The 56,301-nt window shown below is 73.2% G+C and carries 53 protein-coding genes (1 of these 53 only partly in view); 28 read left to right on the plus strand and 25 right to left on the minus strand.

What is annotated here, in order from left to right; all coding sequences use genetic code 11:
• Positions 1-44: 44 nt before the first annotated feature.
• Entirely contained in the window at positions 45-1,112 is a 1,068-nt protein-coding gene (locus tag K7472_RS01310; RefSeq protein WP_222973100.1) for an NAD(P)/FAD-dependent oxidoreductase, read from the minus strand.
• An 82-nt stretch (positions 1,113-1,194) separates the two neighbouring features.
• On the minus strand, positions 1,195-2,085 hold the full coding sequence (gene sigJ, locus K7472_RS01315; RefSeq protein WP_308013712.1) for an RNA polymerase sigma factor SigJ: 891 nt from the start codon (positions 2,083-2,085) through the stop codon (positions 1,195-1,197).
• A 223-nt stretch (positions 2,086-2,308) separates the two neighbouring features.
• On the opposite strand from sigJ, the gene K7472_RS01320 reads away from it, so the two are divergent.
• The 4 genes from K7472_RS01320 (at position 2,309) to K7472_RS01335 (ending at position 7,014) form a co-directional block, all read left to right on the plus strand.
• Positions 2,309-3,160, plus strand: a complete 852-nt coding sequence (locus K7472_RS01320) for a PP2C family protein-serine/threonine phosphatase (protein ID WP_222973103.1) — start codon at positions 2,309-2,311, stop codon at positions 3,158-3,160.
• A gap of 124 nt (positions 3,161-3,284) precedes the next feature.
• Positions 3,285-4,283 carry an MASE1 domain-containing protein gene (locus K7472_RS01325; RefSeq protein WP_222973104.1) on the plus strand — a complete coding sequence of 333 codons (999 nt, stop codon included), beginning with the start codon at positions 3,285-3,287 and terminating at the stop codon, positions 4,281-4,283.
• A gap of 108 nt (positions 4,284-4,391) precedes the next feature.
• Positions 4,392-5,774: a phosphodiester glycosidase family protein gene (locus K7472_RS32375; protein WP_308013713.1), complete on the plus strand. Its 1,383-nt coding sequence runs from the start codon at positions 4,392-4,394 to the stop codon at positions 5,772-5,774.
• Positions 5,775-5,958: 184 nt separating this feature from the next.
• Positions 5,959-7,014, plus strand: a complete 1,056-nt coding sequence (locus K7472_RS01335) for an AI-2E family transporter (RefSeq protein ID WP_308013714.1) — start codon at positions 5,959-5,961, stop codon at positions 7,012-7,014.
• Here the strand turns inward: K7472_RS01335 and K7472_RS01340 are convergent.
• The 7 genes from K7472_RS01340 to K7472_RS01370 form a co-directional block, all read right to left on the minus strand.
• On the minus strand, positions 6,992-7,522 hold the full coding sequence (locus K7472_RS01340) for a hypothetical protein (RefSeq protein WP_222973107.1): 531 nt from the start codon (positions 7,520-7,522) through the stop codon (positions 6,992-6,994). The genes K7472_RS01335 and K7472_RS01340 overlap by 23 nt on opposite strands.
• Before the next feature lie 111 nt (positions 7,523-7,633).
• Entirely contained in the window at positions 7,634-10,138 is a 2,505-nt protein-coding gene (locus tag K7472_RS01345; protein WP_222973109.1) for an acyl-CoA reductase, read from the minus strand.
• Positions 10,135-11,301: a LuxE/PaaK family acyltransferase gene (locus K7472_RS01350; RefSeq protein WP_222973111.1), complete on the minus strand. Its 1,167-nt coding sequence runs from the start codon at positions 11,299-11,301 to the stop codon at positions 10,135-10,137. The genes K7472_RS01345 and K7472_RS01350 overlap by 4 nt, the downstream gene beginning before the upstream one ends.
• Positions 11,298-12,437: a GNAT family N-acetyltransferase gene (locus tag K7472_RS01355; protein WP_222973113.1), complete on the minus strand. Its 1,140-nt coding sequence runs from the start codon at positions 12,435-12,437 to the stop codon at positions 11,298-11,300. Before K7472_RS01355 ends, K7472_RS01350 begins: the two co-directional genes overlap by 4 nt.
• Complete coding sequence (locus tag K7472_RS01360) at positions 12,434-13,708, minus strand: MFS transporter (protein WP_308013715.1); 1,275 nt, start codon at positions 13,706-13,708, stop codon at positions 12,434-12,436. Before K7472_RS01360 ends, K7472_RS01355 begins: the two co-directional genes overlap by 4 nt.
• Before the next feature lie 35 nt (positions 13,709-13,743).
• A complete protein-coding gene (locus K7472_RS01365) occupies positions 13,744-15,006 on the minus strand; it encodes a phenylacetate--CoA ligase family protein (protein ID WP_222973116.1) in 1,263 nt (420 codons plus the stop codon).
• A gap of 523 nt (positions 15,007-15,529) precedes the next feature.
• Positions 15,530-15,703, minus strand: a complete 174-nt coding sequence (locus tag K7472_RS01370) for a CsbD family protein (RefSeq protein WP_222973117.1) — start codon at positions 15,701-15,703, stop codon at positions 15,530-15,532.
• Positions 15,704-15,847: 144 nt separating this feature from the next.
• On the opposite strand from K7472_RS01370, the gene K7472_RS01375 reads away from it, so the two are divergent.
• Positions 15,848-17,458 (plus strand): APC family permease, encoded by a 1,611-nt coding sequence (locus tag K7472_RS01375; RefSeq protein ID WP_222973118.1) that lies wholly within the window; start codon positions 15,848-15,850, stop codon positions 17,456-17,458.
• 45 nt (positions 17,459-17,503) lie between these two features.
• Here the strand turns inward: K7472_RS01375 and K7472_RS01380 are convergent, their stop codons facing one another.
• On the minus strand, positions 17,504-18,601 hold the full coding sequence (locus K7472_RS01380; protein ID WP_222973119.1) for a PP2C family protein-serine/threonine phosphatase: 1,098 nt from the start codon (positions 18,599-18,601) through the stop codon (positions 17,504-17,506).
• Positions 18,602-18,787: 186 nt separating this feature from the next.
• On the opposite strand from K7472_RS01380, the gene K7472_RS01385 reads away from it, so the two are divergent.
• From K7472_RS01385 to K7472_RS01395, 3 genes are all read left to right on the plus strand, one after another.
• Positions 18,788-18,970, plus strand: coding sequence for an antitoxin (locus K7472_RS01385; protein ID WP_222973121.1), 183 nt, complete (start codon positions 18,788-18,790; stop codon positions 18,968-18,970).
• A 183-nt stretch (positions 18,971-19,153) separates the two neighbouring features.
• Positions 19,154-19,603, plus strand: coding sequence for a MarR family winged helix-turn-helix transcriptional regulator (locus K7472_RS01390; RefSeq protein WP_222973123.1), 450 nt, complete (start codon positions 19,154-19,156; stop codon positions 19,601-19,603).
• Entirely contained in the window at positions 19,600-21,351 is a 1,752-nt protein-coding gene (locus K7472_RS01395; RefSeq protein WP_308013716.1) for an MFS transporter, read from the plus strand. Before K7472_RS01390 ends, K7472_RS01395 begins: the two co-directional genes overlap by 4 nt.
• Before the next feature lie 25 nt (positions 21,352-21,376).
• Here the strand turns inward: K7472_RS01395 and K7472_RS01400 are convergent, their stop codons facing one another.
• The 4 genes from K7472_RS01400 to K7472_RS01415 all read right to left on the minus strand — a co-directional run bounded on the left by K7472_RS01400 (position 21,377) and on the right by K7472_RS01415 (position 23,798).
• A complete protein-coding gene (locus K7472_RS01400) occupies positions 21,377-22,246 on the minus strand; it encodes a fructosamine kinase family protein (RefSeq protein ID WP_222973125.1) in 870 nt (289 codons plus the stop codon).
• Positions 22,243-22,713, minus strand: coding sequence for a low molecular weight protein-tyrosine-phosphatase (locus tag K7472_RS01405; protein WP_308013717.1), 471 nt, complete (start codon positions 22,711-22,713; stop codon positions 22,243-22,245). The genes K7472_RS01400 and K7472_RS01405 overlap by 4 nt, the downstream gene beginning before the upstream one ends.
• Before the next feature lie 26 nt (positions 22,714-22,739).
• Complete coding sequence (locus tag K7472_RS01410) at positions 22,740-23,132, minus strand: MmcQ/YjbR family DNA-binding protein (RefSeq protein ID WP_222973127.1); 393 nt, start codon at positions 23,130-23,132, stop codon at positions 22,740-22,742.
• Positions 23,133-23,264: 132 nt separating this feature from the next.
• The gene (locus K7472_RS01415) at positions 23,265-23,798 is read right to left on the minus strand and encodes a universal stress protein (protein WP_222973129.1); all 534 of its coding nucleotides are present in this window, start codon (positions 23,796-23,798) and stop codon (positions 23,265-23,267) included.
• Between the two features lie 225 nt (positions 23,799-24,023).
• On the opposite strand from K7472_RS01415, the gene K7472_RS01420 reads away from it, so the two are divergent.
• Together K7472_RS01420 and K7472_RS01425 are read left to right on the plus strand one after the other, a co-directional pair.
• On the plus strand, positions 24,024-25,739 hold the full coding sequence (locus K7472_RS01420; RefSeq protein ID WP_222973130.1) for a hypothetical protein: 1,716 nt from the start codon (positions 24,024-24,026) through the stop codon (positions 25,737-25,739).
• Between the two features lie 153 nt (positions 25,740-25,892).
• Entirely contained in the window at positions 25,893-26,585 is a 693-nt protein-coding gene (locus tag K7472_RS01425; RefSeq protein ID WP_222973131.1) for an HAD family hydrolase, read from the plus strand.
• Positions 26,586-26,690: 105 nt separating this feature from the next.
• Here K7472_RS01425 and K7472_RS01430 read toward each other — a convergent pair whose 3' ends face one another.
• From K7472_RS01430 to K7472_RS01440, 3 genes are all read right to left on the minus strand, one after another.
• Complete coding sequence (locus K7472_RS01430; protein WP_222973132.1) at positions 26,691-27,311, minus strand: hypothetical protein; 621 nt, start codon at positions 27,309-27,311, stop codon at positions 26,691-26,693.
• 262 nt (positions 27,312-27,573) lie between these two features.
• On the minus strand, positions 27,574-27,792 hold the full coding sequence (locus K7472_RS01435) for a ferredoxin (RefSeq protein WP_222973133.1): 219 nt from the start codon (positions 27,790-27,792) through the stop codon (positions 27,574-27,576).
• 5 nt (positions 27,793-27,797) lie between these two features.
• Positions 27,798-28,985, minus strand: coding sequence for a cytochrome P450 (locus K7472_RS01440; RefSeq protein ID WP_308013718.1), 1,188 nt, complete (start codon positions 28,983-28,985; stop codon positions 27,798-27,800).
• A gap of 127 nt (positions 28,986-29,112) precedes the next feature.
• Between K7472_RS01440 and K7472_RS01445 the strand changes: the two genes are divergently transcribed.
• The 9 genes from K7472_RS01445 to K7472_RS01485 all read left to right on the plus strand — a co-directional run bounded on the left by K7472_RS01445 (position 29,113) and on the right by K7472_RS01485 (position 37,489).
• Positions 29,113-29,682 carry a TetR/AcrR family transcriptional regulator gene (locus tag K7472_RS01445; RefSeq protein ID WP_222973136.1) on the plus strand — a complete coding sequence of 190 codons (570 nt, stop codon included), beginning with the start codon at positions 29,113-29,115 and terminating at the stop codon, positions 29,680-29,682.
• A gap of 100 nt (positions 29,683-29,782) precedes the next feature.
• On the plus strand, positions 29,783-30,301 hold the full coding sequence (locus K7472_RS01450) for a (2Fe-2S)-binding protein (protein WP_222973140.1): 519 nt from the start codon (positions 29,783-29,785) through the stop codon (positions 30,299-30,301).
• Positions 30,298-31,299 (plus strand): FAD binding domain-containing protein, encoded by a 1,002-nt coding sequence (locus K7472_RS01455; RefSeq protein ID WP_222973142.1) that lies wholly within the window; start codon positions 30,298-30,300, stop codon positions 31,297-31,299. Before K7472_RS01450 ends, K7472_RS01455 begins: the two co-directional genes overlap by 4 nt.
• Positions 31,296-33,389 carry a xanthine dehydrogenase family protein molybdopterin-binding subunit gene (locus K7472_RS01460; protein WP_222973144.1) on the plus strand — a complete coding sequence of 698 codons (2,094 nt, stop codon included), beginning with the start codon at positions 31,296-31,298 and terminating at the stop codon, positions 33,387-33,389. The genes K7472_RS01455 and K7472_RS01460 overlap by 4 nt, the downstream gene beginning before the upstream one ends.
• A gap of 236 nt (positions 33,390-33,625) precedes the next feature.
• On the plus strand, positions 33,626-33,817 hold the full coding sequence (locus tag K7472_RS01465) for a hypothetical protein (RefSeq protein WP_222973145.1): 192 nt from the start codon (positions 33,626-33,628) through the stop codon (positions 33,815-33,817).
• Positions 33,818-33,829: 12 nt separating this feature from the next.
• Positions 33,830-34,537: a hypothetical protein gene (locus K7472_RS01470; protein WP_222973146.1), complete on the plus strand. Its 708-nt coding sequence runs from the start codon at positions 33,830-33,832 to the stop codon at positions 34,535-34,537.
• Positions 34,534-35,502 carry a DUF6895 family protein gene (locus K7472_RS01475; protein ID WP_222973147.1) on the plus strand — a complete coding sequence of 323 codons (969 nt, stop codon included), beginning with the start codon at positions 34,534-34,536 and terminating at the stop codon, positions 35,500-35,502. The genes K7472_RS01470 and K7472_RS01475 overlap by 4 nt, the downstream gene beginning before the upstream one ends.
• Complete coding sequence (locus K7472_RS01480; RefSeq protein WP_222973148.1) at positions 35,499-36,419, plus strand: DUF6895 family protein; 921 nt, start codon at positions 35,499-35,501, stop codon at positions 36,417-36,419. The genes K7472_RS01475 and K7472_RS01480 overlap by 4 nt, the downstream gene beginning before the upstream one ends.
• A complete protein-coding gene (locus K7472_RS01485) occupies positions 36,416-37,489 on the plus strand; it encodes a serine hydrolase domain-containing protein (protein ID WP_222973149.1) in 1,074 nt (357 codons plus the stop codon). Before K7472_RS01480 ends, K7472_RS01485 begins: the two co-directional genes overlap by 4 nt.
• Before the next feature lie 4 nt (positions 37,490-37,493).
• On the opposite strand, the gene K7472_RS01490 is transcribed toward K7472_RS01485, so the two are convergent.
• Complete coding sequence (locus K7472_RS01490) at positions 37,494-38,906, minus strand: APC family permease (protein ID WP_222973150.1); 1,413 nt, start codon at positions 38,904-38,906, stop codon at positions 37,494-37,496.
• Positions 38,907-39,027: 121 nt separating this feature from the next.
• Here K7472_RS01490 and K7472_RS01495 point away from each other — a divergent pair, with 121 nt between their 5' ends.
• Positions 39,028-39,777: a Mut7-C RNAse domain-containing protein gene (locus K7472_RS01495; RefSeq protein WP_308013719.1), complete on the plus strand. Its 750-nt coding sequence runs from the start codon at positions 39,028-39,030 to the stop codon at positions 39,775-39,777.
• 110 nt (positions 39,778-39,887) lie between these two features.
• On the opposite strand, the gene K7472_RS01500 is transcribed toward K7472_RS01495, so the two are convergent.
• Entirely contained in the window at positions 39,888-40,118 is a 231-nt protein-coding gene (locus tag K7472_RS01500) for a hypothetical protein (RefSeq protein ID WP_222973153.1), read from the minus strand.
• Between the two features lie 272 nt (positions 40,119-40,390).
• Here K7472_RS01500 and K7472_RS01505 point away from each other — a divergent pair, with 272 nt between their 5' ends.
• The 6 genes from K7472_RS01505 (at position 40,391) to K7472_RS01530 (ending at position 46,774) form a co-directional block, all read left to right on the plus strand.
• Positions 40,391-41,341, plus strand: a complete 951-nt coding sequence (locus K7472_RS01505; protein WP_222973155.1) for an SGNH/GDSL hydrolase family protein — start codon at positions 40,391-40,393, stop codon at positions 41,339-41,341.
• 257 nt (positions 41,342-41,598) lie between these two features.
• Positions 41,599-42,627 carry an L-threonine 3-dehydrogenase gene (gene tdh, locus K7472_RS01510; protein ID WP_222973157.1) on the plus strand — a complete coding sequence of 343 codons (1,029 nt, stop codon included), beginning with the start codon at positions 41,599-41,601 and terminating at the stop codon, positions 42,625-42,627.
• A gap of 53 nt (positions 42,628-42,680) precedes the next feature.
• Complete coding sequence (locus K7472_RS01515; RefSeq protein ID WP_222973159.1) at positions 42,681-43,874, plus strand: glycine C-acetyltransferase; 1,194 nt, start codon at positions 42,681-42,683, stop codon at positions 43,872-43,874.
• Positions 43,871-44,785, plus strand: a complete 915-nt coding sequence (locus tag K7472_RS01520; RefSeq protein ID WP_222973161.1) for a LysR family transcriptional regulator — start codon at positions 43,871-43,873, stop codon at positions 44,783-44,785. Before K7472_RS01515 ends, K7472_RS01520 begins: the two co-directional genes overlap by 4 nt.
• Before the next feature lie 147 nt (positions 44,786-44,932).
• A complete protein-coding gene (locus tag K7472_RS01525) occupies positions 44,933-45,256 on the plus strand; it encodes a DUF1330 domain-containing protein (protein ID WP_222973163.1) in 324 nt (107 codons plus the stop codon).
• 174 nt (positions 45,257-45,430) lie between these two features.
• Positions 45,431-46,774, plus strand: a complete 1,344-nt coding sequence (locus tag K7472_RS01530; protein WP_308013720.1) for an MFS transporter — start codon at positions 45,431-45,433, stop codon at positions 46,772-46,774.
• Here the strand turns inward: K7472_RS01530 and K7472_RS01535 are convergent.
• From K7472_RS01535 to K7472_RS01550, 4 genes are read right to left on the minus strand one after another with little or no spacing between them, the layout of a single operon-like run.
• Positions 46,761-48,545, minus strand: coding sequence for an SDR family oxidoreductase (locus K7472_RS01535; protein ID WP_222973165.1), 1,785 nt, complete (start codon positions 48,543-48,545; stop codon positions 46,761-46,763). The two genes, K7472_RS01530 and K7472_RS01535, sit on opposite strands and share 14 nt — an antisense overlap.
• Entirely contained in the window at positions 48,542-49,405 is an 864-nt protein-coding gene (locus K7472_RS01540; RefSeq protein WP_222973166.1) for a M24 family metallopeptidase, read from the minus strand. The genes K7472_RS01535 and K7472_RS01540 overlap by 4 nt, the downstream gene beginning before the upstream one ends.
• A 53-nt stretch (positions 49,406-49,458) precedes the next feature.
• Positions 49,459-50,562 (minus strand): PDR/VanB family oxidoreductase, encoded by a 1,104-nt coding sequence (locus K7472_RS01545; RefSeq protein ID WP_222973167.1) that lies wholly within the window; start codon positions 50,560-50,562, stop codon positions 49,459-49,461.
• A 26-nt stretch (positions 50,563-50,588) separates the two neighbouring features.
• Positions 50,589-51,467 (minus strand): metal-dependent hydrolase, encoded by an 879-nt coding sequence (locus K7472_RS01550; RefSeq protein ID WP_222973169.1) that lies wholly within the window; start codon positions 51,465-51,467, stop codon positions 50,589-50,591.
• A 136-nt stretch (positions 51,468-51,603) separates the two neighbouring features.
• On the opposite strand from K7472_RS01550, the gene K7472_RS01555 reads away from it, so the two are divergent.
• Positions 51,604-52,257, plus strand: a complete 654-nt coding sequence (locus K7472_RS01555) for a TetR/AcrR family transcriptional regulator (protein ID WP_222973171.1) — start codon at positions 51,604-51,606, stop codon at positions 52,255-52,257.
• A 91-nt stretch (positions 52,258-52,348) separates the two neighbouring features.
• Here K7472_RS01555 and K7472_RS01560 read toward each other — a convergent pair whose 3' ends face one another.
• Positions 52,349-53,236, minus strand: coding sequence for a chitosanase (locus tag K7472_RS01560; protein WP_222973172.1), 888 nt, complete (start codon positions 53,234-53,236; stop codon positions 52,349-52,351).
• 301 nt (positions 53,237-53,537) lie between these two features.
• Positions 53,538-55,688, minus strand: a complete 2,151-nt coding sequence (gene helR / locus K7472_RS01565) for an RNA polymerase recycling motor ATPase HelR (protein WP_222973173.1) — start codon at positions 55,686-55,688, stop codon at positions 53,538-53,540.
• A gap of 288 nt (positions 55,689-55,976) precedes the next feature.
• Between helR and K7472_RS01570 the strand changes: the two genes are divergently transcribed.
• Positions 55,977-56,301, plus strand: partial view of a VOC family protein gene (locus K7472_RS01570; RefSeq protein ID WP_222973174.1) — the 5' portion only. Its footprint extends 86 nt past the window's final position; only the first 325 of its 411 coding nucleotides appear in the window; its start codon is at positions 55,977-55,979; the stop codon falls past the right edge of the window.

Raw genomic sequence — 56,301 nt, forward strand, 5'->3', positions numbered from 1 at the left:
AGCCCCCTCCGGCTTGCCCGTCGGCCACCGCTCCCGGCGCGGGATCAGCGCAGGCTCGCCCGCACGCCCATGACGATCCCCGCCTTGGCCAGCCGCCCGGCCGTGCCCGTGAACACCCGCGGCCGCATGGAGTCGTCCGGGCCCACGATCTGCAACAGACCGTCATGCCGCCCCAGGCTCAGGCACTGCGCCACGTACCGGTAGGAGAACGGCCCCGAGTCGCCGTGCAGCAGCCGCTTGCCCATGTACTGGCCCATCGGCAGCGCGGTCGCGCAGCCCATCCGCAACGTGCCCACCCCCGGCACGGTCACCGACGCGGCGTCACCGATCGCGTGGACCTCGGGATGCGAGACCGAACGCAGGTACTCGTCGACCACCACCTGGCCCTGTCCGGTCACCGTCAGACCCGACTCGGCCGCCAGCGGATGGGGCGTCATGGAGGCGGCCCACACCACGACATCGGCGGCCAGCGGCCCGGCCTCGGTCTCAAGTCCCGCCGGACCGACCGCGGTGACCCGGGTGTGCTCGTGACGCCGCACCCCCAGGCGGTCCAGCGCCCGCAGCACGTGCCGCCGCCCCGGGTCCGAGAGCCAGCCGCCGACCTCACCGCTCGCCAGCAGCTCCACCCGCAGGTCCGGATGCGCCTCGGCCAGCTCGGCCGCCAGCTCGCTACCGGTCGGGCCGCCGCCCACGACCGCCACCGTGCCGTGCGCCGGGGCCGCGGCGATCCTGCGGCGCACCTCCTCGGCCCGCGCCACGTCCAGCGCGTGTTCCCGCGCGCCCGGCACGTCCTGCCACGCGGTGCGGCTGCCCAGCGCGTACACCAGGGTGTCGTACGCGACCGCGTCCCCGGTGTCGGTGAAGACCTTGCCCGCCGTCAGGTCCAGCCTGGTCACGGCGGCCTGAAGGTGCGTCACGCTCCGTCCCCGCAGCAGTTCCGCCAGGGCGGGGCGGTGCTCGCGGAGGCCCGCCGCCGTCTCGTGCCCGCGCACCCGGTGCAGGAATCGCGACTCCGGCGCGATCAGCGTGACGTCCCTGCCCCTGCCCGCACGGGTGGCCGCGGCGATCCCCGCGTAGCCCGCGCCCAGCACCACGATCCGTGTTCCGGTCATGTCGCCCTCCTGATGTCCCGGCTCGCGCCGCACTGTCGGAAGGGGGACGGGACGGCCCGCCGGGATGTGACAGTGAGCCGCGTCACACCAGGTGGCGGAGCTTCTCCGGGTTGACGACCGCGTACGCCTCGGTGATCCGGCCGCCGACGACCGTGAACCCCACCACGCCGCCGACCACGCCGGGGGAGGGGTACCAGATCAGGCCCGGCTCGCCGTTGACCAGGCCGAAGCCCATGGTGCCGGGGGCCGTGCCGCGCAGTTCCCTGGCCAGCAGTCCGGCCACCAGACGGGCGACCCGGTCGGCGCCCAGGACCGGGCGGACGCCCGCGCTGACCACGCCACCACCGTCGGAGTGCCAGACCACGTCCGGGTCGAGCACCGCGAGCAGCCCGCCCAGATCGCCCCGCGAGGCGGCGGCCGCGAAGGCGCTCACCACCTGCCGGTGCTCGGCCGGGTCGAGCGGTTCACCGCGGTGGCCGCCGTCACGTACCCGGCGCCGGGCCCGCGAGGCGAGCTGCCGGGCCGCCTGCGGGGACCGCTCCAGGGCCACGCCGACCTCGTCGAAGCCCACCGCGAACAGGTCGTGCAGCACGAACGCCACCCGCTCGGCGGGGGTGAGCTGCTCCATGACCGCCAGCATCGCCAGCGACACCGACTCACCGGTCTCCGCGCGGGCGGCGGGCGAGTCCGCGTCGTCCACCAGCGGCTCCGGCAGCCACTCGCCGTAGTACGCCTCGCGACGGCTGCGCGCCGAGCCCAGCGCGTCGTAGCACAGTCGGGTCACCACGGTGGTCAGGAAGGCGCGGGCGTCCGACACCGCCGACCGGTCGGCGCCCTGCCAGCGCAGCCACGCCTCCTGGAGGACGTCCTCGGCGTCGCTGACCGAGCCCATCAGCCGGTACGCCACCGACCCCAGATAGCGCCGGTGCGACTCGAAGACGTCCACAGCGGCGGTCCGCTCGGCATCGCTCACCCGGTCACCGTAGCGTGGCGCCCCGCACGCACGGTGGCCGGGAGCCCGGGCGCCCGTGGGGCGGCGGGCCCGGCCGGGGCGAAATAGCATGGTCGCCGAGGCATCCCCGAAGGCCCGGGTCCGTCACGGCCCGCGTGCCGGGGCCGGACGGGAGACCACGAAGGGCGGACGCCGTACGGGTGCCTCCGTGCGGCGGAGACCCTGATCCAGTGCGGAGCGGTCCATGACATGGCGTCGTCCCACGCGGTCGGCGAGCGCAGACGACCTGCTGGCCAAGCTCGGGCGGCTCACCGCCCAGGCGCGCGACCGCGCGGAGATGCACCGTGCCCGGGTCGAACTGGCCGAGGCGCTGCAACGCGAGATGCTGCCGAGCGCCCTGCCTGCCCTGCCGGGACTGCGCACCGCCGCCGGATACCAGCCCGCCCGCGACGGCCTGGACATCGGCGGCGACTGGTACGACGGCTTCCGGCTGCCGGACGGGACGCTGGGCTTCTCCATCGGCGACGCCCAGGGGCACGACGTGGAGGCCGCCGCGTTCATGGGCCAGGTGCGCATCGCGCTGCGGGCGCTCGCCGGAGCCGTCGCCGACCCGGGAGAAGTGCTCAGCCGCCTCAACGACCTGCTGTTCTCCATGGACACCGACCTCTTCGCCACCTGCACCTTCCTGCGCTACGACCCCGGCACCCGGGTACTGGCCAGCACCCGGGCCGGTCACATCCCCACCGTCTTCGCCACCGCGGGCGGCGGCTGCCTGGTCGACGACGGCGACTGCGGCATCCCGCTCGGCATCCTGCCGGGACAGCACTACCCGGTGGCCCGGCAACGGTTGTCGGGCACGGGAGCGGTCGTCCTCGTCACGGACGGCGTGGTCGAGGGCCCCTCGTTCGCCCTGGACGACGGACTGCGCGAAGTGGCCCGAGTGGCGGTCTCCGGAGCCGCCGATCCGCCGGAGCGGCTGGCCGCCCGGGTCCTCGGGGTCTCCACGCACACCGGGCACGCCGACGACGCGGCCGTCCTCGTCCTGCGGCACGGCGGACCGGCGGACGGAACCCGGCGGCTGCGGACGGGCGGCTGACGGGACGGCCGGCTGCCGGCGGGCGCCCGCACGCCAGAGCCACCCCGGCGCATCCCCCACGCGAGGGCCGCCCCGGCGCCTCACCGGCGATGCCGGTCCCGTCCCGGTGCCCGATGCTGAGGGGGTGGGCAGACCTGAGATCCGGCGCGGCGCGGTCGCGCTCGCGCGGGTGCTCGCCGTCGCGGCCGTCTACTACGGGGCCGGACGGCTCGGTCTGCTGCGCCAGGTGGTCCTGGACGGGACCCGGGTCACCCCGCTGTGGCCGCCCACCGGGATCGCGGTCGTCAGCCTGCTCTTCCTGGGCCCGGCCGTCTGGCCCGGCGTGGCGCTGGGCACGCTGGCGGTCACCGCCTCGCTCTCCCCGCTGGACCTGGCCGACGTCGGCGTCATCGTCGGCAACACCCTGGCCCCGGTCTGCGCCTACCTGCTGCTGCGCTGGGTGGGGTTCCGCACCGAACTGGACCGGCTGTGGGACGGCGTCGCGCTCGTCTTCCTCGGCGCGCTCGCGCCCATGACCGTCAGCGCCACCCTGGGCACCGTGTCGCTGCTGCTCAACGGCGCCCTGCCGAGCAGCGGCTACGGGGCCGCGTGGTCGGCCTGGTGGGCCGGGGACGCCATGGGGGTGCTGGTGGTCGCACCGGTGCTGCTGGTCCTCGCCAGGGCACGGATGCCCCGTGAGGTGCCGGTGAGCCGCTGGGCCGAGGCCGCCGCGCTCGCCGTGTGCGCCGTCGTGGTGATCCTGGTCGCCACCCACAGCTCGCTGGCGCTGCTCTTCCTGCCCTTCCCGGTGCTGATCTGGGCGGCCCTGCGCTTCCAGCTGCCCGGCGCGGCCCCCTGCACGCTGCTGCTGTCGGTGGCCGCGATCGTCGCCGCCACCGACCACACCGGCCCCTTCGACCACCACGGCCTGGCCGCGACCATGGTCAACCTCCAGGCCCTCAACGGCTCCGCGGCGCTCACCGGCCTGCTGCTGTCGGCCATCGTCACCGAGCAGAACGCGGTGCGCCGCCGCATCGAAGAGGCGTGCCAGGAACTCGCCGAGGTGGTCGACCGCCTGGCTCCCGGCACCGCCACCCCGCGCATTCCCCCGGTCGGCGCAGACCGGCGCCGCCGCGGCTCGTGACGGCGGCCGAATCGCCTGATTGGCGGGTGTCGGGCCGGTCGACATGTGGATAAACACCTTCAGGCCCGAAAACGGCGGCCGTCCCTCCCGGTAGCGCCTGGGGTGAACGTGGCACGACGTGCGTACCGATACCGTTGCCGCGCCCGGACGGCGCTGGTGCTCGCCACCGGCCTGCTGCTGGCCGCCGGCGGCACCGCCCGGGCCATCGACGACGATTCACTGCGGTACACCGACGGCTTCCAGGTGGCGCCCGGCGTGCGCTACCGCGAGTTCACCGTGCACGCCGTGCAGGGCGACGTCCACGGCCACCTGCTCGTCGCCGACCTGACCGACCGCGCGGTCTCCGCCGACCTGCTGCGCTCCCGCCGCCCCGGCGAACCGCTCACCGTCTCCTCCATGGCCGACGGACGCGGCGCGGTCGCCGGGATCAACGGCGACTTCTTCGACGTGGACGAGAGCCAGCACCCGGGCGTGGCCGCCACCGACTCCGCGGTCGGCCCCGCGATCTCCGCGGGCGTCGGGCTGAAGGCGGCCGTACCGCGCAGGCAGCGCTTCGGCCCCGCGCTGCCGCCCGGCACCTCCGTGGACGACGTGCTCGGCGTCGACCGCTACGGCGTCGCCCGCATCGACCGCCTCACCGTGACCGGTCGCGTCGGCACCCCGCACGGCAGCGTGCCGGTGGCGGGCCTCAACCAGTACGCCCTGCCGGAGAACGGCGTCGGCGTCTACACCCCGCAGTGGGGCAGCGCCTCACGGCTGCGCGCGGTGTGCGGCTCCGACCACCGCCGCGCCGCGTCGTGCAGCACGGCCACCCGCGAGGTGACCGTGCGCGGCGGACGGGTCACCGCCGTACGGACGACGCCGGGCGGCGGACCCGTCGCGCCGGGGACGCTCGTGCTGGTCGGCCGGGAAGCCGGGGCGCGCGCCCTGGCCGGGCTGCGGCCCGGCGACCGGGTCCGGGTCACGGACGCGCTGAGCGAGGCCGACGAACAACCGCCCGCCCCCGACGACCTCGTTCCCGTGAGCTACGAGACCCGGACCGCGGTGCGGGCGGCGTCCCCCACCCCGTTGAGCGACACGCTGCGCGGCCTCAACGACGAGGTGGCGGCCGACCTGCGCCGTCAGGCCCAGGAGGCGCTCTTCCCTCCGCTGCGCTTCGCGGTCGGCGGCTTCCCGGTGCTGCGGCACGGACAGGCGCTCGACGGCCTCGACGAGCAGGACGACGCGCTGCGCGCCTCCGCGGGCTACGGGCCCGGTGGTCACCGGCTGTACCTGATGGCGCTCGACGGCGGCGACTCCTGCGGGGTGACGCTGCGCCAGCTCGCCGAGATCATGTCCGACCTCGGCGCGGTCGACGCGGTCAACGTGGACGGCGGCGGTTCGGCGACCCTCGTCGCCCGCGAGCCCGGCGACGACCGGGTGAGCGTGCTGAACCACCCGTCGGACGGCAGCGAGCGCCAGGTGGCTTACGGCATCGGCCTGTTCGGCTGAGGAGCGGGAGCGGCGGAGGGGAGGACCGACGATGGACGGCGATACACCCTCGCCACGCAGGCGCCGCGGTGCCGCGGGCCGCCGTCGGCAGTCCGTACCGGGCCGCGTGGGTCCGCGTCCCCGCCCGCGCCGCGTTCACCCGATCGGACCCCCCAACCCGGACACCGCCGCACGGGCCGCGGGAGTGCCGCGCGGGCTGCGGCGCGCCGCGGGATACGCCTGGCGGCTGCTCGCCCTCGGCGTCGTGGTCTACGAGGCGTTCACCGTCCTGGCCCGCTTCCAGCTGGTCGCCATCGCGCTCTTCCTCGCGCTGATCCTGACCGCGCTGCTGCGCCCGCTGACCGACCTGATCGCCCGGTGGCTGCCCAAACCGCTCGCGGTGACCGCCGCGTTCCTGCTCAGCCTGCTGCTCCTGCTGTCGCTGTTCTCGCTCGTCGGATACACGGTGGCCGCCCAGTCGGGGCAGCTCGGCGACGAGTTCAGGGGCGGCGCCGACCGCATCGAACGCTGGCTGGAGGGCGCCCCGTTCCACGTCGCCCGGAACACCCTCACCTCCCTGCGCGACAAGGGCGTCGCCTACCTCCAGGCCCACCGCTCCGGCCTGCTCTCCAGCGCGCTCAGCGGCGCCGGGCGGGTGGTGGACGTGGTGACCGCCGCCGCCCTCGCCGTCTTCTGCGCCGCCTTCTTCATCCACTCGGGCGACCGCATGTGGCCGTGGTTCCTGCGGCAGCTCCCGGTGCGCTCACAAGGTGGCTGGGACCGTGCCGGCCGGGCCGCCTGGCGCACCTTCGCCGGGTACACCCGGGGCATCCTGATCGTCTCCGCGACCAACGCGACCCTGGTCGGCGTCGCGCTGTTCCTGCTGCGGGTGCCGCTCGCGCTGCCGTTGACGCTGCTGGAGTTCTTCGCCGCGTTCGTGCCCCTGGTCGGCTCGCCCGTCGCGCTCGCGGTGGCGACGGTCGTGGCGCTGGCCGGGCGGGGCGTGACGACGGCGGCCCTGGTGCTGGTGCTGATCGTGGTGATCGGCGAGGTGGAGGGCCACGTCCTGCAGCCGCTGGTGATGGGCTGGTCGGTGCGGCTGCACCCGGTGGTCATCGCGATCTCGGTCATCGCGGGCACCGTGATCGGCGGTGTCATCGGCGCCGTGGTCGCCGTGCCGGTGGTGTCGGTGGCCTGGGCGGTCTTCGGAGCGCTGCGCCCGCGCCGGGAGAACGCGGTCAGTGGGCGCGCTGCTCCCTGACGTGGTCCCGGGTCGTCCGGGTGATCTCGTGCCAGAACGGCACCGCCGTCAGGTACACCCCGAGCGCGCTCAGGATGCCGAGCGAGACGTCCACGCTGATGCGGCCCTGCTTGGCCCAGTACACGTCCTTCAGGTCGAGCAGCAGCGCGAACTCGTCCGCGATCAGCGCCGCGCCCGCGCCGTACGCCGCCCCGACCCCCGGGTGGCCCACGTACGCGTCGTCGCCGCGCACGGCCACCAGGCCGACGCCCGCCAGCGTGGCGATGCCGAAGTTGTAGTGGTGCAGATGGGTGCCCCCGGCGGAGACGTTGCCCCACGGCAGCCAGTTGCCCCTGATGCCGTGGGTGATCAGCCGCGCGGCGCCGAAGGTGCAGCCGAAGCCCAGCCACGTCGCCATCAGCGAACGCTGCGTGGGCGTGGCGTGCTCGTCCAGCACCTCGCGCCAGCGCTCCCGGAGCTTGGGCCGCCGCTCGTCTGCGGTACGCCGGGGCGTGGGTTCACCGGTCATGCGCGCTCCTCGGTCGGTGGGCCGGTGCGCGGACGGCCATCCGCCGCACACCGGCCATGGGTACCCCGTACCGACCAGGTGATACCCGTCGTACGGAACACCGTGCCGCGGTCAGCGCCGGTCGACGACCGCGCGCAGCTTGCCGCTGGTCGCGGTGCGCTCGAACGCGTCGACGCCCGCCGTCACCACCTCGAACGCCAGCAGCCCTTCCGCCTCGGCCGCCGCCAGCTCCTCCATGTCGCCGGTGAACGCCTCGCGCGCGGCGGACGCGTCCGCCGCGTACCGCTCGTCGAGACGCACCGTCAGGCGCTCACTGCCGCCGTCCGCGTCCAGCAGCAGCTGCACCTCGCCGTGGTAGCCGAGCCGCTCCTGCGCCGCCTTCACGAACCGCCGGTAGTTGAAGAAGTAGCTGCCGACGCGTACCACGTCGCCGTAGCGCCCGAGCAGTTCCAGACGTGGCGTGCGGCTGCCGCACGGGCACCGGCCCGCGACCTCACGGCCCAGGTCGCCGATCTCGTACCGCTCCAGACGCTGGCCCGAGCGCGCCCGCGAGGTGAACACCAGCCGTCCCGGCTCGCCCGGCGGCACCGGCCGGTCCTCGTGCCGGTCGAGGACCTCCAGCGTGTGCAGGTCGGTCAGCACATGGTGGACGGAGCCCTCGGCCGCCTCGCACTGGTAGCCCAGCGGGCCCAGGTCGGTGCTGCCGTAGGCGGCCGAGCGGATCACCTCGACGCCGAACTCCTCGGTGAGCACCCGGCGCTGCTCGGCGGTGAAGTGCTCACCGCCGTAGAACACCTTGCGCACGCCGCCGTACGCCCGCAGCCGCTCGCCCTCGGCGTGGAAGAGCTGCCACAGGTAGGAGGGCATGCCGAAGACGGTGTCCGCCCGGTACGCCACCAGCGCCTCGGCCACGACGGCGTGGTCGGGCCCTGCGGCCATCGGGATCTGAGTGGCGTTCAGCCGCTCCAGGATGGAGAAGAAGCTGATGAAGCTGCCGTACATGCCGCCGCAGAAGAACAGGTTGGCGGCCCGGTCGCGGGCCGGGTCGAACCCGGCGGCGACCAGCCCGAGCGCCGCCGCCCGCATCTGGTTGTCGTAGTCGTCGCAGGTGAAGACCGACAGCGCGGGCGCCCCCGTGGTGCCGCCGCTGCGGAAGTACAGGTGGGCGTGCTCGGTGTCGAGCGTCTCCAGCGCCCGCTGCACACCGGCCTTCCCCAGCAGCGGCCCGGCCGGCGCCGGGGGCAGCACCGGCGGGGCCACCAGGTCGTCCAGGCAGGCCACCGCGCGGAATTCCGGGTCCTCGACGCGCACGCCCACCCGGCGGCTGTAGCGCTGCAACGCGTAGACGCCGTCGTGCGGTTCGCCCGCGTAGCCGTCGAGCATCCCGCCGACCGGCGTCACCCGGGTGACGCCCGCGGCGAACACCGCGCGGCTCAGCTCGGCCACGTCCGCCCGGCCGCCGCCGATCGCCGCCGTCTGGAGGTAGCGGCGCATCGGCCGCAGCGTGCCGGTGAGCGCGTGCCGGGGCAGCGGCTTGACCAGGACACTGCGGTGCAGCGGCGAGGCGGCCGGGGCGGGCCGGACGTCGGCCAGCACCCGCCAGGAGCCGTCCTCGGCCGCGATCACCTTCGTCAGGCCCAGATGGCCCTCCAGCCGGGCCACCAGCTCGGTGGTCGTGACCTCGGCGCGCTCGGCGGTGCCGACGGGCGGCGCGGGGTGCGCGTCGGAGACCTTCGCCAAGCGCTCGGCGAAGCGGTCGGCGAACGCGAACACCTCCGCGTCCTCCTCGGTGTCGAGGTAGACGATCTGCGGGCTGGAGCACGCCTGCTGCTCGAAACGGCAGACGTCCCGCGCCAGCGCGTCCAGCACCGTGTCGTCGGCCGCCGCGTCCCGGGTCAGGTAGGCGAAGGAGATCCGGTGCCCCCACTCGACGACCCGGCAGCCGGGCGGCGCCAGGCGGCTGATCGCGGCCACCGCGTCGTCGCCACCCCACACGGCCACCGCGTCGGCGTGCTGGCACAGCGCCCGCAGCCACTCCTCGCGCGACGAGGGGAAGCGCAGCGCGATCACCCGCTCGGCGATCAGGCCGGACGGGTCGGCGGCGCCGAGCGCGGCCAGCAGGTCGAGGGCGAGCGCGGTGTCGGAGCCGCTGGTCTTGAGCACGTTGACGTTCCCGGCCAGCAGGCCCTCGACCACGCTGAGCGGGGCCACCGCGGCGGCGTTGCCGGGCGCGACGTGGGTGAGCAGGCCGACCGGCGCCCACGCCTCGTAGACCGTCTGCCGGGCGTCCGGCCGGGTCAGCCGCTCCGGGCGCGGGCCGCCCAGCTCACGGCGGAGCTTGCGTTCCAGCGCGGGGCGGGCCAGCGCCGCCGCCAGCTCGCCGAGCGTCGCGTCGGCGTCGTCGGCCGCCAGGTGCGCCGCCAGCCGGGCGCGCAGCGGGTCGGCCGGGTCGGCGAGCGCCGTGGCGATCGTCTCGCAGGCGCCGAGCACGACATCGGTGGGCAGCGGCCGGGCCAGCACCCGCCCGGCGAGGTCCGCCAGCGAGGCGAGCCGCCGTCCGGCCTCCTCGTCGTCGACGAACTCGCCCTGCCACAGGTGGAGTTGGGTGGAGGTCACGACAGTCCCTTCAGAAGTTCGGCGGCGGCCACCGCACAACTGCGGTTGCGGCTCACCCCGGCCCGGCCGTGCACGGTGAACCAGTCGGTCTCCAGCGGACACGGGCACTCGGCGCCCGGGTGCGACGAGGCCAGGTCGCCCATCACGACGCTGTGCGCCGGGACGGAGGTGATGTACGGGCTGATCAGGTGGAGGAAGCCGGGCTCCCCGTACGGCAACGGGCGCAGCGTCGCGGTGTCGCGGACCGCCGCCCGCGACCACACCGGCACGTGCAGCCGGTGGTGGGCGCACTCCACGTACGGCACGCAGTGCTCGACCGAGCCGAAGGTGTCGCGGATCCGCTCGCCGGGGACGCCGAGGCGTTCGGTGACCTCGGCGTAGAACTCCTCCTTGCCGATGCGCCGGTCGGCGTGGCCCTTCCAGCCGCCGCCCAGCACCACCAGCGACCCTTCGGGCAGCCGCAGCGGCGCAAGGCCCATCGCCCGCATCCGCTCCAGGGTGAAGTGCAGGAACGCGGGGAAGCCCAGGATGCGCACCGGCACGTCCTGCTCGGCGTACCGCTGGAGCGCGGCGACGCAGCCGTGCACGTCGAACTCGTGGCCGGAGCCGGTGTGCCGCAGCGCGTGCGTGGTGTGCCGGGCGGGCGCGAAGTCGCACAGGTAGTTGTCGGTGAACGAGGTGCCGAGCCGCAGCGACGGCGCGGGTTCGTAGCTGTAGAGCAGGTAGTTGACCGGCTGGTCCGGGGTGATCCAGCCGTAGTGGTCGAAGACGCGGGCGACCATGCGCTGCGCCGCGCGGATGGTCCACTCGTCGAAGAACATCTGCGACTTCTGGCCGCTCGTCCCCGAGGAGGTCAGGTGCAGGAACACCTCCTCACGCGGGATCGAGAGCACCTCGTGGCGCTTGAAGAAGTTGGCGTGCACCAGCGGCGCGCGCACCTGCGGTCCCAGGCCCGGCACGGGCTCCTCGGCGGGACCGGCCAGCAGCGAGCGGAAGAAGTCCGAACGCCCGGCGTGCCAGGCGTGCGCCTCGGTCATCGCCGCGGCGAACAGCTCGTCCACCGCGGGACCGGTCTCGTACGGCGACGGAAGGTCGCACAGCCGCTGGACCCGGCCGAGCGCCGCCGGGTCGGGGACCGCGACGGGGGCGAGATGGGGGTTCATCGGGACACCTCGTGAAGGGGCAGGTAGGTGGCCGCCCAGGCGGCCAGATAGGCCCCCAGGTACGGCCGGAGCAGGGGGCTGACGGCCGCGGAGCGGAAGTCGATCTGACGGCTGGTCCTGGACAGCACGACGTAGTCGTGGAACCGGTCGCCGATCCGGCGCATCGCCGGGTAGAGCGCGCTGGGCACGAAACCCGAGGCGAGGAAGACCTGGAGGGCCTCGGTGTCGGCCAGCGGAAGCAGTGTCTCGACGTAGTCCGCGCCGGCCCGGGTGACCGCGGACATCAGCGCCTCCAGCGCGCCACTGACCGCGGCCGGACGCGGGTGCACCGCGACCAGCGCGCAACTGGCCGCCACCGGGTCGAGGTCGGCGTACGCCTCGAAGCCGCCGTCGTGCGCGACCAGCACCGCGTTCGGCGCGTGCAGCGGGAAGAAGCGGTCACCCGCGTCGGGGAAGCGCTCCAGGAAGCGGCGGCGTACGAACGCGGGGGCCGCGACCAGTTCGATCGGCTCGGCGCCCGGCACGACCCGGTCCCGGTCGCGGGTGGGGACCGGCTCCACGCCCGCGTAGTCGATGCCGACGCCGAGGACGACCGCGTCCAGCAGCGCGGTGAGACGTTCCGGTACGCGCTCCACCGCCGCGCGACGCTCCAGCACGCCGTCGGCGTACCGGGCGAACAGCGCGAGGCTCTCGCAGCCCTCGACCTCGACGGCGTTGGGCATCAGGCCCAGCGGGCGGAAGCCGTTGCGCACGACGACGTGCTGCGGGCCCTCGGTGACGACGCGCACGGTGGCGTAGACCGAGTCCAGGCGGCCGGTGCCGAACGCGTCCGCGCAGACGGCCGCCGTGAGCCGGGAGGCGAGCCCGCCCTCGCGGTGACCGGGGTGCACGGCGAGGCCGACCAGCTTGCCGATGCGGCTGCCCGGCTCGGTCTGCACCACGGCGGAGGCGACCGGTTCACCGGTGTCGGCGGTGCGGGCGGTCAGCCAGTGGGCGTGGCCGTCGGTGATCAGCCGCCGCATGACCGCCGGATCGCTGCCGAGCGGCACCGGGTAGCCGTGACCGTAGACATCGAAGTACAGCTGGCGCAGCGCGGCGATGTCCTGCACGCCCGCGGGGGACAGGACGGCGGTCACGACGCGTCCCCCGTCACCACGAGGGCTTCGCGGGCCGGACGGGCGGGCGCGGCGGGTTCTCGGCCGTCGCGGGCGCGCAGCCACCACAGGGTCAGGGCGACCGGCGCCAGCCCGACGCCCTGGACCAGGCACAGCACCCGGGCCGACAGATCGTCGCCCAGCGCGCCGAAGACCAGTGAGGAGAGCGGGAAGGTCGCGCCCAGCAGCGCCTGCATGACGGCGAAGAACCCGGGCTTGTCGGCGGCGGGCACCAGGCGCTGGAAGAGTGCCACGAACCGCACGCCGATCACGCCCACGCACCAGCCCACGACCACCAGCGAGCCGATCGCGGTGGCGTGCCCGGCGACCAGTCCCGGCAGCGCCAGGGCCGCCGCGGTCAGCGCCAGGCAGGCCGCGCCCACGTCGGTCGGGCGACCGGGCAGCCGCCCGCCGGTGAACGACCCGACGAGCGTGCCGACGCCCAGCGCGGCCTCGAACGACGCGACGGTCGGGCCGCCGGAATGCAGGACGCTACGCGTGTAGAGCGGCATGACGACGTAGATCGCGGTCGTGAAGACGTTGGCGGCGGCGAAGCAGACCAGGACGCTGCGGATGAACGGAAGCCCGGCGAGCACGGCGCGCAGGGTCCGGCGCTCCGGAACGGCTTCCTCGGCGGGGTCGCCCGGCTCATCGGATCGCGCCACGACCGTCGCCGGGCCGTACGCGAAGCGGGCCGAGGCGACCAGGGCGGAGGCCGCCAGGTAAGCCCCCGCGCATCCGGCGACGACGCCCGGCAGGCCCCAGGCGTCGACGACCAGCGGACCGAGCAGGCCGCCGGCGAGCCCGGCGAGGGACTGGGTGGACAGCTCGAAGCCGGTCGCCGCCTCGATGTCGGCGTCCTCGACCAGCTCGGGCACGGACGTCGTCAGGCACGGGTCGAACACCGCCTGGCAGCTCGCCAGCGCCAGCGCGGCGGCGTAGACGGCGGCCATCGGCAAGGACGCGGCGTACGCCCAGACGGCGGTGGCCGCGGCGACGGCGCCCGCGACACCGGCCGAGGCCGACAGCACCCTGCGGTGCGCGTGGCGTGCGACGACGCGGGCCACGAGCGGGGCGAGGGCGACGGCGGGCAGCGTGCTGACGGTCAGGAACAGGCCGGACTCCAGGCCGCGCCGGGCGCCGCCCGCGAAGCCGACCAGCCACCAGACCGCGCCCACCTGGAACATCCGGCCGGCCGCCTGGGTGAGGACCTGGGCGGCCCACACCGCCCCGAAGGAACGGTTGCGCAGCACGACGGGCAGTCGGCGCGCCCTTCTGACGGGGCCGGTCACGAGTGCGGCCGTTCGTCGACCACGCGGACCAGCTTGCCGGAGCGCGCGTTGACGGCGAGGTCCTCGTGGCGCACCCACTCGACGGCGAGCGGGTTGACGTGCCCGGCGTCCGCCGCGCTGTCGTACAGCGGGCGCCCGGCGAGCACCGCCTTGATCACGAGAAGGGTCGACTCCTCGTCCATGCGCGCCGGTTCCTGGGCCGCCAGACGCAGCACGAGCCCGTCCCGGCCGTCCACGCGGCGCACCACCAGCTGGAGCGCGGTCACCGCGCCGGCGGGGTCCGCTTCCTTGACGATGTCGTGCACGTCCTGGGTGTGGAGCGAGACCGGTCCGACCCGCACGCCCTCCTCGGCGCGGCCGAGGATGCGGAAGACGCCCGCCGCCCGGTCGACCCATTCGGCCCGGTCGCCCGCCGGGTAGCGCAGCACCGGCATCAGGCGCCTGCGCAGGTCGGTGACGACCAGCCGCCCGGCTGTCCCCTCCGCCTCGACGGGTCGGTCCGTCTCGTCGTGGAGGATCTCGACGACGGTGTGCGGCGTGAACGCCCTGTGCACCCGGGGATCGTCCCCCGGCACCGCCTCGCCCAGCAGGCCGGCGTCCACGCTCGCGTAGCCCAGGGAGCGGGCGACGGCGTTGGGGAACGCGGCCCGGAGCAGCGGGAGTTGGTCGCCGAAGAGGCACTCGCCGCCGAAGAACAGCAGCTCCACGTGGGGCATCGGGCGGCCGGCGGCGGTCAGCCGCGCCGCCAGGGCGCACAGCGTGGTGGGTGTTCCCGCGACCACCTGGACCGCGAATTCCTCCAGTGTTCCGGCCGTCGACTCGAAAGGCGCGGCTCCGCCGATCGGAAGTCGCACATTCGTGACGGGGGAGCGGTGCAGGGAATCCAGAATGAAGCTGAAACTGGCGTAGAGGTCACCCGCGTAGAACAGGTCGGCGACCCGGTGGCCCGGCCTGAGCCCGGCCGTGACGAGTCCGGAACCGAAAGCCGTGGTGAAATCGCGCCATTCCGTGCGGGTGTAGTAGGAGAATTTCGGTGATCCGGTCGTGCCGCCGCTCCTGAACACCACCGCTTCGTCGAGCGGCGCGGTCAGCAGCCTGTTGTCGCGGGGTGAGTTCGCCCGCCAGAATTCGGCTTGGGGAACCACCGGGAGTTCGGTGACGTGCGCCACGTCCTCCGGGAGATGCGCGTAAAGCTCCTGGTAGAAGGGTGAGTTGCGGCGCGCGAAGCGTATCAGCTCCGCGAATGACTGAACGGGCATCAATTCCTGCTCGAATGCGTGCTCGGCGAACCGCCGGTAACCCAAAGGTGGCGGCGGTGCGACGGGAAGGTGACGTTCACTCCGATGCGGCGGAGGAAACCTGGCACTGGGTGCGATGGCTCACGGGGACTGCCCACGGGAAGCGCGGCGTCCGAGCGGAAATGATATCTCATCATTCGGGACGCGCTTGCGCCAACTTGCCCACCGGGTAACGGGATTCGTTGAAGGGTGGACGAAAATCGGGGTTCGTGCTGGTCGTCGGCCGGAAGGGGAGAGGGGGGTCACATCTGACGCGTCATCGGATATATAAGGAATCTTTGAGTATTCTGCAACAAGGCTTTATGGGCGGCCTTTCCTTCCGGGCGCCCGGTCGGCTTCGGGGGGCGGACGCGAAGGACCGAAACGAAGGGCCGAAACGGGGCTGGCGCGGGCGTACGGGTGCGGACATGGTGGTGGGGCCGGTGCTCGCGAGCACCGGCCCCACCACCATGTCGACCGCTCCGGGTCGATCCTTTGCGTAGGACTACCGCTTCGCGGCGTCCTTGCCCTTCTCCTTCGCCTGACGCAGATCGCCCTTGGCGCGCTCCGCCTCGCCCTCGACGGTCAGCTTCTCGTTACCGACCGTGCGGCCCGCGGCTTCCTTGGCGGCGCCCTTCATCTGCTCGGCCTTGGCCTTCGCCTTCTGCTCGGCACTCATGTGTGTCGCGCCTCCTTCGAGCGGGCTGTGCGTTGACGTCGAATCGCCTCACCGCTTCCGGACGGCGTAAACCACGTCGCCCATGGCGTGCATCAACAGGGAGGTCCGGGTGCGTCCGGTGGCCGAATGGGGTAGTGGGATGGGATGACAATCGAAGCCGCGGACGAGCGGGAGGTGCCGGAGGACCGGCACCTTCGTCGTCATCTTGGGTTCTGGCACCTCACGGCTGTCGCGTTCGGCGGCGTCATCGGATCGGGCTGGCTTCTCAGCCCGATGCACGCCGCGGCCACCGCGGGGCCCGCCTCGATGATCACCTGGGTGGTCGGCGGGCTGGCCCTCGTACTGATCGCCCTGGTCATGGTGGAAATGGGCGCCACCATGCCGGAGGCGGGCGGCCTGGTGCGGTGGCCGCTCTACACCTCCGGACGGCTGGTCGCCAGCCTGGTGGGCTGGGGCATCTGGGTGGCCTACGCGACCAATCCGCCGAGCGAGTCGGCGGCCATGCTCCAGTACATGAGCAAGTACGTCCCCGGCCTGTTCTCCGGCGGACGCCTCACCCCGCTGGGGGTGATCCTCGGACTCGCGTTCATGGCCGTCTTCGTGGCCATCAACTGGTTCGGGGTGCGGTTGTTCGCCCACGTCAACCTGGCGGTGACGATCGCGAAGTTCGCCGTCCCGGCGATCACCGTGGTCGCCCTGCTCGCCTCCGGATTCCAGTCGCACAACCTCAGCTCCCACGGGGGCTTCGCGCCCTACGGCTACGCGGCGCCGCTCTCGGCCATCGCGACCGCGGGCATCATCTACGCCTACACCGGCTTCCAGGGCCCCATCGACCTGGCCGCCGAGGCCCGTGACCCGCGCCGGGACATCCCGCGGGCCGTCATCACCGCACTGGTGCTGTCGATGGTGGTCTACCTCGGTCTGCAACTGGCGTTCATCGGCGCCGTGCCGGGGGGCGACCTGCTGCACGGCTGGCACGGCATCGACTTCGACTCGCCCTTCGCCCAGCTGGCCACCGCGCTCAACCTGACCTGGCTGTCCTGGGTGCTCTACGGCGACGCCATCGCCTCCCCGGGCGGCTCGGCGATGGTCTTCACCGCGGAGACCAGCCGCGAGGTGTACGCGCTCGGCAAGAACCGGCTGCTGCCGGAGTGGGTCGCCCACGTGCACCGCGGCTCGGGCGTGCCGCGCCGGGCACTCGTGGTCAACTACCTGGTCGGCGTCGCCTTCCTGCTGCCGTTCGGCAACTGGCAGTCCATCGTCGCCGCCACCAGCGTGCTGGGCCTGTTCGCCTACTCCCTGACCGTCGTCGCCGAGGCGTCGGTGCGGCACGCCGACCCGGAGCGGATGGCCAACTGGGTGCGCGGGACCCGGGTCATCGCCCCGATCAGCTTCGTCATCGCCACCCTGATCTTCTACTGGGCGGGCTGGCACGAGCTGCGGATCGCCCTGCCGGTGCTGCTGGTCTCCGTCGCGCTGTACGCGTACCAGCAGATCCGGCACGACCAGGACCCGGCCGACCTGGTCAACGGGGCGTGGCTGGTCGGATACCTGCTGGCCCTCGGCGTCTTCTCGGCCATCGGGACCTTCGACGGGCAGGGCTGGCTGCCCGCGCCCTGGGACTCGGTGGCGGTGGCCGCGATGAGCCTGGTGGCCTACGTGTTCGGCATCCGCTGCGCCGCACGCCACCTGGCCGCCCACCCGCTGCCCCAGCGATGGCGCCCACTGGACGACGAGGAACCCGCCCCCGCCTGAGGTCCCACGGACGCCCGCCCCGGGCCCCCGGCCGCCTGACGTGCTTCAGGCGCCCGGGGGCCCGGGCACGCGGGTGAGGGCGAGCAGCGCCATGTCGTCGTCGCGCGGGCCGCCCGTCCAGCGCCGCACCCCTGAGACCACCGCGTCCAGCGCGTCGTCGGGGGAGCGGAACGGGCCCAGGCCCGACAGCTCGGTCAGCGGGTCGTAGAAGACACCGGCCGCGTTCCTGGCCTCCGTGACGCCGTCGGTCACCAGCAGCAGCGTGTCCCCGACCGCCACCGGCCAGCTGTCCGGCGCGGACCGGGCGATCCCCAGCACGCTCATCCCCAGCGGCAGCCCCGGGTCCGCCGACTCCAGCGCCGTGAGGCCGCCGTCGCGGAACAGGTACGCCGCCGGGTGGCCGCAGTCCAGCAGGCGCAGGGTATCGCCCCGCGGGCTGAACTCGCCGAGCAGCGCGGTGATGAACCCTTCGAGGCCCACCTCCTCCCGCTCGTGGCCGACGAGCTCGCGCAGCAGCGACTGCTCCAGCCAGTCCGCCAGCGTGACCAGGTCGGGCGCCCGGTCGGCGTTCTCCCGGAACGCGCCCAGCAGCACCGAGACGGCCCGCACCGCCCCCAGCCCCTTGCCGCGCACGTCCGCGATGAGCAGCCGGGTGCCGTACCTGCTGGGCTGCACGGCGTAGGCGTCGCCGCCGATCAGGGCCTCGGTCTGGGCCGCCTGGTAGCAGGCGGCCACCGCCAGCGGGCCGATGCGGGCCGGGGGAGCCGGCAGCACCGCGGCCTGTGCCGCCTCGGCGACGGAGCGCACGACGGCCAGCCGGTGGCCGTGCCGCGCGATGACCAGGTTGACGGCGACGCCCACCAGGGCCGCGAAGACCGTGTTGACCAGCTCCAGCGAGCCGGCGGTGTGACCGAGGTACCCGTCCCTGGCGACCAGCGCCACGATCCCCAGCGTGATCACGGTCCCGACCAGCACGGTGTACCGCAGCGACGTCAGGGCGCCGGCCACCACGCACGCCGCCGCGACCATGCCGTCGCCCCAGTACTCGCTGGGGGACAGGGCGTTCCACGCCAGCCCGCCCGCGGCCAGGGCGGCCGGAACGAACCCCACGTACCACGGCCATCGTCCGGGGAAGGTTGCCATGGGCGCGGTCCCGTTCGCGGCATCGAGGACTGGGGGGCGGAGCGAGAAATGTGCAGGATGGGTCGAATAAGCAGATTCGCCTGTTGATTCTAGTCGTCGCCCCCGCCCCGCCGCGCTCGCGGATGCGGAAGCCGCCGGGTGCCGTGATGCTGGGACGTGGGGGACCTACGTGAAGGAGGCTTTCCCATGTCCGTGCTGGACAAGCTCAAGAACATGCTGAAGGGCCACGAGTCGCAGGTGGACAAGGGCGTCGACAAGGGCGGCGACCTCGTGGACGACAAGACCGGGCGCAAGTACGGCGACCAGGTCGACACGGCACAGGACCGCCTCAAGAACGAGTTCGGCGACGACAACGGAAACCAGCGCTGAGCGAGCCGCACACCACTGACCCCGCCCACACTCCTGGCTGAGCCACGGGCAGCACGAGGCCCGGCGCCGCACCGCGGCCTGGGCCTCGGCTCGCTCGTGCCGGTCGGCCAGGACCGTCGCCGGGCCGTCCCGTCTCACCCGGGGGTTACTAACATCAGACTGATAAGCCTATTGTTAGTACCTATGGGTGAAGGAAGAGAAGCGACAGACGACGCCGAGCGGGCTGCGGCCGGGCTGCGGCTCGCCGTCGGCCGTATCGCGCGGCGCCTGCGGCAGCAGCACGCCGTCGGGGACCTGGCACTGTCCGAGGTCTCGGTGCTCTCCCGGCTCAGCCAGGACGGCCCGGAGTCCCCGAGCGTGCTGGCCGACCTGGAACGGGTGCGCCCCCAAGCCATGGCCAACACGCTCGCGGTGCTGGAGGAACGCGGCCTGGTGCGGCGGCGCCCCGACACCGCGGACGGCCGCCGGGTCGTGCTGACCGCCACCGAGGAAGCCGAGCGCGTCCTGCTCGACCGCCGCTCGGAGAGCGTCCAGCGGCTGACCACGGTGCTGCGGCAGGACTTCGACGAGGCCGAACTCGGCCGCCTGCTCACCCTGCTGCCGTTGCTGGAGAGGCTGGCTGAGCGACTGTGAAGGCCACCGACCACACCTCGGGCGCCACCGCCGCAGGCGACCGCTACAAGTGGGTGGCGCTGTCCAACACCACCCTCGGCGTCCTGATCTTCACGGTGGACTCCTCCATCGTGATCATCTCGCTGCCCGCGATCTTCCGCGGCATCGGCCTGGACCCGCTGGCCCCCGGCAACATCGGCTACCTGCTGTGGATGATCCTCGGCTACCTGCTGGTCTCCGCCGTGCTGGTGGTGGTCCTCGGCAGACTCGGCGACATGTTCGGCCGGGTCAAGATGTACAACCTGGGCTTCGCGATCTTCGCCTGCGCCTCACTGGCGCTGTCCCTGGACCCGTTCAAGGGCGGCAGCGGCGCGCTGTGGCTGATCGGCTGGCGCATCGTGCAGGCCTTCGGCGGCTCGATGCTCACCGCCAACTCGGCCGCCATCCTCACCGACGCGTTCCCCGCGAGACAACGCGGACTGGCCCTCGGCATCAACCAGATCACCGCGCTGGCCGGACAGTTCCTCGGCCTGCTGGCGGGCGGCCTGCTCGCCGCGATCGACTGGCGCGCGGTGTTCTGGGTGAGCGTGCCCATCGGCGTGGTCGGCACGCTCTGGTCGTACCGCAGCCTGCGCGAGACCGGCAGCCGCAAGCCCGGACGCATCGACTGGGTGGGCAACCTGACCTTCACCGCGGGCGCGGGCCTGGTGCTCGCGGCGATCACCTACGGCATCCAGCCGTACGGCGGGGCGCCGACCGGCTGGGGCAGCCCGAAGGTGCTGGGCGGGCTGTTCGGCGGCATCGCGCTGCTGGTCGTCTTCTGCTTCGTGGAGACCCGCGTCAAGGAGCCGATGTTCCGGCTCGCGCTCTTCCGCAACCGGGCGTTCGCGGCGGGCAACCTCGCCGCGCTGCTGACCGCCATCGCCCGCGGCGGCCTCCAGTTCATGCTGATCATCTGGCTTCAGGGCATCTGGCTCCCGTTGCACGGCTACAACTTCGAGGACACCCCGCTGTGGGCGGGCATCTTCATGCTGCCGCTCACCGCGGGCTTCCTGATCGCCGGTCCCACTTCCGGCTACCTGTCGGACCGCTTCGGCGCCCGGGTGTTCTCCACGACGGGGCTGGTGCTGGTGGCGCTGTCGTTCGGCGGGCTGCTGATGCTGCCGGTGGACTTCAACTACTTCGCCTTCGCGGGACTGCTGTTGCTCAGCGGCATCGGGCAGGGGATGTTCTCCGCGCCCAACACCTCCGCGATCATGGGCAGTGTGGCGCCGGAGCAGCGTGGTGTGGCGTCCGGGATGCGCGCGACCTTCCAGAACTCCGGTACGGCGCTGTCCATCGGCGTGTTCTTCTCCCTGATGATCTCCGGTCTCGCCTCCAAGCTGCCGCACACCCTGACCAGCGGGCTGACGGCCCAGGGCGTGCCCGCGGGCACCGCCCACCAGGTGGCGTCGCTGCCTCCGGTGAGCACGCTGTTCGCCACGTTCCTCGGCAACAACCCGATCGCCCACCTGCTGGGGCCCAGCGGCGTGCTGCGCAAGGTCACGGCGGCCCAGGCCAACACCCTGACCGGGCACGAGTTCTTCCCCCGGCTGGTTTCGGGGCCGTTCCACCACGGCCTGGTGACGGTCTTCTCGGTGGCCGCGCTGATGGCCGTGGTCTCCGCGGTCGCCTCGCTCGCCCGAGGTCGTCACCAGCCGGCGCCGCCGGTGCCCACGGCCGCGGCGGGCGAACGGGAGCGGCCGCAGACGCCGTCGTCCTCCTCGTGACGGCCCCCATCGGCGTTGCCGGTTCCTACCCGCGCAGCGCCGAGCGGGCCGCCGCGACCGCCTGGGCCGCGTAGCCGCCGCCGAACAGGACGGTGTGCACCAGCAGCGGGAACAACTGGTGCAGCCCCACGCGCCCGCGCCAGCCGTCGTCCAGCGGATCCGCCCGGTCGTAGGCGTCCAGCACGCGGTCCAGGTGGGGGCAGCCGAAGAGCCGCAGCATCGCCAGATCGGTCTCCCGGTGACCGCCGTGCGCGGCCGGATCGATCAGCCGCACGTGGCCGTCGGCGCCCCACAGCACGTTGCCGTTCCACAGGTCGCCGTGCAGCCGCGCGGGCGGGCGGTCCGGCCCGGCCAGCTCCGGCAGGCGGTCGCAGACCCGCTCGACCAGGGCCGCGTCGCCGGTGCCCATCGCGCCCCGGTCGACGGCTTCGCGCAGGTACGGCAGCACGCGGTGCTCGGCGTACCACCGCGGCCAGCGGTCGCCCGGGCGGTTCGCCATCGGGGCGCGCCCGATCCACGCGTCGGCCGGACCGCCCGGCGGCGGCGCGCCGAACGCGGGCACCCCGGCGGCGTGCAGCGCGGCCAGCTCCCGCCCCAACTCCTCGGCCGCCTCCGGCGTCGCGGCCCCGGTCTCCACCCGGTCCACGACCAGCCAGTCGTCGTCCGCGCCGCGCACCTCGGGCAGCCGTACGGCGTCCGCACCGGCCAGCCAGCGCAGCCCCGCCGCCTCCGCGCGGGCCGAACGCGGGTCGCTCCCGCGTTTGACCACCACCGTCCCGACGCCGTCCAGCGTGACCTCCGCCAGGCCGGACGCGCCGCGCGGGACGGATCCCGGCAGGACGCGGTGGCCGGTCAGCCGGGCGGCGACGTCGGCCGGGTCCTCGGCGCCGGTCATGAGGCGAGCCGAAGACGTACCCACTCCAGCAGACCGGGCATCGCCGCCTCGATCATCGCCAGCACGTCGTCGAAGCCGTCCGCGCCGCCGTAGTACGGATCCGGCACGTCGAGGTCGGCGCCCGCCCGCGGGTCGAACGAGCGCAGCAGCCGCACCCGCTCGTGGTCACGGTCGCCGACCCTGCGCAGCAGGGCGTCCGCGTGACCGCGGTCCATCGCCACCAGCAGATCGGCGTCCAGGTGCTCCGGGCCGAACTGCGCGGCGACGTGACCGGTGGGGTAGCCGTTGCGGTCCAGCACCTCGGCGGAGCGCACGTCCATCGGCTCGCCCACGTGCCACGGGCCGATGCCGCAGCTGCTGACCCGCACCTCGTCGGCGAGACCGGCCTCGCGCAGCCGCTCGGAGAAGACCACGGCGGCGCTGGGGGAGCGGCAGATGTTGCCGCTGCACACGAACGACACATGCACGTCGCCCAGCGTATCGGGGGGCCCGGTCACCGTGAGCCCTCGCGGTCCGCGCGCTCGCCGGGCCAGTCCAGCAGGAGGCGGCGGTGACGGGGGAGGGCGGCGACGATGAGGTCGTAGGAGTCCTCGATCATCTCCTCGACCGTGCGGTCGGGCAGTGAGCCGTCGAGCGTCACGGTGTTCCAGTGGCGCTTGTTGAGGTGGTAGCCGCCCACGATGCACGGGTGCGCGGCGCGCAGCCGCAGCGCGAGCTCGGGCTCGCACTTGAGGCTCACCGTCAGCGGCGTGGCGGGCAGCGTGCTGAGCGCGAAGATCTTGCCCTCGACCTTGTAGACGGACACGTCGGGGTGGCGCGGGAACGGGTACTCCTCGACGGCGCCGTTCAGCCCGAGGCACGCGGCCCTCAACTCGTCCGGGGTCATGCTCACAGTCTGCGCGATCACCACCCCGACGTGCCACCGATCACCACCCGGGCGGCGCCGCACGGCCGACGGCTCCCGCCCGCCCCGTCGGTCACCGAACAGGGCGGGCGTGGAGCCGGGTTGGGGTGCGCGTCAGCCGCGGACCGGGGTCGCCCACTGCGGGGTGTCCATCACCGGGAGCTTGCGCAACGCCCGTGCCGGCAGGCTCAGTTCGCGCATCAGCTCGGGCGGCGGGACGGCGATGACCGGGCAGGACGCGTGCGCCAGCACGTACCGGCTGACCGAGCGGTGTGCCAGACGGCGCAGCCTGCCGCGGCGGCCGGTGCCCACGACCAGGACGTCGTCGTACTGGTCGGCGAGCTGGACGAGCGCGGGGCCCGCCGCGTACTGCACCGGCAGCGGGTGGATGTCGACGTCGGACGGGTAGCCGCCGAAGGCCTGCTCGAACGCGGTGTCCAGACGGCGCCGGGCCTCCTGCTCCCAGCGGGAGCGCAGCTGCGGGACGGGGTGACTGCGGTAGGCCCGCTCGCCGCCGGGCGGTATCCACGCGAGGACCGGCACCAGCAGCGCGTCCGTGCGACGCGCCTCGGCGACCGCCCGTCGCAGCGCCGCCAGGCTCGCGGGTGACTCACTCACACCGACGATGATTCGCTTGCCCCCGGCCATGACTATCCGTCCCCTTCCAAAGAACGACTATGCACGTGCTGAACTTAAGATTCATCGGAAGAATATCATTCGGATGGGTTGATTCGTAGGTCAGTTGGGGTGACCTTCCATACAATCCCCGGCAACGCGCAGGTGACGACCGGCTGCGCGCGGTCATCGTCGGCCGCCCTCCGGAAAGATCGGCCCGCCGCCCCAACTCGCCTGCGACTACGGCAGGATGACGCCATGGGTCGTACTTCCGTTCTCCCCGCCGGCACCGTGCCGCGCCGCCTCGGTCGGCTCAGCGAGACCGAGCATCGGGTCTGGCGTGCCTTCCCGCACGGCGAACTGGTCGACCTGCGCACCGGCGACCCGGAGGCGGACGACCCCGAGCGGGCCGACGTCTGGACCGCCGACCGCACGGTGCGCGCCGAGGTGGTCGCCGCCCTCCTGCTCGGCGCCTGCTCCGCCTCCGTGGGCGCGGTCGCGGCGGTCCGCGTCGCGGGCGCCCGCGTCACCGGAGAGCTGCGCGTCGACCACGGACGCGTCTCCTCCCTGCTCCAGCTGCGGCAGTGCCGGTTCGACGCGGCGGTCGACATGGAGGGCGCGGTCACCGAGTCGGTCGACCTCAGCGGATCGCGGCTGCTGCGCCTGAGCGCGTACGGCGCCCACATACGCGGCACGCTCGACCTGCGGGACACCGTGGTGGCAGGACCAGGGCGCTCGGTCCACGCGGACGGCCTGCGGGTCGACGGCAGCCTGTTCGCCTCCAGGGCCCGGGTCTCCGGCTCGTTCTGCCTGATCAACGCGCAGATCACCGGCCAGGTCACCCTCGCCGACGCGGTCATCGGCCACACGAACACCAGCGGCAAGTCGCTCAACGCGGGCGGCATGCACGTCGGCCGCAGTCTGCTGGCCCAACGGCTGCGTGCCCAAGGGGAGTTGCGCCTGCCCGGCGCCCGCATCGGCAGCTCGCTGCTGCTGGCGGGGGCCACCCTCGACGGGCTCGGCGGCACGGCGCTGTACGGTGACGCGCTCACGGTCGCCGGTGACACCCGCCTGTGGCCCGACGGCTCACGCGACGGCCGGCCGTTCAGCGCGCGCGGGCAGGTCAGACTGCCGGGGGCGAAGTTCGGCAACGGCCTCGACCTCAGCGGCGCCCGGCTGGAGCCCGCGCCGGGCCACGGCGTCGCGCTGCACGCCATGCGTATGTCCGTCGACAGCGCCCTCAAGCTCGGCGACGGATTCCGGGCCGACGGCGAGGTGCACCTGACCGGGTCGAAGATCACCGGCCACCTCGACCTCGTCGGTATGGCGAGCCCCGACGCGTACCTGAGCGTGTACTCGGTCACCGTCGAGGGCGGCATCCGGGACGAGCCGGGCTGCTGGCCGAAGCGGCTCAACCTCGACGGACTGAAGTACGGGCCGTTCTCCGACTACCGCGACGCGCGGGAACGCCTGGACCTGATCAGGCGTCAGGTCACACGTTCCGACACCACGGTCACCGGCGGCTTCCGCGCCCAGCCGTACGAGCAACTCGCCGCGTACTACCGTTCGTTGGGCATCGACGGCGAGGCCAGGACCGTCCTGCTGGCCAAGCAGCGCGCCACGCGGGCCCGGCTGCCCTGGTGGCGGCGGGTCCCCGGCCACCTGCTCGACGTGCTGGTCGGCTACGGCTACCGGCCGCTGCGCGCGATCGGCTGGGCGGCCGTGCTGCTGGTGGCGAGCAGCGCCTACTTCGACCAGGTCCGCCCGCAGCACGTGGCCACCGACGACACCTCCTCGTTCAACCCCGTGCTCTACGCGGCCGACCACCTGATCCCGGTGATCCGCTTCGGCGAGCCGGACGTCTGGCAGTACCACGGCGTACCCGAGGCGGTCACGGTGGTGCTCACGGTGCTCGGCTGGACCCTGGGCATCGCGATCGCGGCGGCCGCCTCCCGCACCCTCACCCGCAACTGATCCGCGCCGGGCCCCGCGGAACCCTGTCGCCCGGTGGGACGGGTGATCGGGGCGGACCGGGATGCATGAGCCGGCGCGGGGTACCCGTCTCGCCGAGGCAGACGTGGGCCGTGGTGAGGCCCGCGCGACGAGTGGGATCGCGGAGGTGGTGACATGGCGGGGCGGGACGCTTCCCGGGCCGTGCTGTTCGACGTGGACGGCACACTGATGGACACCGTCTACCTGCACACGGTCGCCTGGTGGGAGGCGCTGCGGCAGAACGGCCACGACGTGCCGACGTCCGCGATCCACCGTGCCATCGGCATGGGCAGCGACCACCTGCTGGCGCACCTGCTCGGCCCCGGCCGCGACACCGCGCGCGACGACGACATCAGCGCCGCCCACGGTGTGCTCTACGGGCAGTACTGGTCCCGGCTGGCCCCGCTCGACGGCGCGTCCGACCTGCTGCGCGCCTGCGCCGACCGGGGCTGGAGCGTGGTGCTGGCGAGTTCGGCGAAACCGGCGGAGTTCCAGGTCATGCGGGACGCGCTGGACGCCGACGACGTGATCGACGCGGTGACCAAGTCCGACGACGTGGAGGCCGGCAAGCCCGCTCCCGACCTGGTCGAACGGGCTCTGGAGCGCGCGGACGTGCCCGCGCGGCACGCGGTCTTCGTCGGCGACGCGGTGTGGGACGCGCAGGCCGCGGGCCGGGCCGGGGTGCGCTGCCTCGGTGTGCTGTCCGGCGGCTTCCCCCGGCAGGACCTGCTGGACGCGGGCGCCGAGGAGGTCTACGACGGACCGCGCGACCTGCTCACGCACCTCGAAGACAGCCTGCTGGGAAAGCCGTCCGCGCTCGGCGACTGACGGGGGCGGGGCCGGAGCCAGGTGCGCCGCGGCCCCAGTCGCTCCCGAGGGCATCAGGCGCCCCTGACGGCATCAGGCACCCCGACGACCGACGGCGCGCCCGCCTCATCCGCCGCCGAGCAGCCCCCCGACCAGGTGGAGGACCGCACTCACGCTGTTCACCACGCCGTCCACGGCCGTGGTGAGGACTCCGCCGCCGCCCGAGCCCTTCCCGCCACCGCCCGCGCCGCCACCGTTCCCGCCCCCGCTCGTGGGGGTCGGCCCCGGCGTGGTGGGGGTCGGTGCCGGTGTGGTGCCACCGGGATCCGTCGGTGAGGCGGTCGGACTCGACCGGCCGGATCCGGTCCCCGGGCCGGATGCCGTGGAGCCCCCGCCCGCAGCCGCGCCCCCGGATGCCGTCCCCGGCCCGGTCGCGCCCCCGGTCACCAGCGGCGCGGACGAGTCCAGCGCAGGCCCGGGTGCCAGGGCATCCCGCGTGGCGATGCCGCTCGGCACAGTCCGCCCGGACCCCGCCGCGGCGGAGCCGGAAGGCGTCGCCCCGGCCACCGGGGCCAGCGACCGCAGCGGCACCCGGTACGGCCCCGGCGCCGCCTGCGCGCCGGTCGGGCCGTCGACCACCGCGGTCACCCCGGTCGCGATGGCGGTGGCCACCCCTATGGCGGCGGCCGCTTTCACCATCGTCGATCGCGTGCACAACTCGCCCACCGGCCGCCGGTGTCTGCCCATACCGCGCCCCTCCACGGTCGTGCGGCGCCGAGGTGACGTGCGCCGGCGGAACCCGGCGGCACGTGGCACCTCGGCGTCACCACTCCCGTTCGCTGTCTGGATGGATGGAGTCACGCTGCGCAGCGAGAGCGCTCACGGTATCCAGGACAGCGATGGATCGGGCCATTCTTCGGGAAGACCCGCGCGGATCGGGTGCGAACGGTAGTCTTGCGCGTTCGGCGACTGCCCGATAACCCCTTCACACAAGGGACTTGACGTCGCGTCAGTCCGGGCGTGGACCTACGACCTCGCCGTCCGCCCGTACGGTGATGGCCTGCGCCGGGCAGACGTCGGCCGCGTCCAGGACGTTCTCGTCCGGTGCCGTCTCCTCCGCCACCGGCCGCGCGTGCGCGCCGTCCAGCGTCAGCGCGTCCGGCGCGATGGCGGCGCACATGCCCGATCCCATGCAGCGAGTGCGGTCGACCCGTACCTTCCAGCTCACCGGCCTCACCACGCCACCGGCATGGACCGCGGGCCGCGGACCAGCATCTCGGACTTCCACACCACGTCCCCGGCCGTGCGCAGTCCCGGCATCCGGCCGGTCAGCGCGGCCAGCGCCTCCTGGAGTTCCAGCCGGGCGAGCGGGGCACCGAGGCAGTGGTGCACGCCGTGGCCGAAACCGAGGTGCTGGTTGGTCTCCCGGGCGATGTCCAGGGTGCCGGGCGTGGTGAAACGCAACGCGTCGCGGTTGGCGGCGCCGGTCGCCACCAGCACCGGGCTTCCGGCGCGCACCAGCGTGCCGCCGACCTCGATGTCCTCGGTCGCGTAGCGCGGCTGTGCGGCGCCGCTGCCCAGCGGCACGAAGCGCAGCAACTCCTCGACGGCGGCGGGGATCAGCCCCGGGTCGTCGCGCAGCGCGGCCAGTTGGGCGGGGTGGTCGAGCAGGGTGAGCACGAAGTTGGGGATCTGGGTCGCCGTCGTCTCGTGCCCGGCGACCAGGATGCCGACGCACAGGTCGACCAGTTCGAGTTCGCTGAGGCGGTCGCCGTTGTCGCGGGCGTCGATCAGCGCCGTCATCAGGTCGTCGCGCGGATCGTCGCGGTGGACGGTGATCAACTGCCGCATGTAGGAGCGCAGTTCCTCGCGGTTGGCCTCGAACTCCGCCGCGGTCAGCGAACTCGTGGAGAGGGCCGCGTCGCTCCACACCCGGAACTTCGGGCGGTCCTCGGCGGGCACCCCGAGCATCCGGCAGATCACCGCGACGGGCAGCGGCAGCGCGAAGCCGTCCACCAGGTCGGCGGGCGGCCCGGCCGCCTCCATGTCGTCCAGCAACTCCGCGCACAACTGCCGCACCTGCGGCCGGAGTTTCTCCGCCTGGTGGACGGTGAACGCCTTGGCCACCAGCGACCGCAGCCGGGTGTGGTCCGGCGGGTCCATGCTCAGGATGCCGCTGCCGAGTCTGCCCTCGGACTGCCGGGGCTCGTCGTGGTCGGCACCGACCGCCCGGCTGAAGCGGCGGTCGCCCAGCACCAGCCGGGCGTCGTCGTAGCGGGTGACGAGCCACGCGGGCTCGCCGTAGGGGAGCTGGACGCGTAACAGGCCCGGCTGTCCCTGTGCCTTCTCGTACGCGTCCGAAAGGGCCAGTCCCTCCGCCGAGTTGAAGGGGTACGCGAGTGCGGTGTCGTTCACGGTCACCGTTCTTCCTCCGGTGGAAAATCCGTCAAGTAAGCACGCGTTGACAACCGTAGGCGGGGCCGGTGGGGCGGTCAACGACGCCGTCCGGCCGTTATCCTGGGCGGCCGCGTCCCAGGAGGTCAGCACCATGGAGAACCAGGCCCCGCAGCGCCGCAGGGACGCGCCCAGGACGCGGGCGCGGCTGCTGGCCGCCGCGGCGGACCTGTTCGCCGAACGCGGCTACGAGGCGGCGACGGTCCGCGACATCGCGGAGCGCGCGGGCGTCAACCAGGCGCTGGTCTACCGCTACTTCGGCTCGAAGAAGGGCCTGCTGGTCGAGGCGATGGCCCGCGGGGGGCACGAACAGGTCCGCGCCACGCCCCCCGACAAGCTCTTCGAGACCGCGCTGCGCGGCCTGCTGGAGACCGGCTCCACCGCGCCGGGCGACCGCTCGCTGGAGGTCTACCTGCGCTCGGTCGGTGGCCGGGACGAGGCGGCCGACACCCTTCAGGCGCTCGGCACGCGCTACGCCGAGGCCCTGGCGTCCCTGTCCGGCGCCCCGGACGCGGCGCTGCGGGCGGAACTGGCGATGGCCTGGCTCCTGGGCATCGGCCTGCTGCGCGTCGTCGAGCCCCGCGCGCCCCTGTCCGAGGCCGCCCCGGAGGAGATCTGCGCGCTGGTCCTGCGCGCGGTGGAACGGCTGTGGGAGGAGGAGTAGCCGCGCGCTCCCGCGTCGGCGTCCGGATGGCCCCGCCGTGCGTGTTTCGTCCCGTCCCGCGTGGGATACCCCGGAAACCGGGGCAGAAGGAGGTCGCGGCATGGACGGCACGAGTGAGGTCGGGCTGCGGATCAACGGGAAACCGTTCAGCCGCGTGATCGACAACCGGACGACACTGCTGGACCTGCTGCGCGAGCAGGCCGGGGTGACCGGGCCGAAGAAGGGGTGCGACCACGGCCAGTGCGGTGCCTGCACGGTGCTGCTCGACGGCGACCGGCGGGTCAACGCCTGCCTGCTGCTCGCGGTCTCGCTGGACGGCGCGGACGTCACCACCGTCGAGGGGCTCGCGGACGGCGACCGGCTCCACCCCGTACAGCAGGCCTTCGTCGACCACGACGGCTTCCAGTGCGGATTCTGCACGCCCGGCCAGATCTGCTCGGCCGTCGCCGCGATCGCCGAGGCCCGGGCCGGCTGGCCCAGCGTCGTCACCCCGCCGGACACCCCGCCCGGCCCGGTCGAGCCGACCGCGGCGGAGATCCGCGAGCGCATGAGCGGCAACCTGTGCCGCTGCGGCGCCTACGTCAACATCGTCGCCGCCGTGCGGGAGGTGGCCCGGTGAAGACCTTCCAGTACGAACGCCCGGCCGACGCGGACACCGCGGTGGCCCTGCTCGCCGACGCGCCCACGGGGGCGTACCTCGGCGGCGGCACCAACCTGGTCGACCTGATGAAACTGGGTGTCGCCGCCCCCGACCTGCTGGTGGACGTCAGCAGACTGCCGTTCGACGCCGTCGAGGAGACCGGGACCGGCGGCCTGCGGATCGGCGCGGCCGTGCGCAACAGCACGCTCGCGGTGCACCCGCTCGTGCGGGAGCGCTACCCGGTGCTCTCCCAGGCACTGCTGTCCGGCGCCTCCACCCAGTTGCGCAACGCGGCGACCGTCGGCGGCAACCTGCTCCAGCGCACCCGGTGCCCGTACTTCCAGGACGTCGGCAAGCCCTGCAACAAGCGCCGCCCGGGCACCGGCTGCCCGGCCCGCGAGGGCGCGCACCGTGATCTGGCCGTGCTGGGCGCCTCCGAGCACTGCGTGGCCACCAACCCGTCCGACATGGCCGTCGCCCTCGCCGCGCTGGACGCCATCGTGGACGTCGCCTCGGGACACGGACCGCGCCGCGTGCCGTTGACCGACCTGCACCGGCTGCCCGGCGACGCGCCCGACCGCGACACCACCCTGCGGCACGGCGAGCTGATCACCGCCGTCGAGCTGCCCCCGCCCATGCCGGGCGCCCGCAGCGCCTACCGCAAGGCCCGCGACCGCGCCTCCTACGCCTTCGCGCTCGCCTCGGTGGGCGCCGTCCTCCAGGTCCGCGAGGGGCTCGTGCACCACGTGCGCGTCGCCTTCGGCGCGCTGGCCGCCAAGCCATGGCGGGCCAGGACCGCGGAGGAGGCCCTGCTCGGCGAGCCCGCCACGACCGCCTCCTTCGACGACGCCGTACGCCACGAACTGGCCGCCGCCCGCCCTCTGCGCGACAACGGCTACAAGGTGCCGCTCGCGCGCCGCATGGCGGTGAGCATGCTGACCGAACTGGCCGCCGCGAGCGCAGGGGGGACGCCGTGACCACCCTTCCCCGTGTCACCGGCGAAGCCGTCGCCCGTATCGAGGCCCGCGACAAGGTCACCGGGGCCGCCTCCTACGCCGCCGACCATCCGCTGGACGGCCTCACCCACGCCTGGCCGGTCACCGCGACCGTCGCCCGCGGCGACATCACGGCCGTCGACGACAGCGAGGCCCTGCGCGACCCGGCGGTGCTCGCCGTCCTCACCCACGCCAACGCTCCCCGGCTCGCGGACGCGGGCGACCCCATGGTGGCCGTCCTGCGCTCACCGCACGTCGCCCACCACGGCCAGATCGTCGCGCTCGCGGTCGCCGAGACGCTGGAGGCCGCCCGGGCCGCCGCCGGCGCCGTGCGCGTCACGTACGACGAGCAGCCGCACGACGTCGTCCTGACGGCCGACCGTCCCGGGCTCTACACCCCCGACGAGGTGAACGCGGGCCACCCGGCCGACCGGCGGCGCGGCGACTTCGACGCCGCCTACGCGGCGAGCGAGATCACCGTGGACGCGGTCTACGAGGTCACGCCGCTGCACAACCACCCCATGGAGCCGCACGCGGCGACCGCCGTGTGGGACGGCGACGCCCTCACCGTCTTCGACTCCAACCAGGGCTCGACCGTCGTGCGCTCCACCCTCGCCGCGCTGTTCGAGGTGGACGAGGCCGACGTGCGCGTCGTCAGCGAGCACGTCGGCGGCGGCTTCGGCTCCAAGGGCACCCCGCGTCCGCACGTCGCCCTCGCCGCCCTCGCCGCGAAGGCCGTGGGACGCCCGGTGCGCCTCGCGCTGCCGCGCAACCGGATCGCCGCCGTCACCGGCCACCGCGCGCCCACCATCCAGCGGGTGCGCCTGGGCGCCGACGCCGACGGCCACATCGACGCGCTGGCCCACGAGACGGTCACCCAGACCTCGACGCTCACCGAGTTCGTCGAGCAGGCCTCCGTCTCCAGCCGGATGATGTACGCCTCCCCGCACAGCCTCACCACGCACCGGGTGGCCCGGCTCGACGTGCCCAGCCCCTCGTGGATGCGGGCGCCGGGGGAGTGCCCGGGGATGTTCGCGCTGGAGTCGGCGATGGACGAACTCGCCAGCGCCTGCGGTCTCGACCCGGTGGAGCTGCGGATCCGCAACGAGCCGCCCGTGGAGCCGGACTCCGGGCGGCCGTTCAGCAGCCGCCACCTGGTGGACTGCCTGCGGGAGGGCGCCCGCCGCTTCGGCTGGCACGACCGCGATCCGCGCCCGGCCGTGGGCCGCGACGGCCCCCTGCTGATCGGCAGCGGTGTCGCCGCCTCCACGTACCCGGTGTGGGTGTTCCCCTCGCACGCCGAGGCGTACGCGGGCTCGGACGGCCGCTACGAGGTACGGGTCAACGCCACCGACATCGGCACCGGTGCCCGCACCGTGCTCACCCAGATCGCCGCCGACGCCCTCGGCGTACCGCTCGACCTGGTACGGGTGAGCATCGGCCGCGGCGACCTGCCCGCCGGATCGGTCGCCGGCGGTTCGTCCGGCACCGCCTCCTGGGGCTGGCCGGTGCACAAGGCCTGCACCGACCTGCGGCAGCGGGTGAGCGACGCGGGCGGCCACGTGCCGGACGGGGGCCTGTTCGTACGGGCGGACACCGAGCAGGAGGCGGGCGGCGGCACGGAGTACTCCCGGCACGCCTTCGGGGCGCAGTTCGCGGAGGTCCAGGTGGACACCGTGACCGGCGAGGTGCGGGTGCGCAGGATGCTGGGTGTCTTCGCGGCCGGGCACATCCTCAATCCCCGTACGGCGCGCTCGCAGTTCATCGGCGGAATGACGATGGGGCTGGGCATGGCACTGACCGAAGGCAGCTTCCTGGACCCGGAGTTCGGCGATTTCACCGAACGCGATCTGGCCTCCTATCACGTCGCGGCCTGTGCCGACGTTCCGGAGATCGACGTGCACTGGATCGACGAGGACGATCCGCACCTGAATCCGATGGGATCCAAGGGAATCGGGGAAATCGGCATCGTCGGCGCGGCAGCAGCTTTGGCCAATGCAGTGCATCACGCCACGGGTATGCGTGTGCGACGGTTGCCGATCCACCCTGACACGATTCTCCTCGGGCTCTGAACCGGCAGGAAAAACAAGCGAGTTGGCGGCACGTCACGAGTGTGACGTGCCGTTTTCTCGTGCGTGTTTCCGTTGTGCTTTCAAATGAGCCGCGATTTACGTCACTTGCCGACCGGTAAATGAACGTCAAACAAATATTTTCCCCGGTCACCCGCTGGACCATTTGCGGGATGGGTCGAGGTGCGTTCCACTGGACGAGTAAGCGAAACCGCACTTCCCACTTAGGGGATGGTTGCATGTTCTCCGAGGAATCCGTGGTCCGGGACGTCGCCCAGGACATCGACATCGACCTCGAAGCCGCCCTGAATCCCGCGGAAGCGGAAGGGACCTTCCGGGACACCCGTGAATGCGCCGCCTTGGCGCTGATCGGCGGCCAGGGCGCGCTGCTCCTGTCGCCTCCGACTCCTCGGCCCACCAAGAAGGGCTGACGGGGGACTCGCATGAGTCAGTCAGGCCTGCCCCCGCTGACGGGCGCGGTGCGTGACCTGGCACACGAGGTGGTCTCCGCCCTCCGGGGCGGGGGCCACCTCGCTGGGAGCACGGCCCTCGCGGACGACGAACTGGGACTCGCCGCGGTACGGGTGCTCGGCGCCGACGTGCTGCTGCCCGCCACCCTCGCCGGCTACTCGCTGTCCCCCGAACGGGTGGCCGCTTTCCGTACCGCGACCCTGGCCTTCCCCGCCGCCCCGGGCGCCGCGCCGGTCACCGCATGGAGCCACTGGGGCATGCGGCGCGCTCTGCGCACCCTGAGCGGCCCCGACGAGGACCCGGCGCTCCCCGACACCGGTGAACCCGGCGCCTCCTGGCTGCACTCCCTGCCTTGGCAGCGGTTCACCCACCAACTGGCCGTACTCGGCGCCCTCGCGCTGCCCGGCCTGCCCAGCGAGGTCGCCACGACCGCGGCGCTGCGGCCGGTGGACCTCGCCCGCGGCTTCGTACGGGCGGTACGCCGCAGGGACTGGCTGCAGGCCGCCGGTGCCGCCCGCTGGCTGGCACTGCTCGACGGCGTCCCCGACACCCTCGGCCTCGACACCGGCCTCGACTTCGTGCTGCTGATGAGCGACGACGACCCCCGCGTCGCCCTCCAGGCGCACGCCGCCCGGCACATCCGCGACGAACGGCTGCTGGACGAAGGACTGCGCGCGTGACCGCGCCGTACGCCGACGAGGTCGCCCGCGCCGCGCTGCGCTGGGTGCGCGGCCACCGGGACGACTTCGCGCTCCCCGCCGACGTCACCGACCCGCGCACCCCGGTGGACCGCACCCTCAAACCGCTCGGCGAACTGGCCCAGTTGTGCCTGTCCATCCGCCGCGCCACCCCACCGGACGACGAACGGCACCACGTGGCGGCCGAGCTGGTCGACTTCGCGTGGCGGCAGACCGACGACGGCGCCCTCTTCCTCGACCTGCTGCGCGCCGAGCCGTTCGCCACCTACCCGCTGGAGATCTACGCGGCCTTCGCGGAAGCGGGGCTGCGCCACCCGGAGTTCGAACGGCTCGCCGGCGCCGTGCTGCGCACCCGCAACTGGCGGGCCACGGAACAGGACCCCAACCGGCGTCTCGGCATCCTCAACACCGAACGCCGCGGCGGCTTCCCGCGGACCGCCGACCCGGCCGAAGCGCTGGAGCGCACCTGGCTCGGCGCGCTGCCCGAGCCCTGGTCCTTCGAGCGTCCCAGCGGCTACGCGCTCACCCACACCGTCTTCCACCTCACCAACTGGGGTGCCGCGCCGCACGCCGTGCCCGACGACCTCGCGCGCTACCTCGGCACCTGGCTGCCCGCCTGGACCGACGGCTGCCTGGAGGACCAGCAGTGGGACCTGGGGTGCGAACTGCTCGCCGTGGCCGCGAGCCTGCCCGAGCCGTCCGACCCGACACCCGAGACCGCGGGGGCGGCACGCGAGTCCGACGAGAGCGTGTGGGCCCGGATCGCCGAGGCCCAGGACGAGCAGGGCGGCCTCCCCGAAGTCGGCGGCAGGCCCAGGGACTTCACCCACTGCTACCACTCCACCCTGGTGGCCGCCTTCGCCGCCACCCTCACCACTGAGCGGACGGCCCCGCCGCCGCGCACGGCTCCGCTCGCCACCGAACCGCTGGACGGAGCACGCACATGACCAGCACCCGGCTCATCCACGGCGTGGGTCTGCGGGCCCTGGAATGGCTGCACGCGCGCCGCGACGGATTCCGGCTGGAGCCCGACGCCGATCCCGAGGTCGGCCTGATGGACCGCTTCAAGCCCATCGGTGAACTCGCGGTGATCTGCGGGGTCATCTTCCGCGAGGGCGTGGCCGGTTCACGGCAGTCACAGCTCGCCCGGCAACTGCTCGACCACGTCTGGCGCGACACCCTCGACGGCGGCCGGATGCTGGTCGAGGGCGCCCGCACCGAACCGATCTCCCCGATCCCCTTCGAGGTCTACCTGCCGTTCCGCGAACTGGGCTACGAACAGCCCGACATCGAGCGGGCCACCCGGCTCAACCACCGGCTCGGCAGCTGGTCCGCCGTGGAGGTGCTGCCGGTCAGGCGCCTGGGTCTGTCCGCCTTCCAGCGCCGCTTCGGCCTGCGCCCAGAACCCGGCGTCGACGAGGCCACCGCCCGCACCTGGCTGGCCCGCACCCCGGAGCCGTGGACGGTCGAGGGCCACATCGCGTACGACATCACCCACACCGTCTTCCACCTGACCGACTGGGGCGAGCGGCCGGACCGGCTGCCGCCGCACATCGCCGGCTACCTGGCCGACTGGCTGCCGGTGTGGCTGGACGACTGGCTGGAACTGCGACGCTGGGACCTGCTCGGCGAACTCCTCGTCGTCGACGCCTGCCTGCCCCGGCCCACCTTCGACGAAGCCGCGTGGGAAGGCTTCGCCGCCGCCCAGCAGCCCGACGGCGCCATGCCCGCGCTGCGCGAGATGCCCGAGGGCGAGCCCGACGACCTCTTCGACCTCGTCTACCACCCCACGCTCGTCGCCGCCTTCGCCTCCGCGTTGGCCCTGTCTCGCTCGCTGTCCGCGCTGACGCCCGAGCCGTCGTGAGCACGACCGCGGTCCGGACGGCGGCGGGGGAGCCGACCGGGGACGACGACCCGGACCACCTGCTGGAGCGGGCGGTCGACGCGGTCGACGCGCCCGACGTCGTCTTCGCCCTGTCCGCCGACGGCGCCCGCCGGGTACGACAAGGCGGCACCGCACCCGCCCCGCCCGGCGGACGCGACCGGCTGCGGTACGAACTCGGCTCGGCCTCCAAGCCGTTCGCCGGTCTGCTGCTCGCCCGGCTCGCCACCACCGGCCGCGTCGCCTACCACCAGCGCGCCGCGACACTGCTCGACCCGGGGCGGCGGCACGGCGGCGTCGACCGCGTCACGCTGACCCACCTGATCACGCACACCTCGGGACTGCCCGGCATGCCCGCCGACTTCTACCCGCAGGCGCTGCCGCGCTGGTCGACCGACCCCTACTCCGGATATCCCGCGCACCGCGTCGTCGCCGCCTTCCTGCGCGCCCGGCCCCGGCACCGCCCCGGCGCGCGCTGGCGCTACTCCAACTTCGGCGCCTCCGTCCTCGGCCACACCCTGGCCGCCGCCACCGGCACCGCGTGGGAGGAACTCCTGACCGCCGAGGTGCTCGCGCCGCTGGGTCTGCGCGACACCGCGCTGCGGCCGTCGCCCGCCACGGGCAAGGACGCCGTGGGACACCGGCGCGACGGGAGAACCACGCTGCCCCCGCTGGACGTGGCGGGCTTCGCGGCGGCGGGCGCGGTGCGGGCGACGCCGTACGACATGCTCGCCTTCCTCGAAGCCCATCTGCGGCCGGACAGCACGCCGTTGGACTCCGCGCTGCGGGCCGTGCGCCAACCGCTGCTGCGCCGCGGGTTCGGCCGCCGTGAGGTCCACACCCTCACCTGGTTCCAGCACTCCACCGACCACGGGCCGGTGTACTTCCACTGCGGGGCGACCAGCGGACAGCAGGCGTTCCTGGGCTTCTGCCCGGCCACCGGCACCGCCGTCGCCGGCGCCTGCACCCGCCGCTTCCGCACGAGCGACGCCTTCGTCCCGACCGCCTACGGGCTGCTGCTGGACGTCGCGCGGGCGGTCCCCACGCCGTGAGCCGTCAGGCGTCCAGCTTCAGTTCCGTCGAACGGCCCGTCAGCTTGCGGACCAGCAGGATCGCGATGCCGATCACCAGCCAGCACGAACCGCCGATCTGCGCCTTGGAGTCGGCGTTGTAGAGCACGTAGCCGATGATGGCGAAACCGATCAGCGGCACCACCAGGTGCATGCCGTAGGTGTGTTCGCGCCTGCGCACCAGGAAGTAGAACATCACCGACACGTGCAGCATCAGGAACGAGAAGAGCGCACCGAAGTTCACCAGCGACGACAACAGCCCGACCTGCCCGACCAGTCCGAGCCCCAGGCCCAGACTGATCACGGCGACCAGCAGCACCGCCCGCTCCGGCACCTTCCGGGTGGGATGCACGTGGGCCAGGAACCGCGGCAGCTGGCCGTCGCGTGCCATCGAGAACAGCAACCGGGAGGTCGCGGCCTGCGCCGCCAGGGAGTTGGCGACGGCGGCGGCCAGCGCGCTGGAGACCGCCACCACGTCCTTGAACCACACGCCGCCCGCGATCCGCGCCACGTCGTAGAACGCGGTGTTCTCCGCCGCCTGGTTGGGCAGCGAGGTGCGGCCCGGCAGCAGCAACGCCGCCAGATACGTCTGCACGACGAACAACGCGGCCACCAGGCACAGCGACAGCAGCGTCGCCCGCCCGACCACCTTCCGGCCGCCGCGCACCTCCTCGGCGAGGGTGGAGATGGCGTCGAAGCCGAGGAACGACAGCGCCGCCACCGACAGCGCGGAGAAGACCAGGCCCACCGAGAAGACGTGCGGGTCGTAGAAGGGCGTGGTGGTCCAATGGGCGCCGTTCTTGCCGTCGTTGATCGCGATGACGCTCAACACCACGAACATCGCCAGGATGATCAGTTCCGCCAGCAGGAAGAGCTTGTTCATCTGCGCGGTCGTGCGGATGCCCAGCATGTTCACACTGGTGTTGAACACCACGAACACGACGATCCACAGCCACTGCGGCACCCCGCCGATCACCGACTGCAACGCCACCGCACCGGTCACGTACAGCAGCGTGGGCACCAGCAGGTAGTCCAGCAGGATCGCCCACCCGGCGAGGAACCCCGCCTCCGGCCGCAGCCCGCGCCCGGCGTACGCGTAGACGGATCCGGCGATGGGAAACGCCTGCGACATCTCGCGGTAGCTCAGCGCGGTGAACACCATCGCCACCAGGCCGATGACGTAGGTCAGCGGCACCATGCCCTTCGCCGTGTCGAAGACGACGCCGAAGATGGCGAAGGGCGCGATCGGCACCATGAAGACCATGCCGTAGACCAGCAGGTCGCGCAGGCCCAGCGTTCTGCGCAACTCCTGCTCGTAGCCGAACCGCTCCAGCGACTCGTCGCCGCCCTGGCCCTGCGGACGCGGCCGGCCGGCTGCCTCGTGGTCTGACTCGCTCATGGGACTCCCCTGGAACGCGCGTCCGACCAACGTACCCCCGGGGAACGGGCTCGCACGGGAGCGCGCCGCGTGCGTCGAAAGACGTTGGCCGGGCGGGGGCCCGCGCTGGCATGCTTGCCGTGTGGACAGGACTGGGATCCGGCTGGCCTTCTCCCCGCACCTGCACGTCTTCGTGGCGGCGCGGCTGCGGGAGGACGGCGCGCAGGTGCGCACCGACGGCGTCTCCTCGCTGGGCCACGTGGTCGAGTCCCTCGGCGTACCGCTGACCGAGGTCGGCGCGCTGCACGTCGGCGGACGCGAGGTGCCGCCCCGCTACGTGCCGGTCGAGGGGGACGAGGTGCGGGTGCGCGAGGTGACGCGGCCTCAGCCGCTGCCCGGTCCGCCCCGGTTCCTGCTCGACGTCCACCTCGGCACGCTCGCCCGCAGGCTGCGGCTGCTGGGTGTGGACACCGCGTACGAGAGCGTGGACATCGGCGACGCGGCGCTGGCCGCCCGGTCGGCAGCCGAGCAGCGGGTGATGCTCTCCCGCGACCGGGGCCTGCTGCACCGCCGCGAGCTGTGGGCGGGCGGTTACGTCTACAGCCACCGGCCCCCCGAGCAGCTCAAGGACGTGCTGTCGCGCTTCGCACCGCCGCTGCGGCCGTGGACCAGGTGCACCGCGTGCAACGGAGTGCTGCGCGAGGCGGGCAAGGAGGCCGTGCGGGAGCGGCTGCACGGCGGCACCGAACGCAGCTACGACGTGTACGCGCAGTGCGCCGACTGCGGTCAGGTCTACTGGCGCGGCGCCCACCACGAGCGGCTGAACGCGATCGTCGAGGAGGCGGTGCGGGAGTTCGGGACCCCTGGACAGGGCGCGGTCGCCGACCGGTGAGCGCCCCGCGGAGCCCGGGCCGACGCCCGCCCGGCCCGCACACGCGTCGTCAGCGCGGGCCGCGACACGACACGCGCTGACGAGACCGGCGAACCGGTACCGCGCCAGGATCAGAAGAAGTCGCGCTCGACGATCTCCTCGCGCTCGATGACCTCTTCGCCGCCGAAGAGACCGCCGAGGAAGCCGCCGCGCTCCTCCACGACGGTCTCCCGCTCGACGATCTCCTCGCGGCCGAAGAACCCACCGCGGCGCTCGACGACCGTCTCGCGTTCGATGATCTCCTCCCCGCCGAAGAACCCGTCCCGCTCGATGATCTCTTCGCGCTCGTAGTACTCACGCACGGCGCTTCCTCATTTCCCTCGGTACGACCCGTCGCGGCGTCACCGCCGTACGGGCGGATGAACACGGGCCGCCGGACCGGCCGTTGGAGACGTGACCGACGAACCCGGGCTGATCATAGAGGCGGTGACCAGGGGCGTCGGCCGTGCGGTGGTCAACCGCCAAGCGGAGCAGGCCCGTTCACTCCACGTCAAAGCTCTTGTCGAACATGGTTCACCGGTGCGCATAATCGGCCGCGCGCGGGCGATCAAGCCCGGCCGGAAGGAGCCGCACCATGCTGTCCGACGTGCTCAACCGCCCGTGGAGGAAGAGGAGCCGGCCCCGCCGGCGAGCGCGCACCGCGCCGGGCGGGCTCGCCGCCGCTGCCGCCGTCACCGCCGCGGCCCTCCTGCCCGCGGCGGTCTGCGCCACCCCCGCCTCCGCGGCGCCCACCCATCCGGCGCACACCCGCACCCACTACTACCTCTCGCTCGGCGACTCGCTCGCCGCCGGGTACCAGCCCGACGCCAAGACGAACGTCCCGGGCGTGTCCTACACCGACCAGCTCTACCAGCGCCTGAAGAAGAACGACCCGGGCCTGGTGCACGTCCAGCTCGGGTGCAGCGGCGAGACCACGACCACCCTGCTCGACGGCGGCATCTGCTCCTACTCCGGCGCCCGCTCCCAACTCGACGCCGCCACCGCGTTCCTGAGGCAGCACCGGGGCCAGGTCACCACGGTCACCCTGGACATCGGGGCCAACGACGTCGACGGCTGCTTCTCGGCCTCCGGCATCGACACCGGCTGCGTGCTCAAGGGGCTGGCCACGGTCACGAAGGACGTACCCCGCATCGCGGCCGAGCTGCGCGCCGCCGGCGGGCCCGGGCCGCGCTACGCGGGCATGACGTACTACGATCCCTTCCTCGCCACCTGGCTGCTGGGGTCGAGCGGTCACACCCTGGCCGACCTGTCGGTGCCGCTGGCCGACACGCTCAACACCGTCCTGAGCACCGCGTTCCGGATCAACGGCTTCCGCGTCGCCGACGCCTCCGCCGCCTTCCAGACCAACGACTTCGCCCCGGTCGACGCCCCCGGCCTGGGCACCGTCCCGGAGAACGTCGCGCGGATCTGCGCGCTGACGTGGATGTGCACCCCGTACGAGGACATCCACGCGACCCGGCAAGGCCACGCGCTCCTGGCCGACGTCTTCCAGCGGGCTCTGGAGGCCCGGGGCACCGGACGCTGATCGCTGACTGCGCAGGGGCCCGGCGCGCGTCGCCGGGCCCCTGCGTTCGCGGCCCCCGCACGCCCTTCCGACCCCGGCGACACGCCCGGGCCCAAGAGCCTCCGGCGCCCCTCCCACCCCTGGCGTGAAGCCGTTCTGTTGGCCCGCTTAAGAAATCCTCGATGGACGCGGCGGTGCTCCGGTCGGCACATTGATGATCGCCGCTGGTCAGCGCCTGGTCGGTGGCTCAGCTCTTCGTACGCCCAGGAGTCGCGCCGATGAAGGCCCTTGTCAAGCAGCACGCGGAACCCGGTCTGTGGCTCATGGACGTGCCCGAACCCGAGTACGGCGCCTCCGACGTGCTGATCAGGGTGAAGCGCACCGGCATCTGCGGCACCGACCTGCACATCCGGGCGTGGGACGGCTGGGCGCAGCAGGCCGTGCGCACGCCGCTCGTGCTGGGCCACGAGTTCGTCGGCGAGGTCGCCGCCGTCGGCGCGGACGTCGACGGCATCGCGGTCGGGGACCTGGTCAGCGGCGAGGGCCACCTGGTGTGCGGCAAGTGCCGCAACTGCCTGGCCGGCCGCCGCCACCTGTGCCGTTCCACGATCGGCCTCGGAGTCGGCCGCGACGGCGCGTTCGCCGAGTACGTCGCGTTGCCCGCGTCCAACGTCTGGGTGCACCGCACGCCGGTCGACCTCGACGTCGCCGCGATCTTCGACCCGTTCGGCAACGCCGTGCACACCGCGCTGTCCTTCCCGCTGGTCGGCGAGGACGTGCTGATCACCGGCGCGGGCCCGATCGGCATCATGGCCGCCGCCGTCGCCCGGCACGCCGGTGCCCGCAACGTCGTGATCACCGACGTCAGCGAGCCCCGCCTGGAGCTCGCCCGCAAGGTCGGCGCGACCCTCGCGCTCAACGTCGCCCAGTCCACCGTCGCCGACGCGCAGACCCGCCTCGGCCTCAAGGAGGGCTTCGATATCGGCCTGGAGATGTCCGGCCGCCCCGAGGCGATGCGCGACATGGTCGACAACATGACGCACGGCGGCCGCATCGCGATGCTGGGACTGCCCGCGCAGGAGTTCGCCGTCGACTGGTCGAAGATCGTCACCTCGATGATCACCGTCAAGGGCATCTACGGCCGCGAGATGTTCGAGACGTGGTACGCGATGACCGTGCTGCTGGAGGGCGGTCTCGACCTCACCCCGGTGATCACCGGCAGCTACGCCTGCACGGATTTCGACGCCGCCTTCGACGAGGCCGCCACCGCCCGCAGCGGCAAGATCATCCTCGACTGGACCGTCTGAGCGGCCCCGGCCGCCACCCCCGCGCCCGCGCCGCCCGACCCTAGGAGAACCTGATGTACGCGTCCGTACGCGACGACCTGCGCGCCACCCTCGACGAGATCCGGGACGCCGGCCTGTTCAAGCCCGAGCGCGTCATCGGCACCCCGCAGTCGGCGTCGGTGGCCGTCACCGCGGGCGGCGCCCCCGGCGAGGTGCTGAACTTCTGCGCCAACAACTACCTGGGCCTGGCCGACCACCCCGAGGTGATCGCGGCCGCCAAGGAGGCGCTGGACCGCTGGGGCTACGGCATGGCGTCGGTGCGCTTCATCTGCGGCACCCAGGACGTGCACAAGGAGCTGGAGGCCCGGCTGTCGGCGTTCCTCGGCCAGGAGGACACGATCCTGTACTCCTCCTGCTTCGACGCCAACGGCGGCGTGTTCGAGACGCTGCTCGACGCCGAGGACGCGGTGATCTCCGACGCCCTCAACCACGCCTCGATCATCGACGGCATCCGCCTGTCCAAGGCCCGCCGCTTCCGCTACGCCAACCGCGACATGGCCGACCTGGAGGCGAAGCTCAAGGAGGCCTCCGGTGCCCGGCGCCGCCTGATCGTCACCGACGGCGTGTTCTCCATGGACGGCTACGTGGCGCCGCTGGACGAGATCTGCGACCTGGCCGACCGCTACGACGCCATGGTCATGGTCGACGACTCGCACGCCGTCGGCTTCACCGGCCCGACGGGTCGCGGCACCCCCGAGCTGCACGGCGTCACCGACCGCGTCGACATCATCACCGGCACCCTCGGCAAGGCGCTCGGCGGCGCCTCCGGCGGCTACGTGGCCGCCCGCGCCGAGATCGTCGCCCTGCTGCGGCAGCGCTCCCGCCCGTACCTGTTCTCCAACTCGCTCGCCCCGGTGATCGCCGCCGCCTCCCTGAAGGTCCTCGACCTGCTGGAGACCGCCTCCGAGCTGCGCGACCGGCTCCAGGCCAACACCAAGCTGTTCCGCACGAAGATGACCGAGGCGGGCTTCGAGATCCTGCCCGGCGACCACCCCATCGCCCCGGTGATGATCGGCGACGCGGCCGAGGCCGGGCGGATGGCCGAACTGCTGCTGGAGCGCGGCGTCTACGTGATCGGCTTCTCCTACCCGGTGGTGCCGATGGGCCAGGCACGCATCCGCGTCCAGCTGTCCGCTGCGCACTCCACGCAGGACGTCGAGCGGGCCGTGGCCGCGTTCGTCGACGCGCGAGCGACAATGGCTGGGTGATCGACCCGCGCAGACTCAGGATCCTGCGGGCCGCGGCGGACCACCGTACGGTGACCGCCGCGGCCGCGGCCCTCTACCTCACGCCCTCGGCGGTGTCCCAGCAACTGGCGGCGCTGGAGCAGGAGACCGGCCACACGCTGCTGACCCGCAGCGGCAAGGGCGTGCGGCTGACCGCGGCCGGGGAGATCCTGCTGGCGCACGCCAACACCGTCGCCGCCCAGCTGGAGCGTGCCGAGGCCGAGCTCGCCGCGTACGCGGGCGGCACCGCGGGCGAGGTCACGGTGGCCGCCTTCGCCACCGGCATCGCCGAGGTGCTGGCCCCCGCCGTGGCCCGGCTGCGCGACGACCGGCCCGGCCTGCGGGTGCGGGTCCGCGACGCCGAGGGCGACGAGAGCCTGCCGATGGTGCTGGACGGCGAGGCGGACGTGGCGCTCGCCGTCGAGTACCGCGGCGCCCCCCGCGAGGACGACCGGCGCCTCGCGCGCGTACCGCTGTACGCCGAGCCGTTCGACGCGGTGCTGCCCGCCGCGCACCCGCTCGCCCAGGCGCCCGACGTGGCGTTGTCCGCGCTCGCCGCCGACGACTGGATCGGGCCGTATCCGGGCAACCCGTGCCACGAGGTGATGCTGCTCGCCTGCGAACTGGCCGGATTCCAGCCCGCGTTGACGCATTCCTCGGACGACTTCCGGGCGGTCGTGGCGCTGGCCGGGGCGGGTGCGGGGGTGGCGCTCGTGCCGCGCTCCGCGCTGCGCGGGATGGAGCTGAAGGACACCGTGGTCCGCCCGGTCACCGGCCCGGCCGCCACCCGCAGGGTGTTCGCCGCGGTACGTCGCGGCGCCGACCGGCACCCGCTGATCCGGCCGGTGCTCGACGCCCTGGCCCTGGCGGCGGACGGGCTGTCGACGCGGTGAGGGAACGGGGGCGCGAGCCGGTGTGCCGTCGCGGGCGGGACGTACCTAAGCGCGACTGATTCGCGGCCCCGCGCACCCCGCATAGCGTCGTTCCCGTCAGCGAGAAGCCGTACCGGAGCGCACTGCCGGGGAACACAGGGAGCAGCCATGACCGCCTATGCCGTCGCCCACGTCCACACCGTCGAGTTCGGCCCCGACATCGTGACGTACCTGAAGCGCATCGACGCCACGCTGGAGCCGTTCGGCGGGTACTTCGTGGTGCACGGCGGCGACGTCGAGGTCGTCGAGGGCTCGTGGGGCAAGGACCTGATCATCATCGCGTTCCCGGACCGGGAGCGGCTGCGCGCCTGGTACGACTCGGCCGCCTACCGGGAGATATTGCCGCTGCGCACCGACCACATGGACGCCGACATCGTCTTCGCCCAGGGTGTCCCCGCGGACTATCGCGCGGCGAGCGCGCTGGAGCACTGAGCGCGTCCGCGCGGACCATCCTCCAGGTATGTCGTCATCAAGTATCTTGACGTCGAGAGGAAATCGCGACAGGCTGCTTCCCGTACGAGTGATGCCATCGGCCACGGACGGGGGAGTGGGCTCATGCGGCGCGGCGCGGTGCGCTCAGGCGACGGAGAGTCGGGGACGGGACTGGTGGCGCAACTGCGTCACCCGCCGGGTGGGCGTGACGCGCGGATCATGCTGTTCGCCCAGTTCCTCGACCGCACCGGGTCCGGTGTGTGGAGCTCCGCGGCGGTGCTCTACTTCACCTTCGTCAGTCATCTGAGCGCGCGTCAGGTCGGTTTGCTGCTGGGCGTCTCCGCGATCGTCGGCGTCGCGGGGGCGCCGCTGGCGGGACACCTCGCGAGCCGCTTCCCTGCCCGTTCTCTGCTGGTCGCCTGCCATCTGCTGCGCCTGGCGACCATGAGCCTGCTGCTGTTCTGCGACAGCTTCGCCACGCTGCTGCCGGTGGTCGCCGTCACCTGCCTCGGTGACCGCGCGGCGAAGATGCTGGACATGCTGTTCGCCACCCTGGTGGCGGGCGAACGGCACTCGACCTACCGGGGGCTCTCGCGCAGTGTCACCAACGCCGGATACGCGGTGGGCGCCGGCGTCGCCGCCCTGGGGCTGGCCGTGGGAACCGGCGGCGCCTACCGGGCCCTGGTGCTGGCCGACGCCGTGTCGTTCCTGGTCGCGGCCGTGCTCGTGGGACGTCTGCGGGAATCGGCCGACCCCCGCGCGACGCCGAGCGGACACGGCACGGCACGGCCGCACGGCGTGGCCCCAACGGCGCGGGCGACGACCGGAGCCGGGCGGAGCCCCTGGCGGGACCGCGGCTACCTGCTGTTCGTCGTGCTCGACACCCCGCTGAACCTCGACGACTCCGTGCTCAACGTGGGAATGCCGCTGTGGCTGGTGAGCCGCACCACCGCGCCGCACGCGATCGTCCCGGTCTTCCTCACCGTCAACACCGTGCTGGTGGTCGTCCTCCAGATGCGGGTGTCCGCGCGGGCGGAGGGTCCTCGCCGCGCGGCACGGGCCGTCGGCCTGTACGGCGCCCTGATGCTCGCCTGCTGTCTCGTGCTGGCGGTCTCGGCGACCGGCGGCACCTGGCAGGCGGTGGGCGTGATGCTGGCGGCGGCGGTCCTGGTGACCCTGGCGGAGCTGATGCGGTCGGTGAGTTCGTGGGAACTCGCGGTCTCCCTCGCGCCACCCACCCGGCGCCCCGCCTACCTCGGTGTGGCCGGGGTGTCGTCGGCGGTGCAGAAGTCCGCCGGGCCGCTGCTGCTCACCGGCGCGGTGATGGTCGCGGGACCCGCCGGCTGGATCGCGCTGGGGGCGGCCGTCGCCGGTGTCTCGCTGGTCCAGCGGCGAGCCTGCGGACGGCGGTTGGACGCGATGGAAGCCGCCGCCGCGCTCGTCGGCCAACCGGTGCGGCGCGCGAGCCCGACCGCCTCGCGAGCCGAACCGGTTGGTCCGCGGCTCACCCCGCGTTGACGCGGGCCGCCAGCCGCAGCAGGCCGGGGGAGAGGCGGCCGACGAACCGGGCCGCCTTCGCCTCGAACGTCACCGGCACGACCGCCTTGTTCCCGCTCACCGCGCGCAGGATCTGCTCGGCCACCTTCTCCGGCGGGTAGTTGCGCTTGGCGTACAGCCCCGACACCCGCTTGCGGCGGGCGTCCTGCTCGGAGTCGCTCAGGCCGGAGAACGTCGTGGTCCGGGTGATGTTGGTGTTGACGATGCCCGGGCAGATCGCGCTCACCCCGATCCCCGAGGGCGCCAGTTCCGCGCGCAGGCAGTCCGACAGCATGAACACGCCCGCCTTGCTGGTGGCGTACGCGGCGAGCACCTTCGAGGGCAGGTAGGCGGCGGCCGAGGCGAGGTTGACGATGTGGCCGCCCTCGCCGCGCTCGCGCATCAGCGTCCCGAAGGCGCGGCAGCCGTGGATGACACCCCACAGGTTGACGTCCAGGACCCGCTTCCACTCCTTCTCGGTGGTGTCGAGGAACGTCCCGGAGTGGCCGATGCCCGCGTTGTTCACCACGATGTCCGGCACGCCGAGTCCGGCCGCGACCTCGGTGGCGAAGGTGTCGACAGCGGCGCCGTCCGAGACGTCCACCCGCCAGGCCCGGGCGTTCGCGCCGAGCAACCGGGCCAGTTCCACGGTGCGTTCGGCCGCCTCCAGGTCCAGGTCGCAGACCGCCACGTCGGCGCCCCGCTCGGCGAACGCCAGCGCGGTGGCCCGTCCGATGCCGGAGCCCGCGCCCGTGACGACCGCCAACTTCCCGGCGAACGGGCGGTGTTCGGCCTCCCCGCGACCCGCCCGGTCCAGGCCGGGGGCGGCGGGCTCGCCGTCCAGGTGGCCGGTGAACTCCCTGACCATGCGTGCCACGGTCGTTCCCTTCTCCAGCAGCGCCGACCAGTGGGTCGCCGGAACGGTGCGCCGCCACAGCCGCGGCGCCCACCGCTCCAGACCCTCGGACAGCGCCGGGCTGACGTAGTGGTCCTTGGTCAACGTGATCAGCTGCACCGGCACGTCCGTGGGCCGCTGCCGCGGTCGCGCCAGACGGGGCAGCATGTTCGCCCGGTACAGCGTGATGCCGCGCACCGCGTCGTCCGCGAGCGTCGACTGCGGATGACCGGGGCGTGGCGTGACGCCCTCGATCCGCCGCAGCACGCCGCCCCAGCGGTCCGCGAGACCCAGCCGCCAGGCCGCCGGGGCGAGCGCGGGCAGGTGGAAGGCGGTGATGTACCACGAGTGCGCGGCCTGCGTGAGCAGTTGGCCCACGTGGCGGGGCGTGGGCCGGGCCAGCCGGTGCCGGATCCACAGCGCCACGTGGTCCAGGCACGGCCCGGACAGCGAGGTGTACGACGCGATGCGCTCGCCCGAGCCGGGCTCGGTGACCGCCTCCCAGGACTGGATGGACCCCCAGTCGTGCGCCACCACGTGGACCGCCTCGCCCGGGCTGACCGCGTCGACGACGGCGAACAGGTCACCGGCGAGCAGCGGGAGCCGGTAGTCCGCGCGCCGCTGCGGCCGCCCGGAAGCCCCGGCACCGCGCACGTCGTAGCGCACCACATGGTGGTCGCGGGCCAGCTCGTCGGCCACGTCGTCCCACACCCGGTGCGTGTCGGGGTAGCCGTGCACCAGCAGCACCGTGGTCCGGTGCGCGTCGCCCTGCTCGTAGACCGCCAGCGGCACCCCGGCCGAGACCACCGTGCGCCGCCGCACCGCCACCGGGCCGGTCCGCTCCGCAAGACCGCTCATCGCAGGGCCCCCTCGTGGACGCGCCGCACGTGCGGCAGGTCGTCGTCGAGCCAGTAGGCGTCGTCCTCGGTCACCACGAGCAACTCCTCGAACTTCAGGCCCACATCACGGAACCCGACGTGCGGTTCCACCGCCCACAGCCCCGGCGTCGGCGGATGCGCGGACGAGCGGCCGTCCGCCCACAGCGGGGAGCGGCCGTGCAGCCGCTCGCTGATCAGCTCCCGGCCCAGCGTCTGGAGGGTGCGCACCCCGAAGCCGAAGAGGTTCACCCCGGCCGGGCCGCGCGGGGTGACCCGGGTGACCTGGTGGCCGATCACCCGGCCCGGGTACACCTGGTGGCGGTTGTCGTAGCCGTGCCGCGCGATGAGCGCGTCGACGGCCGCGTACACCTCGTTGAGCGGCTTGCGCGCCCGCACCTCGCGCAGGATCAGGTCGCGGTACTCCAGCAGGTCGACCGCGATGCGATCCCAGATGGGATTGTCGCCGACCTTGCCCGCGTAGCCGATGTCGGCGGTGTAACCGTCCACCACCGGCGCGCAGTCCAGCACGTACGACATGCCGGGCCTCAGCACACGGCCGCTGGCGAAGAACTGCAACGGCGTGCGGAAGTGCCGGAAGGCGGTGCGGTCGCCGAACCAGGCGAACGGCACGTGGAAGAAGTCCTCGACGCCCTCGGCCACCAGCTCGCGCCGCAGCCGCGCCGCCGCCTGACGCTCCGTCACTCCCGGTTCCAGCCAGTCGGCGACGCGGTCGGCGCACCGGTAGGCGAGCTGCTGGAGTTCACGGAAGCGGTCGAGATCGCGGTCGTCGTAACGGAACGACGGGGCACGCCCGTTGCGGGGCGGCGAGAGGGTGCTCATGACGGGCCTTCCGGACGTCGGGCGGGGACGGGGATGCGGGGCGGGCGGCGCGGTCACAGGTCGAGTTCGAGGCACCCGCCCTCCGCGGCACGCGAGACGCACACCAGCATCCGCCCGGCGGCCCGCTCCTCGTCGGTCAGCTTGCGGTCCCTGTGCTCGACCTCGCCCGCGAGCACCCGTACGGCGCACACCCCGCAGAACCCCTGACGGCACGAGTACGGGGTGGCCGGGTCGCGCTCGCGCAGCACCTGGAGCGCGGTGCGGTCCGCCGGCACGTCGAGCACCTCGCCGCTGCCGCGCAGCCGCACCGTGAACGGGCGCCCGTCGCGGACCGGCGCGGCGGTGAAGCGCTCGAAGTGCAGCGCCCGCGCCGCACTCGCGTCGAACGCGGCCCGCACTGCGTCCAGCATCGGCCCGGGACCGCAGCAGTAGACGGCCGATCCGGCGGGCGCCCGGGACAGCAGTCCGGCCGCGTCCGGCACGCCGTGCTCCTCGTCGGTCAGCACCTCCACCCGGTCCGGCGAGCGCGCGGCCAGTTCGGCCAGCTCGTCGGCGAACGGCAGCGACGCGCGGGTGCGTCCGCAGTGCACCAACCGCCAGTCCAGACCGCGCCGTTCGGCCTCGCGGGCCATCGGCAGCACCGGCGTGATGCCGATCCCGCCGGCGATCAGCAGCACCGAGGCGTCCGCCGCGAACGGGAAGGCGTTGCGCGGCCTGCGCACGGTCACCCGTACACCGGGCCGCAGCGCCTCGTGCACCTCCACCGATCCGCCGCCCCCGCCGTCGATCCGGCGCACGGCGATCCGGTACGCGTGCACGTCGGCCGGGTCGCCGCACAGCGAGTACGGGCGGCGGCGCCCGGACGGCAGGGTCACGTCCAGATGGGCGCCGGGCTGCCAGCCCGGAAGCCGCCCGCCGTCCGGCGCGGTCAGCCGCAACGACACCACGTCGTCGGCCTCCTGACGCCGCCGCGTCACGAGCAGCTCCAGTGCGTCGTCCACCGGCGCGGGCACCGGCCGGGGGTGGCGACGTCCGGCGAGCGGGACGTAGACGTCGGCGAAGGCGGTCAGCAGGCGCATCATGCGGTCGCTGCCGTGCCGGCCGTTGACGTCCGGCGGCGGGACGGCGGCCAGGGGGCTCGGGGTGGTGCGGCTCATGGGGTCCTCGGGCTGGTCGCGGCGGGTCAGTGGGCGGCGGCGCGGGCGGCCGGGGAGCTGCCGAGGTAGGCCACGGCCTGCCGGGTCGAGCCCTCCTGGGTGGGGTGGTAGTGCGGCCGCAGGTAGCGGGCGCCGGAGCGCGCGGTGCGGCGCAGATCGGGCAGCAGCCCGCGCCGGGCACTGGCGAGGTAGCCGCGCCAGGTGGCCCGGACCCGGCCGCGCAGCTCGGGATCGGCGGCCATCAGGAAACGGGCGCCGCGTACCCACAGCCAGTACAGGACGGGACCCGCGACGGCCATCGCCCGCACCCGGCGCGCGTAGCCGGGATCGAGGTGGCACAGCAGGTCGTACGCCACGCTGCGGTGCTCGACCTCCTCGGCGCCGTGCCAGCGCAGCAGGTCCAGCATGACCGGGTCGGCGCCCGCGCGGTCCAGCTCGTCCGCGTTGAGCACCCAGTCGCCGAGGAAGGCGGTGAAGTGCTCGATGGCGGCGATGATCGCGACGCGCTCGACGACGTGCTCGCGCTGCTGTGCGGGGGACAGGCCGGGGCGGTCGCCCAGCACCCGCCGGAACAGCCACTCGATCTGCCGCACGTACGGCGCCGGGTCCAGGCCCTTGGCCAGCAGGTGGTCCAGCACGCCCTGGTGCGCCTCGGCGTGCATCGCCTCCTGGCCGACGAAGCCGACCACGTCCTCGCGCACCCGCTCGTCGGTGATCAGCGGCAGTGCCTGCTTGAAGACCCGGACGAACCAGCGCTCGCCCTCGGGCAGCAGCAGATGCAGCACGTTGATCGTGTGGGTGGCCATCGGATCGCCCGGTATCCAGTGCATGGGCAGCCCGGACCAGTCGAACCGGACGTCCCGGGGCTGGAGGACCAGGTCGGCGTGCTCTTCCGCGGTGGTCATGGCGGCGACTCCGTCAGCGAGAGGGATCACGTGAGGGTTCACGCGGGGAATCAGCGGAGGGGTGGGGAAGCGAGGCGCGTTATTGAGGGTTACTCAACAGTAAGAGATATTGAGATCCTGTCAATAGGATGGGGACATGGCCCGTACACCCGCCGCCCGCGCTCCGCGCATGCCGCCGACCGACCGTCGCACCCAGATCCTGTCGGCGGCCCGCCGTGTCCTGGAGGTCCGTCCGATCGACGACCTCTCGGTGGAGACCGTCGCCGCCGAGGCGGGGGTCTCGCCCGGCCTGCTCTTCCACTACTTCGGTTCGCAGCGCAAGTTCCGGCACACCGTCCTGGAGGCCGCCGCGCAGGAACTCCTCGACCACGTGCGCCCCGACCCCGGCCTGAGCCCGGCCGCCCAACTGCGCGCAGGCATCGAGACGTTCGTGGACTACGTCACCCGCTATCCCACGATCTACCAGGCGGTGACCCGGCTGGGCGGCGGTGCGGGCGTGCGCACCCTGCACCGCTCGGCGCGCTCGACGCTCGCGGGCTGGATCACCCAGGGACTGGCGAGCGCGGGGGCGCCGGTGACGCCCGCGCTGACCTTCTCGGTCGCGGGGTGGCTCGCGTACATGGAGGAGGTCGTGCTCGCCTGGCTCGACAACCCCGCGATGGACCGGGCGGACCTGCTCGACCTGTGCGAGCGCACCGCCTACCAGGTGGTGATGGTCGCGCTGGACGACCCCGCGGAATGGGAACGGATCCGCGCGGGGATGCGCGCGGCACCGGACACGGGCGTGTGACGGCCCGGGAGCGACGCCGCCCCCGTCCTGGCACTCGTGCGTGTTTCCCACAAGTGCCGGAACGGGGGCGGATGTTCGGCCTGACGCTAGATCAGATCTGGCTACCGGCACTGCGCTTGGGGATGGTGTAGTCGAAGTCGGCGCCCACGTGCAGCGGCAGTGGCAGGTTCCACTCGCCCGCCGACGCCATCTGCTGCAACGCCTGAACCCGGTCCACGCTGTCCGGCCAGTCCGACTTGCGGCCCGGGGTCTTGGGGTTCTTCAGGTGTGCGGTGCGCACCTGGTTGAACACCCCCAGCCAGGTGTGCTCGTCGACACCGGACGCCGGCGTGCCGCCCGCCTTCGAGGTCGTCTCGGAGACCAGGACCAGCAGGCCGTCGGGGCTGTCGGGGGCGCCGTCCGGGCCCATCTCGACGGCGGTGTCGAAGAAGTTCGCCACCCCCAGGGCCGAGGTGATCCCGACCTTCTGCGCCTCGGCGAGCGCCGGGTCCAGGTAGTTCACGTGAGCCTGCTCGAACTGCGCCTGGACGAAGACCGGATCCTTCGCCGCCTGCTTCCACGCGGAGGTGAAGCCGCCCAGCCCGGTGTGCGCGTCGCTGCCCGCCGCGGCGAGCTTCTTGAGCGCGGGCAGGTACTTCGCCAGCGGATTGGACGGCTCCTGCGAGTCGTAGTACGTGACGAGCTTGACGTCGTCGTCGGTCTGCGTGCAGAAGCCGATGTACCCGGCGGTGTAGCCGCAGCCGTCGCCGTAGTCCTCGATGGCGGCGAAGCCGCTGGTGATGTCGCCGTTCTCGAAGACGTTGGTGATCTCGTCGATGGCGTAGCGCTGGTCGTCCGTGAGGCTGATCCCGGCGGCCTTCGCGGGGCGGTCGGCGGCGGGATGGGTGCCCGTCGCCTGGGCGGTCGGGACGAACGCGACGGTCAGGGCGGCGGCGACGCCGGTCGTGGTGAGGGCGACGGCCCGTTTGTGCGATGCCATGCTGGAATCCCTTTCCGTGGTGCGGGTATGACGGGATGTTCAGAGGCAGACGGGCGCGGCAACACCGCGCCCCGGAGGTGTTCGCGTACCTGGTCGCGGTACGTGTGCGTGTCCTGGCGCTGGAGAAGCTAGCGCGGCCCCGCGCGGGGCGTCCAGGGTCTTGTTAGGAAACTTTCCTAATCTCGCCATGAGTGGCCGAACCACGACACCGCCGACGCCATGACGCGTGCCGCGCGGGACCGCTGCCCGTCGGCATTTCCACGATGAAGCGCAACCCGACGTCCCCGTCCGGCGGTTCCCGTCAGGCGCTGGTGAGGATCACGAGTTGGCGCGTGGCCCGGGTCATCGCCACGTAGCGGTCGACCGCTCCCGCGACGCCCTCGCCGAACTCCCGCGGATCGACGAGCACCACCAGGTCGAACTCCAGCCCCTTCGCCAGCTCCGGCGTCAGCGACCGGACCCGCGACGTCTCCGGGAACGTGGGATCGCCGATCACGCAGGCCGTCCCGTCGGCGTTCGCGGCGAGCCAGGTCCGCAGGACCGACGCCAGGTCCGCGACCCGGCCGTGGCGGACCGGAACGCCGCTCTCGCGAACGGACGTCGGCACGTTGGCATCCGGGAGGACGGCACGGATGACCGGCTCGGCCTCCGCCATGACCTCTCGCGGCGTACGGTAGTTGACGCCCAGTGAGGTGACGGTGACGCGGTCGAGCCCGACGCGCTCCAGCCGTTCCCGCCATGACTCGGTGAACCCGTGCCGGGCCTGGGCGCGGTCGCCGACGATGGTGAAGCTGCGCGACGGGCAGCGCAGCAGCAGCATCTGCCACTGCGCGTCCGTCAGCTCCTGCGCCTCGTCCACGACGACGTGCGCGAACGGGCCCGCCAGCGGCTCCCGTTCGGCGGCGGGCAGCGCGCTCTCGTCGACCAGGGCCTCCCGCAGGTCCTCACCACGCAGCATGGTCACCGCGCCCTCCCCGTCGGCGTCGGCCGCGATCACGTTGTCGATCACACCGGCCATGCGCTCGCGCTCCGCCGCGACGGCGGCCTCGTGCCTGCGCCTGCGCACCGCCGCCTGCGGATCGCCGAGCCGCTGCCGTGCCACGTCCAGCAGCGGCAGGTCGGCGACCGTCCACGCCGGTGGTTCGGCGCGGCGGCGCAGCGCGCGTGCCTCGTCGGCGCTCAGCCACGGAGCGCACATCCGCAGGTAGGCGGGGACCGACCACAGGTCCGAGACGAGGTCGGCCGCGTCCAGCAGCGGCCACGCCCGCCGGAAGGTCGTGACCAACTCCTCGTCGCGCAGCAGCGATCGGCCGAACACCTCGGGCGGGACGTCGTCGCCGTGCTTGTCCCACAGGATCGCCACCAACTCGTCCCAGACCTGCTCGCGCGCCTCGTTGTGCGGTGTGCCGGGACCCGGCGCCCGGAACGCCTCGGCCCAGTCGTCGGCGCTCAGCCACACGTCGGACCAGTCGGTGGTCACCGTCAACCCCTCGGTGGGCGGCTCCTCGTAGAACCTGACAGCCGCCTCGACCGCCCTCACCATGGCCGCGGACGACTTCAGCCGCGTCACCCGCGGATCGGTCTCCTCCTGGGCGCCGGCGCCCTCCGGGACGAGATCCCGCAGGGTGCAGGTCCGCACGCCCTCCTCGCCCAGGCTGGGCAGGACGTCCGAGACGTAGGACAGATAGGGCTGATGGGGGCCGACGAACAGCACACCACCGCGACGGTGGCCCAGGCGGGGGTCGGAGTGGAGCAGGTAGGCGGAGCGGTGCAGGGCGACGACCGTCTTGCCGGTGCCCGGTCCGCCGTCCACTACGAGGGGGCCGCGGGACCCGGCGCGGATGATGGCGTTCTGGTCCGCCTGGATGGTGGCGAGCACGTCCCGCATCCGCGGTGACCGACTGCCGCCGAGACTGGCGAGGAAGGCGGACTGGTCGTCGAGCGCGGCATGGTGTTCGAGCCCTTCGGCGGTGAACACCTCGTCCCAGTAGTCGCTGATCCGGCCGCCCGTCCAGCGGTACCTGCGGCGGCTCGCCAGGCCCATGGGATCGGCGTGGGTCGCCGCGAAGAACGGCTCGGCCGCCGGGGAACGCCAGTCGACCAGCAGGCGCCGCCCGGTGCTGTCCGTCAGGCCGAGGCGGCCGATGTAGACCGGTTCCGGGGCGCCGTCGGGCACGACCCGGCCCAGGCACAGGTCGAGCCCGAAACGGCGCAGCGCGCGCAGCCGCGCGGTGAGCCGGTGGACCTCGGTGTCCCGGTCCATCGCGGCCCGGCCGACGCCACCGGGGGCCTTGAGCTGGGTGTCGAGCCGGCCGGACAGGTCGGCGACGGTGTGTTCCAGGCACTCCGCGACGGCGGCGAAGTGCTTCTCGTCGTCGGCGACGAGAGCCGGGTCGGCCTTGGCGGAGAGGCGGCCGGGCAGATCGAACGCGCTGGTGGCCGACGGGCTCATGCCATCGCCCCCGGCCGGTGGTCCGCGCCGGAGTCCGGCTCGAAAGCTGACAACAACACACGCACGTCGCGAGGCTCCTATTTCCGCAGGTTCTGGCTTCGGCCTGCGATTGTGCGACGTGGTGGGGGCCTTGCCGCAAGGCCCCCACTGCGCTATATGTTGAGAGTGGCAAGGAGTGGGAAGTCTCCTTGCCTTTTCTGTTGGGCGGGTGTCCTCCCGAGGGTCAGTCGCCGTTCGCCGCGGGAACGTGTCACCGGTCGTCTCGCAGCGCGGAAGGAGCCACGTGGCATGGAGATCCCCACGTCGAAGAAGATCACCACGTTCCTGATGTTCGAGGGCGACGCCGAGGAGGCGATGACCTTCTACGTCTCGCTCTTCGACGACGCGGAGATCGTCGCCGTCGACCGGTACGACGCCGAAGGCCCCGGCAGGCCGGGGAGCGTGCGGCATGCGACGTTCTCGCTGGCGGGGGAGGTGTTCATGTGCATCGACAGCCCCGCGCGGCACGCCTTCACCTTCACGCCGGCCGTCTCGCTCTTCGTGCAGTGCGGGGACGAGGCGGAGATCGACCGCCTCTACGCGGCCCTCGCCGAAGGCGGCACCGAACTGATGC

The organism is Streptantibioticus parmotrematis (genome assembly GCF_019890615.1).
Taxonomy (GTDB): domain Bacteria; phylum Actinomycetota; class Actinomycetes; order Streptomycetales; family Streptomycetaceae; genus Streptantibioticus_D; species Streptantibioticus_D parmotrematis.

Bases quoted from the DNA above. Each gene is read 5' to 3' on its own strand.
- helR (WP_222973173.1), bottom strand. From the start codon at position 55,688: ATGAGCCCGTCGGCCACCAGCGCGTTCGATCTGCCCGGCCGCCTCTCC.
- K7472_RS01480 (WP_222973148.1), top strand. From the start codon at position 35,499: ATGACCAGCACCCGGCTCATCCACGGCGTGGGTCTGCGGGCCCTGGAA.
- K7472_RS01465 (WP_222973145.1), top strand. From the start codon at position 33,626: ATGTTCTCCGAGGAATCCGTGGTCCGGGACGTCGCCCAGGACATCGAC.
- K7472_RS01470 (WP_222973146.1), top strand. From the start codon at position 33,830: ATGAGTCAGTCAGGCCTGCCCCCGCTGACGGGCGCGGTGCGTGACCTG.
- K7472_RS01450 (WP_222973140.1), top strand. From the start codon at position 29,783: ATGGACGGCACGAGTGAGGTCGGGCTGCGGATCAACGGGAAACCGTTC.
- K7472_RS01415 (WP_222973129.1), bottom strand. From the start codon at position 23,798: ATGGCCGGGGGCAAGCGAATCATCGTCGGTGTGAGTGAGTCACCCGCG.
- K7472_RS01550 (WP_222973169.1), bottom strand. From the start codon at position 51,467: ATGACCACCGCGGAAGAGCACGCCGACCTGGTCCTCCAGCCCCGGGAC.
- K7472_RS01390 (WP_222973123.1), top strand. From the start codon at position 19,154: ATGGGTGAAGGAAGAGAAGCGACAGACGACGCCGAGCGGGCTGCGGCC.
- K7472_RS01425 (WP_222973131.1), top strand. From the start codon at position 25,893: ATGGCGGGGCGGGACGCTTCCCGGGCCGTGCTGTTCGACGTGGACGGC.
- K7472_RS01370 (WP_222973117.1), bottom strand. From the start codon at position 15,703: ATGAGTGCCGAGCAGAAGGCGAAGGCCAAGGCCGAGCAGATGAAGGGC.
- K7472_RS01310 (WP_222973100.1), bottom strand. From the start codon at position 1,112: ATGACCGGAACACGGATCGTGGTGCTGGGCGCGGGCTACGCGGGGATC.
- tdh (WP_222973157.1), top strand. From the start codon at position 41,599: ATGAAGGCCCTTGTCAAGCAGCACGCGGAACCCGGTCTGTGGCTCATG.
- K7472_RS01420 (WP_222973130.1), top strand. From the start codon at position 24,024: ATGGGTCGTACTTCCGTTCTCCCCGCCGGCACCGTGCCGCGCCGCCTC.
- K7472_RS01445 (WP_222973136.1), top strand. From the start codon at position 29,113: ATGGAGAACCAGGCCCCGCAGCGCCGCAGGGACGCGCCCAGGACGCGG.
- K7472_RS01545 (WP_222973167.1), bottom strand. From the start codon at position 50,562: ATGAGCCGCACCACCCCGAGCCCCCTGGCCGCCGTCCCGCCGCCGGAC.
- K7472_RS01430 (WP_222973132.1), bottom strand. From the start codon at position 27,311: ATGGGCAGACACCGGCGGCCGGTGGGCGAGTTGTGCACGCGATCGACG.
- K7472_RS01490 (WP_222973150.1), bottom strand. From the start codon at position 38,906: ATGAGCGAGTCAGACCACGAGGCAGCCGGCCGGCCGCGTCCGCAGGGC.
- K7472_RS01515 (WP_222973159.1), top strand. From the start codon at position 42,681: ATGTACGCGTCCGTACGCGACGACCTGCGCGCCACCCTCGACGAGATC.
- K7472_RS01535 (WP_222973165.1), bottom strand. From the start codon at position 48,545: ATGAGCGGTCTTGCGGAGCGGACCGGCCCGGTGGCGGTGCGGCGGCGC.
- K7472_RS01555 (WP_222973171.1), top strand. From the start codon at position 51,604: ATGGCCCGTACACCCGCCGCCCGCGCTCCGCGCATGCCGCCGACCGAC.
- K7472_RS01365 (WP_222973116.1), bottom strand. From the start codon at position 15,006: ATGCCCGTTCAGTCATTCGCGGAGCTGATACGCTTCGCGCGCCGCAAC.
- K7472_RS01505 (WP_222973155.1), top strand. From the start codon at position 40,391: ATGCTGTCCGACGTGCTCAACCGCCCGTGGAGGAAGAGGAGCCGGCCC.
- K7472_RS01320 (WP_222973103.1), top strand. From the start codon at position 2,309: ATGACATGGCGTCGTCCCACGCGGTCGGCGAGCGCAGACGACCTGCTG.
- K7472_RS01410 (WP_222973127.1), bottom strand. From the start codon at position 23,132: ATGACCCCGGACGAGTTGAGGGCCGCGTGCCTCGGGCTGAACGGCGCC.
- K7472_RS01560 (WP_222973172.1), bottom strand. From the start codon at position 53,236: ATGGCATCGCACAAACGGGCCGTCGCCCTCACCACGACCGGCGTCGCC.
- K7472_RS01340 (WP_222973107.1), bottom strand. From the start codon at position 7,522: ATGACCGGTGAACCCACGCCCCGGCGTACCGCAGACGAGCGGCGGCCC.
- K7472_RS01380 (WP_222973119.1), bottom strand. From the start codon at position 18,601: ATGGCAACCTTCCCCGGACGATGGCCGTGGTACGTGGGGTTCGTTCCG.
- K7472_RS01385 (WP_222973121.1), top strand. From the start codon at position 18,788: ATGTCCGTGCTGGACAAGCTCAAGAACATGCTGAAGGGCCACGAGTCG.
- K7472_RS01540 (WP_222973166.1), bottom strand. From the start codon at position 49,405: ATGAGCACCCTCTCGCCGCCCCGCAACGGGCGTGCCCCGTCGTTCCGT.
- K7472_RS01400 (WP_222973125.1), bottom strand. From the start codon at position 22,246: ATGACCGGCGCCGAGGACCCGGCCGACGTCGCCGCCCGGCTGACCGGC.
- K7472_RS01525 (WP_222973163.1), top strand. From the start codon at position 44,933: ATGACCGCCTATGCCGTCGCCCACGTCCACACCGTCGAGTTCGGCCCC.
- K7472_RS01350 (WP_222973111.1), bottom strand. From the start codon at position 11,301: ATGAACCCCCATCTCGCCCCCGTCGCGGTCCCCGACCCGGCGGCGCTC.
- K7472_RS01375 (WP_222973118.1), top strand. From the start codon at position 15,848: ATGACAATCGAAGCCGCGGACGAGCGGGAGGTGCCGGAGGACCGGCAC.